Below are 45,298 nucleotides of genomic sequence, written 5' to 3'. Positions count from 1 at the left end.
TAGCCGTCGGGATGATGGCCGCGGTATTCCTCCCACAGCAGCGCCAGCGTTACGCTGCGGCGGCGCAACTCGGCATGGACATGCCCCCAATCCGGAAGCGGCTTCGATCGCGGCGGGTTGTAGCCGGCTGGCGCAAACAGCTTGCGCTCCAGTGCTGTGTCGTCGAGCTCCTCCGGTATCGGCCAGGTGATGCCGATCACCGCGGCGCGGCGGACATACTCCGCGATCGCCGTGCGACCGATCCCGACCGATCGGGAGATCACCCGATCGCTCACCCCACAGGCATACTTCAGGCGTAGAACTTCTCGAATCTTCCGCATCGGCAATCTCTCGGCGGGCATCGGACCTCCCATTGCGTGAACCGCAAAAGGAGGGACCTTGCCCCGTTCAGATTGCCGACAACGCCCCCCGTCTCACCCTATCAACAGGGTGGCCGCCTTCGTTCGGATTGGGTGGCCGCTTTCGATCGGAATCGCTGGCCGCCTTCCGTCGGAATCGGTGGCCGCTTTGCCTCGGATTCCGCACTACGGTCGCCATCAAGCCTGATTTCATTGCGCTGAGGGTGATTTACCCCGGTTTTTCGTCTGTTTGCGGCCTTGCCAAAAACGCCCGTTGCACCTAGTTTCCGCCCCGTCCAGCCCCCCTTAGGTACCGGCCCTATCAAGGGCGCCCCTCGGGCGGCTCGCAAGGATGCAGTTGTAGCTCAGTTGGTTAGAGCGCCTGTCTGTGGAACAGGAGGTCGGTGGTTCGAGCCCACCCAACTGTACCAACGGTGCGGCAGGGCTTAAGCAGACATCACGGATTGGCGCCTCCCGCCTGCGGCAGGCGCGTTATCATCATTTCGCGATCTGCGTATAAAACCGGTCGGGAGCGCGGTGAGAGTGTCGAAACTCCACATGAACCATAGCTGGTCAGTCGCAAGGGGCAGTGGAAGAAGCGCTCGTTGCCCAACGCGCGGCCTGCGCTATCTGCGACATGGCATCTGCGACATCCGGCAACATAAAGAGTGCACTATCACCGTAATCAAATGTGGATAGAGAATTATCGTTGCGTCCCTGTCTACAGCATTCGAGCCAACAGGAAACAGCTGAGCGGCTTCGCTACGTCGTCGAGAATATGACGACGATAACGGCCATCGCGGTTTAACCAAAAGCGCCGCTCTCAGCCCGGGCTTTTATTCGTTGAGCAAGCCGGTATGCCTAAAATTATAGTCCGGTTGAGTCGCCTAATTGTTTTGAGGCCCCGCCCTCTGAAATTCTCTGACAAAACCCGACATGCCTCTCGATCATTACGTTTCACAGGTTCATCTGCGGCAGTTCTATTCGCCTGAACTTGATGGAAAGCAGATGCACGGCTTTCGCAAGCGCGACGGCCATGTTTTCCCATGCAGTTCAAAAGATGTCTGCCGCGTGCAAAACGGTAGCACGAACGAATATCTGCTGAACGATCGAGCCATCGAAGAATTCTTGAAAACAGTCGAACCCAACTACAATCCCGCAATCGCAGAACTGCGAACTGGAAAACCGAGTCGTGATACTGTCCATGTGGTTGCCGGCTTCGCCGCCTACGTAACGATCTGCTCGCCGGCAGCAATGCGGCTACATTCGGGACCTTTGAGGAGCACGGTTGAAGCCACCGGCAAGATCCTCGACGCATCGGGAGAGATTCCGAGAGCGCCGGAAGCTCTCGGAGGCAAGAGCTATACCGAGTTGATCGAGAGTGCGGTCATCAAAACAACCATCAACGAGAAGTACCCTCAAGCCCTCGGCATCAATGGAATCATGGAGCGGGTGAACATCTGGGGGAATTCCGCCTGGGATATTGTTGTTAACGAATACGCCAAGGATAGCCCCTTCTTTACTAGCGATTTCGCAAACGGAATTGAGACGTCTAACGATCCAAGAATCATCAACAGGCTGGTGCCGCTAGCTCCCGACCTTGCTTTGCGTATTCGCCCCGATCTTGATGCGCGGGATCAAAATATGGACACGACATTCAAGGCTTTTCGTTGTCGCCTGCTGACGCCTTCCCGGAACGAAGTCCGCGCTATAAATCAAGCCATTGCCAGGTGCGGAGAAGAACTTATCTTTTTTCGCGACCATCACGAGTGGGTCGAACCCTTCCTCAATAAGCATCGGTCCTTTCGCGTTGAACCGGTAACCACCGAACTCAAGACGCCCACGGGATACGCGTTGATCTCAACCATTCGAGTCAAATCCACCAGAGGCGGCGATTAAGCCCGCGGCAGCCTTCCAATGGGGGCCACGCTTTCTCTATCACGGTAGCCCGACGGCATAGGATTCCACCAAGTGGTCGACGAAACGCCGCAGCTTCACCGGCATGTAGCGTGCTGCCGGAAAAACAGCATGAAGCTCCAATTCACCGAGGCGGTAGGTCGACAGCAGTTGAACCAGCCGGCCATCACGCAAGGCCTCATCAACGATGAACAGCGGCTGCAAAATGATGCCTTCTCCCGCCAAGGCCGCCATCATGAGGGCCGTCCCATTATTGGCAGCCAAGTTGCCGCCCACCGTCACCACTTCCTTGGTTCCGTCAGGAGCTGTCATCGCCCAACTTTGCGACTGTCCGGCCTGAGTGTAGCGCAGGCAGTTGTGAGCAAGCAGGTCGGCCGGATGCTTTGGAATGCCGTGTCGCGCCAGATATGCGGGCGAAGCGCAGATTGCTCTTCGACACAGCGCGAGCCGCCGCGACATCAAGCTGGAGTCTGCCAAACGACCGATGCGCAGCGTCAGATCGAATCCCTCCTCCACCAGATCGACGATCCGATCATTGAGCACCAGGTCGATCTCCACCCCGGGGTGTTGTTCGCTGAAACGGCTGAGCACCGACGGTAAATACCGCACACCAAAAGACACGGGCGCGCTCAGGCGCAGCCTGCCGTGAAGGCTGGTTCGCGATTCCGATGCTCGGTCGGAGGCGTCGTGCAGTTGCCTCAATGGTTCGCGCGTTAGCTCGTAGAATGCCGCACCGGCCTCGGTCAGCGCTTGTCGCCGGGTCGTGCGTTGCAACAGGCGTACCCCCAATCTCCGCTCAAGAGCTTGGATTTGTCGCCCGACCGCCATTCGCGACAGACCAAGCGCCGCGGCTGCCGCCGCCTGACTGCCCAGATCGACGGTTCGAATGAAGGCTTCCAGTTCGGTCAAACGATCCATCAGCGATTGTATCGCTGCCGCGTTACTGTATGTCACAATTTCACGTGATTGTATCAGGCAAGCGCGCGGAATAACTGAGGGAAGCAAAATTCGGAGATCAAAGAGTCATGCAACAGTTCAGCCGTCGCGCCTTTGCGGCAATCTCTCTTGCAGCACCGCTCGTGCTTGCTGCCGCGCGTGCATCGGTCGCCAGACCTCAGTCAGTGCCCCCGGACGTTGAGACGCGCAGCCTGGACGAGCTGCATCGTGCGGCACTCGCGGAAGGCGGAAAGCTTGTGGTGTACGCAGGGGGTGACATTCCGAACGCCTCGGCGGGCCTGGAGCAGGCTTTCAAGAAGCGCTTTCCGGGCATGGACGCCCGCATCATAACAGATCTCAGCAAATTCCATGATGCGCGCATCGACCTGCAACTTGCGCGCGGTCGCCTGGAGGCTGATGTCGCGCACCTGCAGACGCTGCAGGATTTCGAGCGTTGGAAGACACAAGATCAACTCCTCGCCTACAAGCCGCTCGACTGGGACGCCATCGCGCCCGAATATAAGGACCCGGACGCCGCTTTCCACGCAATCAGCGTCGTCGCTTTCAGCAACTCGTTCAATATTACGCTTGTTCCGGAGGCGGACGCGCCACGCGATGCGCTCGACTATCTCGATCCGAAGCTCAAGGGGCGCATCTGTCTCACTTATCCGCACGATGACGATGCTGTGCTCTATCAGTTCGATCGTATCGTCAACGCCCATGGATGGGAGTACATAGATCGCCTGCTGCAGCAGGACGTATTGTGGGTCCGTGGTACTGTGCCGGCGCGCCTAGCGGTGCAGGAGGGTAAGCGAGCCGCGACCTTCACCGCCTCCGGAGCATTTGCGCCGGCAGCTAATAGCCCGCTACGCTTCGCATTGCCTCGGCACGACGTGTTCCACAGCTGGCCGCAGACAGCGGCAATCTTTCGCGAGGCGCAGCACAAAGCCGCAGCACGGCTTTATCTAAGCTGGATGGCCTCGAAAGATGCCACGATTGCCCGGACCGGCCAGTGGTCGGTGCGTCGCGACGTGCCGGTCCCCGGTGGCTACAAGCCGATTTCGGAGTACAATACGGATCCGCTGCGTTTCCAGCTGTTCATGCAGGATCGGACACGCGTCGAACGGCTGAAGACTCAGTTCGAGGAGATGATCGGGCCTGCACTCGGCCCCAATCCGACTGGAGCCAAAGGCGTGTACCTCGTCGACATCTGAAGGCTCGCCGAGTGGGGCCGCTCCTGCAATCTTCTTTTCGGGTGAAGCGTGGCCGATGCCGAAATGGCAGCTTTGCGCGATCAAACTCTCGGAACGGTGGGTTCGGCATTACGGCGACAGTGCACACAACTCTCGACGCGGGGAGTGCCCCATCCGCAACGCTGCTCAAACCCAGTTTGTCCGCCGTCACCGTAGCTCCCCGGTTCGCAATGCGCTATCGGTAGCAAACTAAGGGCGTTCATGGACAGCAGGCCGGGCAGACATCGTGAGTTTCTTCGAGCGTCTCAAGACAGAAGCATCCGTTGAGTGGCGGGCCTACACCGAGCATCCCTTCACGAACGGATTGGCAGACGGCTCGCTCCCCGAAGCGGCGTTTCGTCACTACCTCGTTCAGGACTATTTGTTCCTCATCGAGTTTGCTCGCGCCTACGCGCTCGCGGTCTACAAGTCGCCAAAACTCGCCGACATGCGTGAAGCAGCGGCCGGACTTTCGGCCATCCTCGATGTCGAGATGAACCTCCACGTGAAGCTCTGTGCCGATTGGGGTCTATCGCCGACCGATCTTGAACATGCTCCTCCGGCGGCCGAGATGCTGGCCTATACACGCTACGTGCTCGACGCGGGAATGCGCGGCGATCTGCTGGCACTCAAGGTGGCGCTTGCCCCCTGCGTGATCGGGTACGCGGAGATCGCAACGCGGCTCGCCTCGCGACCCCTCGCGGACGCCGCGACGAACGCCTATCGCGTTTGGATCGCCGAGTACGCCGGCGCGCCGTACCAGGAGGTCGCTGCCAAAGCGCGGGCGCATATGGAGCATCTCGCCGATCTCTACGCCACGCCGGCGCGAGAGGCAGAACTGATTGCGATCTTCAAGGAAGCCACCAGACTCGAGGCAGACTTCTGGGAGATGGCCTGGCGTGAGGGCCAGCGTGTTCAATAGCCCTTTCAGGCATTGTCTGAGCTTCCCGGCATGAGGTCGCGAGAGCACCGCCGCGCTTGAATCCGGCAGCCCATGCGCTTAAATGCCACTTGGCTGTATTTTTTAGGCGTTTGGCATTACGGCGGACCAATGGCAAAGAACGAGCGGACTGGCAAAGGCGTTGGTTCAACTTCCCGCGGGCTTCGTGCCCCCGGCTCGCTGACCAACAAACAGATCAAGACGATCGCGGCGGCAGCCCTGACCCAGCGACCTGACCGCAAGCCATCATCGAAGCCGACGCACAAATCTCCTCCCGACAAATCGCGCGGGGGGGCGGCAATTGAACGCTTGTTCGCCTCCGAGCAGGACCACACCTATCAACCGCAAGCCGGCGCCATTGTCGTGCAGGGGCATTTCGATGCGGTCACGGGGCTCTCCACCGTCACCGACGCGCCTTCGCTCGGGCTGGGCAGGGGCGGGACGGATGAATCGCAGCCGTCGGCCGAGCTGTTCAATGTCGTTATCGACGCCAACAGCCTGTTTCGCATCGAACCTGCCGCGCTCAAGCGCCTCGCCAATTACAGCGACGACGAAATTCACGCGCTTGTCGTGCCGAAGCGCACACTGGCGCGGCGGCTGTCGGAGGGCGAGCCGCTGACGGTCGAGGAGACCGACAAAGCCGTGCGGCTGGCGCGGGTTGACCGATTGGCCGCCAACGTGTTCGGCGAGCCTGCGAAGGCGCACCGCTGGTTGCGCAAGCCCAAGAAGTTGCTTCGCGGGGAAACGCCACTTGCTTACCTCGCGACGGAGGCGGGCGCGCGCGTCGTCGAAGAGATGCTGCACCGGATCGATCACGGCATCCTTGCGTAAGGATTTGGCGTGAGGATCTGGCGGATCTCCAACTTCGACGATCTGTCTGGCGTGGGCGGCCTCAAGGCCGACGGCCGCTGGCATGATCGCGGCCGGCACGCGGTCTACGCAGCGGATCATCCGGCGTCGGCACTGCTCGAAGTGATGGTGCATCTTGAAATCGATTTCGAGGACCTGCCGACGAGCTACCAACTGCTCGGCATCGACGTGCCGGACGACCTCGCCGTCGAGACGGTGAGCCGGGCCGACATCGAGAGTATATCGCCGGATTGGGCTGACGATCCCAGGGTGAGCCGCGACGTGTTGCGGACCTGGTTCACTGAGGTGCGCACGGCGATGGTGTCGGTGCCATCGGTCATCGTGCCATTCGCGCAAAACTACCTCATCAATCCCAGGCACAAGGACGCGGCGCGCATCCGCGTGGCGCATGTCGCGCGCTATCCCCGTGACCTCAGGCTGTTCGGCCAATGGCCGGCCAACGCTACCTAACCCCCGCCACCACCCACACCACCACCGGCAACGTCACCGCCGCCAGCAGCGTCCCCAGCGCCACCGCGCCCGATACCGGGTTCACCAGCCGCTGATACTGAACCGCGAAGATGTACGCATTCGCGCCGGTCGGCATCGCCGCGAACAGCACGACGACGCCGGCCGCGAGCGGCGGCAGGTCGAGCAGCTTTGCCAGCACGAAGGCGGCCGCCGGCATCGCCAGCAGTTTGAGCGCGCTCATGGCGAGGATGCCGAGCTTCTCGCCCTTGACCTCGAAACGAAAGAGATTGATGCCGAGCGCGATCAGGGCAGCGGGCGATCCCGCCTGCGCCGAGAGCTCGACGGTCCGGTCGACGACCGGATGCAGGCCGAGGCCGGTGAGGCGCCAGACGAGGCCGAAGCCGGACGCGAGCATGATCGGGTTGCGGGAGAGATCGCGCAGCACCGGCAGATCAGCGATGCGGCCGAGGCGGTCTGCTTGCGGTCGACCAGCTCCATCTGCAGCGTGCCGCAGAGCCAGAGCAGCGGCGTGTTCACCGACAGGATCAGCGCCATCGGGCCCGCGGCCTCATTGCCCAGCGCCGAGAGCGTCAGCGGAATGCCGAGCATGACGATGTTGCCGTAGACCGAGCCGATCGCGAACACGACGCCGTCCTCGCGGTCCTCGCGCCGCTTCCGCAGCAGCGCCGAGAGGATGAGCGCCGCGATCCAGGTCAGCGCGAGCGCGCCGTAATAGGCGCCCCACATCCGCCACGGGCTGACGCCGGAGAATTCCGAGACGACGATGGTGCGGAACAGCAGGGCGGGAATGGCGATGCTGAAGGCGAATTCGGAGATGCCCTTATGCGCGGTCTCGGAGACGAAGCGAAACAACACCGCGGCATAGCCGGCCGCGATCAGCGCAAACACCGGCGCGACGATCAGCACGGTGGCCATGCGCGGCTACGACCCCATCTCGATGATCCGGCGCGCCATGCGCACATTGGCATAGTCGATCATCTTGCCGTCGAGCGTCACCGCGCCCTGGCCCTGCGCCTCGGCCTGCTCCATGGCCTCGACCACCCGCCGCGCGTGCGCGAGCTCGGTTTCGGAGGGGACGAACGCCCGCAGCGTGGGCTCGATCTGGTCGGGATGGATCACCTGCTTGCCGTCAAAACCCATCGCCGCCGCCTTGAGCGCGCTGCTTTCGGTCAGTCTGGCGTCCCGGAACGCGCCGCAAGGGCCGTCGATGGCGCGCAGGCCGAACGCGCGCGCGGCCACCAGCAGGCGCATCATCGGATAGGCGAACAGATCGAGCGGGGCGTAGGCATAGCCGCTCTCGGCGGAGCCGACGTGGCGATAGCCGTCCGGCGACGCGCCGATTTCCGAGGAGCGGGCCCCGATCGACGCCGCGAAATCGCCGACACCGAGATGAAGGGCGGCGACGCTGTCGTGCGCGGCGGCGAGCGCGTCGACATTGACGAGACCCAGCGCGGTCTCGATCAGCAGTTCGAGGGCCACAGGCGAGGGGCGACCAGGCGCGGCCGCGCGCAGCTGATCGGCAATGGCGGCGATGTCGCTCGCGCGCTCCGCCTTCGGCACGATCACCGAATCCAGCCGGGGCAGCGCAGCGAGCTTACGGATCTCCTGCGCGATGAAGGGGCTGTCGACGGCGTTGAGCCTGACAGCGACGACCTTGCTGCCCCAATCCAGAGAAGATAACGACCCCGCAGCTTCCTCCAGCGCCGCGCTCTTCTCGGACGGCGGCACCGCGTCTTCGAGATCCATGAACACCGCGTCCGCGGCCGAGCCAGCAGCCTTGGCGACGAGACGGGAGCGATGCGCGGGAACGGCCAGATAGACCCGCGTCGGCCGCTGAGGGGCCATCGTCATGTCTCCTTTGCGAGATCGAGCTCGCTGAGGATGGATTGGTTGTGCTGCCCGACGTCAGGCACCGCATCCATCCGAGGCGACAGGCCGGGAATGGTGAGAGCCGGCAGGAAGCTCATCACCGGGCCGCGCGGAGATCCCACCGTTTGCACCCGGGAGCGGGCGCGGAGCTGCTCGTGCTCCAGGAACGCCTCGACCGAATTCAGATGCGCATTGGCGATCGAGGCCTCGTCGAGCAGCCGCAGCACCTCGTCACTGGTCATCGCGGCAAAACGCTGCTCGATATGGACCTGCAGATCGTCCCTGTTCTGCATGCGCAGCGGATTGGTGCGGAAGCGGGGGTGGTCGGCAAAGGCGGCATCGCCAAGCACGATGGCGCACAGCGATCGCCATTCCCGGTCGTTCTGGATGCCGAAGAAGATCGTGTTGCCGTCGCCGACGCGGAAAGGGCCATACGGCGCTATCGTGGCGTGCTTGGCCCCGGTTCGCGGCAGCGGCCGGCCTGTACTTGCCGTGTAGAAGGCGGGATAGCTCATCCAGTCCGTAATGGAATCGAACAGCGAGGCCTGGAAGGCGGTGCCCTTGCCGGTGCGCTCGCGGCGATACAGCGCCATCAGCACGCCGTTGAGGATGTACATGCCGGTGGCGATATCGACCACCGAAAGCCCGACCTTGGCAGGCTCCGCCTCGGTGCCGTTGATGGCGAGGACGCCGGCCTCGCACTGCACCAGGAGATCGTAGGCCTTCTTGTCGCTGTAGGGTCCGCCCGCGCCATAGCCCGAAACGTCGCAGGCGATGATGCGGGGAAATTTCCGCAGCAGCGATGCGGCATCGAGGCCGAGCCGCTCCGCCGCGCCGGGCGCCAGGTTCTGGATGAAGACGTCGGCCTGCGGCAGCAGGGCGTCGAGCACCTCCTGGCCTTCGGGGCTTTTGATGTCGATGGCGAGGCTCTCCTTCGACCGGTTGGTCCAGACGAACTGGCTCGACATCCCGTTCATCACGTGATCGTAGTCGCGGCAGAAATCGTCATCGCCCGGCCGTTCGATCTTGATGACGCGCGCGCCCCAGTCCGCAAGATGCCGGCTGGCAAGAGGAGCCGCAATCGCCTGCTCGAGCGAGACCACCGTCACGCCGGACAGCGGCAGCTCCGCCTCACTTCGCTCCATGCAATCGTCTCCGCTCCCGCTCACGCTTTTGTCCAGCGCAGGAGACAAGCCGACCACCCCACGCACGTTCTGTGATGATGGCATCATGCTCCTGTTTTGCCCGACGAGTCAAATCTAATTTCGTAAAATCCGCAAATCGCGATCCGCAAAGTTCAATCGCCACATGGACTTGGCTACTGTGCATGGGGTTGTTTTCGCGTTTTTTGTTTTAGGGGCCCTGTTGCCGAGACCGCACACGTCGCGGCTTTCGCATCTCGCCTCGGTTGCCAACGAACGCCCGTTCACCCACTATCGCCTCCGACTCGACATTTGGGGGGATCGATGCCGGCGTTCCGCTTTAAGAAATCTTTCGCTGCTGCGATCACGGGGATCGCCCTGGCCGTCCTGATCCACCCGGGTGAAGGCTTTGCCTACTCCCAGGAGGAGCAGCAGGCCTGCACCCCTGATGCGATGCGGCTGTGCGGCGAGTTCGTTCCGAACGTCGACGCCATCACCGCCTGCATGATCCAGAAGAAGTCGCAGCTCTCGCCGCAGTGCCGGGTGTTCTTCCGGCCGGGGCCGGAGCCGGGCATGGCGGCCGCGCCCCGCGCCGGCAAGCCGACCAGCATTGCGCCCAAGAGCTCGGCCCGGACGGCGAAGAAGAGCACCAAGCCGGCCAAGAAGAAGAAATCCAGCGAAGGCTGAACGCGGACACCGCGTTCCCTCTTTGAAACTCGATCATGCCCGGGCCAAAGCGCGCAGTGCGTTTGAAGTCCCGGGCATTTGCGTGTCCGGCTCCTCGTTCGCTGTCGCCTTGAGTCAAACTGACCCAGGCATCAGCCCCACACCAGCCACCGGACTCGTTTTGTTCGCCTCCGATTGCGGACGCTTGCGACAAGGCGGGATGGAAACGGTTAGCGAAGCGGTTTGCGCGGCGAAGTTGCATTCCCCTTCGTCCCGCAGCGCCGCGCACGCAGCAGTGTGACTCAAAAGCCAACGCGCTTTGTTATTTCATGGCGCCAGCATAACTTATGATAAATTTTTCTTTCCCGAATCACCGCGGTGATTCATTTTCGCCGCCTGGGGTCAATCTGGAGGCAGAGGTATGAACGTTATTGTTTTTGCATCGCGTAAAGGTGGCTCAGGCAAGAGTACGCTGGCCGCGCATCTCGCCGCGCAGATCAAGGCGACCAAGCCGATCCTGCTCGTCGATGCGGATCCGCAAGGCTCGCTCACGCTGTGGCACAAGCTGCGTGGCACCAACGAACCGCCGATCAAGTCCGCGGTGAACTCGGTCAGCGGCATCGTCTCCGCGGCCAAGCGCGACGGTTATGAATGGGTGTTGATCGACACGCCGCCGAACCTCTCGGCCGTCGTCGACGACGCCATCCGCAATGCCACCATGGTGGTGATCCCCGCCCGTCCCGGCGTGTTCGACGTCAACGCGGTGCAGGAAACCATCCAGATGTGCCGCGCGGCGCGCAAGCCCTACGCGGTCGTGCTCAACGGTGCGCCGGCGCGCCGCGACGAGTCCGAAAGCCCGATCGTCACCATTGCCCGCGAGGCACTGGCGAAGTTCCGTGCTCCGGTGTGGGGCGGCCAGATCACCAACCGTTCGGATCTGCTGATGGCGCTGAGCCACGGCGAGGGCGCGCGGGAATATCAGGCCGAGAGTCGTGCGGCTCAGGAAATCGCAAGGCTGTGGGCGGCGATCGAACGTTCGGTAAAGGCTATTCGCGGCACGGCGTCGGCGTCCGGCGCAATGCACAAGCAGGCGGCGTAATTTTTCATAAATCATTCCCCGGACGAAAAACGCGCGGACATCCGCGCGTTTTGCGTTTCTGGAGATCGCTGTGGAGGCTATGCCACCATCAGCATGTAGAACACGATCACCGGCGACAAAGTGAGGATCACTGACCAGATGCCGGCGGCCCAGAGAATGTCCTCGGTGGTGAAGCCCTGCTGTCCAGCGTCGTAATGCGACGCCATTTCGTTATGACTATTCACAAACGCCCCCGCGATTTCTTCGCTTATGGGCATGAACGCTACACGGGATGATTTAAAAATCCGGGTCGCAGTTTCGCGCGCTTTCGAACACAGGTGCTACCACGGGTTAACCATCCCGACCCGCGCTTGCATCACGCCAGCCAGACTCGAAACACCAGCACCGGCATCAGGCCGAGCATCACCGCCCAGAAGCCAAACGACGACACCACCAGAATTCCCCGCAAGAAATCAGCCGACGCGAACATGTCTGCCGCCGTCGGGCGGATGCGCTGCCCCATGATCGTTCCCCCATTTGAAAAGACTTTGAATGAAGACGATAGGCGCGTTTGCGTAAACGAGCCGTGGATGCGCCATGCGGCAGCAGCGAAGGCCGTTGGCGCGCGGTTAACCAAGCACTCCGCTCTCTCACTCCCTCTCCCCGTTCTTACGGGGAGAGGGTGGGGTGAGGGGCTATCAGCTACGCCGCGACTTGCGTCCGCCGTTCGATCTCGCGGTCGAGCTGGACGGCGAGTTCGCTGCCGATCTCGATCATCGGCAGGCGCACTTCGGGGCTGTCGATCAGGCCCGTGCGCCACAGCCAGTATTTTGCCGGTGCGGGACTGGGCTCGGTGAACAACAGCCGCGTCAGGTCCGCGACCTCCTGCCAGCGCGCCAGCGCCGCATCGTGATTGCCGCGCTTCAGCTCGGCATGGACAGCCGCAAATGTCGCGGTCTCGAGATGGGCTGACAGCACGATGCCGCCGTCGGCGCCGTCGCTGAGCGCGTCGAAATAATTCGCATCCTCGCCGGTCAGCACGCGAAAGTCCGCAGGACGGTCGCGCAGCAACGCGATGGATTGCTCGCGGCTTGCGCCGCAATCCTTCAGGCCGATGATGTTCGGATGCCCGGCAAGCCGCAGCAGCGTCTGGTTGGTGATGTTGACCGAGGTGCGATAGGGAATGTTGTAGAGCGCGAGCGGCCAGGCGGCGTGATCGGCGAGCGCCTCGAAATGCGCCAGCAACCCGCGCTGCGACGGCCGCACATAATACGGGCTTGCGATCAGATAACCGTCGATCGGCCAGTCCGCGGTCGCGTCGAGACGCTCCTTCAGCCGCGAGGTGTCTGCGCCTGACAGTCCGAGGCAGATCGGAATCTTGCTGTGGCCGGTGGTCAGCTCGTCGCGCACGATGGCGACGAGGCGTTCGAGCTCGGCGTCGCGCAGCGTCATGCCTTCACCGGAGGTCGCCCCCAGGATGAAGCCGTCGACAGCCTGTCCGCTGTAATGCCGTGTCAGCCGGCGCAGCGACCTCTCGTCGAGGGCGCCGTCGCGAAATGGCGTCACCAGCGGCAGCCAGAGCCCGTGCAAATGTTCCTGTAGTCCGGTCATGTTCCATCTCCTTCTCGGGAAAAATCCTGAGACGAGGGCACATGAAAAAACCCCGTCCAGGCGGCGGGGTTTTCGAAGTTTCGGCTCGCGATGACGAAGGCTGTTAGCGCGTGCAAAAATCCGAGGTCCCCAGATGGGGGCCTTTTTTCGAGGCGATTGCCTGCGACGAGCTTACGCACGACTTCGTGATCATTTGCAAATCATGCGGGGTAAGCATGGAACTGTCAATACACGTGGAGGGCGAAGGCCGAATCCGCCAAAAAAAAGCCGGGCTCGATCGAGCCCGGCTTAAGGTATTGGCCACGTGAGGCCGACACAATCACCTTCCAAGAGGGATTACTGAACTCCCGCGCCACTGGAGGAGGGGGACAAATGCGCAACGCGAAGGCTCAGCGTGAAAAGATTATGGGCTAGCTTCGCGCCATGCATCAAGCGTCCAAGCCGCATGTCAGACATGCGGAAATCAGGACGGCCAACGCTGCGCCTTGCTCACCACGAAGTCGCGGAACACTTGCACGCGCGCGACCGTCTTCAGCTCTTCCGGATAAACAAAATACGTATCGAGCTGGATCGAATCCGATTCGCCGAACAGCTGCACGAGGCGGCTCTGTTCTTCGATCAGATAGTCGGGCAGCGCGGCAATGCCGAGGCCCTGCTGACAGGCGCGGACGAGGCCGAGAATGTTGTTGACCCTGAAATAGGCCTCGCGCGGACCCGAGCCGTTGCGCCCCGCTTCGACCAGCCAGTTGCGGTTCTGAAGATGCGGCGCGAAGTTGCCGTCGGAGAGCGTGATGATGCGGTGGGAGTCGAGCTCCTCCAGCGTGCGCGGCGTGCCGAAGCGCTTGATGTAATCGGGCGAGCAATAGGCGTGGAAGCCCATCGCGAACAGCTTGCGCTGGATGAGATCCGGCTGCGTCGGCTTGCGGGTGCGGATCGCGACATCGGCCTCGCGCATCGACAGGTCGAGCTCCTCGTCTGTGACGATCAGCGAAATCCGGATTTCCGGATAGAGCGCGGTGAATTCGCCGAGCCTGGGGATCAGCCAGTTGATGCCGACGCCGGGCGTGGTGGTGATCTTGAGATCGCCGCTCGGCCGCTCGCGGCTGTCGGTCAGTTTGGCGCGCGCCGCCTGCAGCTGCATGAACACGTCATGGGCGGTGCGGAACAGGAGGTCGCCCTGTTCGGTGAGGATCAGGCCGCGGGCGTGGCGGTGGAACAGCGAGACCGAAAGCTCCTGCTCCAGTGCCGAGACCTGGCGTGACACCGCCGATTGCGACAGGCCGAGCTGCTCGCCCGCGTGCGTGAAGCTGCCCGCTTCCGCCGCGGCGTGAAACACCTTCAGCTTGTCCCAGTCCATATCCGTAAATCCGTCGCGTGTTCTTGCCATGATGTCTATTCCGCTGCCGCGCGCTCGCTGGCGCGCAGGGCCAAAAATCGTTCCGCCTCGAGCGCTGCCATGCAGCCGAGGCCGGCCGCCGTGACCGCTTGACGATAGGTCTCGTCGGCGACGTCGCCGGCGGCGAACAGGCCGGGGACCGAGGTGGCGGTCGAGTTCGGGGCGACCTCGACATAGCCCGACGGTTTCAGCTTGATCTGGCCGGCCACGAGCTCGGTCGCCGGGGCATGCCCGATGGCGACGAAGACGCCGTCGGTCGGCACATCGGTCAAGGCGCCGGTCTTGACGTTCTTCAGTCGAACATGGGTGACCTTGTTCGGGTTCTCGGTGCCGCAGATCTCGTCGACGGCTGAGTCCCAGACCACTTTGATCTTCGGGTGCTTGAACAGACGCTCCTGCAGGATGCGTTCGGCGCGGAAGTGATCGCGACGATGCACGATGGTGACCTGCGAGGCATGGTTGGTGAGGTACAGGGCTTCCTCGACCGCGGTATTGCCGCCGCCGACCACCACGACTTCCTTGTTGCGATAGAAAAAGCCGTCACAGGTGGCACAGGCCGACACGCCGCCGCCCTGGAATTTCGCTTCGGACGGCAGCCCGAGCCAGCGCGCCTGGGCGCCGGTGGCGAGGATCACGGTGTCGGCGAGATAGACGTCGCCGCTATCGCAGGTCAGGCGAAAGGGGCGCTGCGAGGTGTCGAGCTTGGTCACCAGATCGGTCTTGATCTGGGTGCCCACATGCAGCGCCTGCTTCTCCATCTGCTCCATCAGCCAGGGGCCCTGGATCACGTCGGCGAAACCGGGATAGTTCTCGACGTCGGTGGTGATGGTCAGCTGGCCGCCCGCCTGGATGCCCTGGATCAGGATCGGCTCGAGCATCGCGCGTGCGGCGTAGATCGCCGCCGTGTAGCCGGCGGGGCCGGAGCCGATGATGACGACCTTTGCATGGACAGCGGCGGACATTTCGACAGATGCCTTTCACGGGGGACTGCAGCGCGGGCGCGGAACGTGCCGGGAGGCCTCGCGGAGGCGCTGAAATATCAGAGGTAATCTAAGCCTTCTGGTGAGCTATGCAAGAATTGCATTCCCTGTCGGCGGATTTTTCCAACAGGGAACAAAAGTCGATTGCGCTGCACGCGCAATAAAATTGCGCCGAGTGCGCGGTCTGGGCTATGAGGATTGCGACAGACCCACCAATACCGCCGCAAAGGCCAGGAGTTCCAATCACGTGTCGCGGAACCTAGACGAGATCGACCTGAAAATTCTCACCGAGATTCAGGCCGACGGTCGAATCACGAATGTCGAGCTGGCCAAGCGGGTCGGCATTTCGCCCCCGCCCTGCCTGCGCCGAGTCCGGGCGCTGGAGGAGGAGGGGTATATCCACGGCTACCGCGGGCTTCTGGACGCACGCAAGCTCGGCTTCGACGTCACGGTATTTGCCGCAGTGCACCTCTCCAGCCAGGCCGAGGCGGATTTACGCGCCTTCGAGGAGTTCGTCCGCGCCGAGCCGCTGGTGCGCGAGTGCTGGATGTTGTCCGGCGAGGTCGATTTCATCCTGAAATGCGTCGCGCCCGACATGGCCACCTTCCAGGATTTCGTCACCCATTTGACTGCCGCTCCACACGTCCGCAACGTGCGAACCTCGCTGGTGCTGCACAATTCGAAATACGAGGCGGCCGTGCCGCTGGACGTGAGGGGACGAAGGTAGCGCCTCCTCCGTCACTGCCAGCAACACGCAGCAACAAAAAAGGCCGCGCAGTGCGCGGCCTTTTTCAAATCACACGCAACGGCAAATCGCTACCGCCACTCCACCTTGGTGATCTCATAAGCCTTGGCGCCGCCGGGTGCATTGACCTCGACGGTTGAGCCCTTCTTCTTGCCGATCAGCGCGCGCGCGAGCGGCGAGGTGATAGAGATGCGGCCCTTCTTGGCGTCGGCCTCGACCTCGCCGACGATCTGCCACACCGTCTTCTTCTCGGTGTCCTCGTCGACCAGTGTCACGGTGGCGCCGAACTTGATGGTGTCACCGGACAGCTTCGAGATGTCGATGATGTCGGCGCGCGCGAGCTTGTCCTCGAGCTCGGCGATGCGGCCTTCATTGTGGGACTGCTCTTCCTTCGCGGCGTGGTATTCCGCGTTCTCCGACAAGTCTCCGTGCGAGCGCGCCTCGGCGATATGCTCGATGATCCGCGGACGGTCCTCCGACTGGCGCTTCTTCAGTTCTTCCCCGAGCGCGGCAAAGCCGCCCGCTGTCATCGGTACCTTTTCCATCTCTTCTCTCGTCCTTCGGTCGCGCGCGCCCTGACATGTCAGCGCGCACGCAACTTGATTCGTCAGTTCTGTCCGGGGGCTCAACGCGCGTGCCGCCGAACGTTCATATGGGCTTGGCGCCGGAACAGAACAACCTTATGGCCGGACAGTTCCTCCGGCCATAGTGGCTTCATCGCCAATCACTTAGCGGAAGGTTGGGCCTCCCGCTCGCGATCAGGTTTCCGAAAAGTAGCTCTGCAGGGTCCGAACCTCAAGGTCCCCGCCCAGATAGGCGCGGATGCCCTGCGCGGCCGCCACGGCCCCGGAAAGAGTGGTGTAATACGGCACTTTATGCAAGAGGGCCGCGCGCCGCAGAGAACGGCTGTCGGCGAGCGCCTGCGGCCCTTCGGTGGTGTTGAAGACGAGCTGGACGTCGCCATTGGTGATGGCGTCGACGATGTGCGGCCGGCCCTCCAGCACCTTGTTCACCTTCTCGGTCGGGATGCCCTGGTCGGTCAGGAAGCGGGCCGTGCCCGACGTCGCCAGCACCTTGAAGCCGAGCGAATGCAGCTCGCGGACGGCCTCGGTGATGCGCGTCTTGTCGCTTTCGCGGACCGAGACGAACACCGTCCCCTTGCGCGGCACCCGTGTGCCGCCGCCGAGCTGGCTCTTGGCGAACGCCACCGCGAAGGAGCGGTCGATGCCCATGACCTCGCCGGTCGAGCGCATCTCGGGGCCGAGCACGGTATCGACGCCGGGGAAGCGGGCAAACGGAAATACCGATTCCTTCACGCCGACATGATCGAAGTTCGCCTTCTTCAGCTTGAAATCGGCAAGCTTCTCGCCGGCCATGACGCGCGCCGCGATCTTCGCGACCGGCGTGCCGACCACCTTGGCGACAAAGGGCACCGTGCGCGAGGCGCGCGGATTGACTTCGAGCACGTAGATCTCGCCGTCTTTGATGGCGTATTGCACGTTCATCAGGCCGACGACGTCGAGGCCGAGCGCCAGCTCGCGGGTCTGCCGCTCCAGCTCCTCGATCATCTTGTCGTCCAGCGAGTGCGGCGGCAGCGAGCAGGCGCTGTCGCCGGAATGGATGCCGGCTTCCTCGATGTGCTCCATGATGCCGACGATGAAAGTGTCCTTGCCGTCGCAGAGGCAGTCGACGTCGATCTCGGTCGCATCGGACAGATAGCGGTCGAACAGCAGCGGGTTCTTGCCGAGAACGGTGTTGATCTGGCCGGTCTTGTCGTTCGGGTAGCGCGCCTTGACGTCTCCCGGCACCAGCTCCGGCAGCGTGCCGAGCAGGTAATCGCTGAGCTGGTTCTCCTCGCGGATGATTTGCATCGCGCGGCCGCCGAGCACGTAGGACGGGCGCACCACCAGCGGCAGGCCGAGATCGGTTGCGACCAGGCGCGCTTGCTCGACCGAATAGGCGATGCCGTTCTTGGGCTGCTTCAGCCGCAGCTTGTCGAGCACCCGCTTGAATCGGTCGCGGTCTTCCGCAAGATCGATGGCGTCGGGCGAGGTGCCGAGGATCGGCACTTCGGCGGCTTCCAGCGCGCGCGCGAGCTTGAGCGGGGTCTGGCCGCCGAACTGCACGATCACGCCGTGCAGCGTACCGTTCGTGCGTTCCTTCGCGATGATCTCCAGCACGTCCTCGGCGGTGAGCGGCTCGAAATAGAGCCGGTCGGCCGTGTCGTAGTCGGTGGACACCGTCTCCGGGTTGCAGTTGACCATGATGGATTCGTAGCCGGCGTCGTGCAGCGCGAAACAGGCGTGACAGCAGCAATAGTCGAATTCGATGCCCTGGCCGATGCGGTTCGGTCCGCCGCCGAGGATGATGACCTTCTTCTTGTCGGACGGCGAGCTCTCGTCCGCAGGCGTGCCCGCGAACGGCGCCTCATAGGTCGAGTACATGTAGGCGGTGGGCGAGGCGAACTCGGCCGCGCAGGTGTCGATGCGCTTGTAGACCGGGCGAACGCCGAGCGCGTGGCGCTTCGCCGTGACCTCGGCCTCCGTCGTCTCCGCGATCACCGCGAGCCGGGCATCGGAGAAGCCCATGGCCTTGAGCGTGCGCATGCCGAAGGCGTTGCCCGGCAGGCCGTTCTTGCGGACCTTCGCTTCCATGTCGACGATGCCGCGCATCTCGCTGAGGAACCACGGATCGATCTTGCAGGAATTGAAGATCTCCTCGTCCGACCAGCCGAGCCGCATCGCCTGGGCGACCTGGAGTAGCCGGTTCGGCGTCGGCGTGCCTAGCGCAGCGCGGATCGCATTCTTGTCGTCGTCGCGACCGAGACCTTCGATCTCGATCTCGTCGAGGCCGGTGAGTCCGGTCTCGAGCCCGCGCAAGGCCTTCTGAAGGCTTTCCTGGAAGGTGCGGCCGATCGCCATGACTTCGCCGACCGACTTCATCGACGTGGTCAGCGTGGTGGAGGCACCGGGGAATTTCTCGAAGGCGAAACGCGGCACCTTGGTGACGACGTAGTCGATCGTCGGCTCGAACGAGGCCGGCGTGGCGCCGCCGGTGATGTCGTTGGCGATTTCGTCGAGCGTGTAGCCGACCGCAAGCTTGGCGGCGACCTTTGCGATCGGAAAGCCGGTGGCTTTCGAAGCCAGGGCGGAGGAACGCGACACGCGCGGATTCATCTCGATGACGACCATGCGGCCGTCTTCCGGGTTGACGCCGAACTGCACGTTGGAGCCGCCGGTCTCGACCCCGATCTCGCGCAGCACCGCAAGCGAGGCGTCGCGCATGATCTGGTATTCCTTGTCGGTCAGCGTCAGCGCCGGCGCCACCGTGATGGAATCGCCGGTGTGCACGCCCATCGGATCGAGATTCTCGATCGAGCAGACGATGATGCAATTGTCTTTCTTGTCGCGCACCACCTCCATCTCGTACTCTTTCCAGCCGAGCACGGATTCTTCGATCAGCACTTCGTTGGTAGGAGACGCATCCAGGCCGCGCTCGATGATGTCGAGGAACTCTTCCTTGTTATAGGCAATGCCGCCGCCGGTGCCGCCCATGGTGAAGGAGGGGCGGATGATCGCGGGCAGGCCGATCTCGGACAACGCCATCAGCGCCTGGCCGAGCGCATATTCCTGGTAGCGCTTGCGGCGGTCGCTCTCGCCGAGCGTCCACTGCCGCTCGAGCTCTGCGAGCGCCGCGCCCGAGGCCTTCGCGCGATCGGCCTGGTACTTGTCGCGGAAGGACTTCTTCAGGGCGGAGGCGTTGGCGAGCCGCGACTTCGGTGTCTCGAGCCCGATCTTGGTCATGGCCTCGCGGAACAGCTGACGGTCTTCGGCCTTGTCGATCGCGTCCGCGGTGGCGCCGATCATCTCGACGTCATACTTTTCGAGCGTGCCTTGCTGGCGCAGCGACAGCGCGCAGTTCAGCGCGGTTTGTCCGCCCATGGTCGGCAGCAGCGCGAAGCCGCCGGGAATGACGTGACGTTCCTTCTCGATGATTTTTGCGACGATCTCGGGCGTGATCGGCTCGATATAGGTCGCATCGGCCAATTCCGGGTCGGTCATGATGGTGGCCGGATTGGAATTGACGAGGACGATGCGATAGCCCTCTTCCTTCAGCGTCTTCACCGCCTGGGTGCCCGAATAGTCGAACTCGCAGGCCTGGCCGATCACGATGGGACCGGCGCCGATGATCAGGATGGTGGTGATGTCTGTACGTTTGGGCATCAACTCTCGCCGAAGTGGAATTTGGGCACAAAAAAAGGGCGCGCCTGCTGCGCGTCCCTTTGGCCGAGAGCGCGGTGGTCCCCCCTCGCGCGCGGGGTGGGTCTTAGACCAGTTTTCGGGGCGGCGAAACCCCGAAAAACGCCCATCAACCGGCAATTTTGACCGGTTTTGGCCGGGCCTGCCAGCCCCGGGCGAGATGGACCAGAAGAGCCGCCGAAACGCTCAATCCGCCGACCCAGCCGAGATCGGCCGGGCTCCACGCCGCAAGCACGGCGCCGCCCAAGGCACCGCCGATCGCAAAGCCGAGATACATGGCCGAGGCGTTGAGCGAGAGCGCGATCATCGAGGCCTGCGGCTCGATCCGGATGATGCTGGCGACCTGGGCCGGGTAGAACGCCCATCCCGAGATGCCCCAGAGGAAGATCGCGCCCAGCACCGCATAATGGGCCTGTCCCGGCATCAGCTTCAGGACCAGCGAATGCAGGATCAGCGCGCTGGCCATGCCGGCAAGCCCGAGACCTGCTGTGGCGAGCGTGCCGAGCCGGTCGGCCAGGACGCCGCCGAGCATGTTCCCGATCGCGGCGGCGCCGCCGAACACCAGCAGCGCGAGGCTGATCTGCGACGCATCAAATCCAAGACCGCGCAGCGGGACCGCGAAATAGGTGAACACTGTGAAGCCGCCGAGCGCCCATAAGATCGTGATCAGAAGCGCCGTCAGGACATTGCGGTGACGCGCCACCGCCAGCCGATCGCTGAGCGAGGCCGTGTTGCGGGGCAGGCCGCGGGGCAGGCCGAGCAGGAGGCCGGCGAGCGCAACGGCACCGATCAGGGCGACCATGGCAAAGGTCGCGCGCCAGCCGAGCATGCTGCCGACGAGATTGCCGAGGGGAACGCCGATGACGGTCGCAACCGTGAGGCCCGAGGTGACGAGTGCCACCGCGCGGCCGCGTCGCTCCGGCGCGGCGACGGCCACGGATACGGCCAGCGCGGTCGGCATGCACAGCCCGGAGCCCAGCGCCATCAGCATGCGCGAGGCCAGCAGCAGGGCGTAATTCGACGCCACCATCGCCGCGAGGTTTCCGGCGATGAAGGTCGATAGCGCCAGGGCCAGCACGGTGCGGCGGTCGATATTGTTCAGCGTCACCGCCAGGATCGGGGAGCCGACCGCATAGGTGAGAGCATAGGCCGTGACCAACTGGCCGGCGGCGGGGACTGAAATCGCCAGGTCGGTGGCGATCGACGGCAAAAGCCCTGCAATGACAAAGCCTTCCGTGCCGATCGCAAAGGCCGCCAAGGCCAACCAGAATACGCTCATCCGAGAAATCCCGATGTTCAACGTTTATTGAACTATCGATGGGACGGGGTCAGGAGTCAATTGGTTCAAGAACTATTGAACATCGAGGCGATTTCACTATGATCCTCAGACCATGAGCCGCACGCCTCCCCACCCCACCCGCGAGCAGATCGAACTGCCGATGGTTCTGGATTGCCTGAGCGACCCGATCAGGTTGACGATTGTGTATCAGCTCGCGCAGCAGGAACGTGTCAGCGGCGAGCTGTGCTGCGGCGATTTCAACGGGCTCGCGGGCAAATCAAACCTCGCCTATCACTTCGCCAAGCTGCGCGAATGCGGCCTGATGCAGACCCGCGTCGCCGGCACCAACCGCTTCGTGCGGCTGCGCCGCGAGGATCTGGACGCACGTTTTCCGGGCCTGCTCGATGCCGTCATCGCCTCCGCGGCAAAGGATGCCGACCGGCTGCGACTCTTGCCTGAATGTGAAGTGGTCGAGGCGGAGTGAGGATTGGTCGGCCAGTCCGTCTACGCATGCGCTTCGCTCCAGCTACGCCGGACACGCTTCGCCCTTCGCCCTTCGCCCTTCGGGCTTCGCGTGGCGGCGCCACGCGTAGCCCCCGCAGGGGCGAAGCGTGGAGACCCGGCCTGGATTTGAACCAGGATAAAGAGCGATGCATCGCCCTCGCGTAGACACTTCCGCCACCGGGCCGCGGCGATCATTGCCGATCAGGGTGCGACAAGCCACCTCAGGCAGACGTTATGCTTAACGAACCCAGGAAACTCACCGAACCCAAGAAACTTACCGAACCAACGGCGGCCGCGCGACGAACGTCATGCGCCAGCGATTGTGGCCGATATTGCGGTGAGCGCGCTGGACCGCGAAGCCGGCTATCTTGAGCTTGGCGGTGATCTCCTCCTCACTGTAGCGCTGCAGCCCGATGCGCGTGCGCAGATGACGGTAATCCGACAGTGCGGTGCTGATCAGCCCGATCAGCGCATCTTTCAAAAAGCCGTGACGCAGGCCGAAGCTGAGCAGCGCCGTGACGTCCCTGAACATGCCGACATTGGGCTGGAGGATGTCGCCGAGCACGAGCTTGCCGGAGGGCTTTAGGATACGCCGGAAATTGAGGAGCGCGGTGTCGAGCTCGTCCGGCGTCATGTATTGCGCGACCGAGTTCATCACGACGAGATCGATCGACTGCTCCTGCATGTTGTGGACGTCGTCGAGCGAGCGGACGCGGATTTTCGTGTTCGGGGCAAAGCGCGCGATCAACCGGCCGCGCACGCCGGGCGCGGGCTCGGCGAGGATCAGCTTTCCACAGGCCGCAGCGACCTCGCTCGCCGACAGCGCCTCGCCGCAGGCATAGTCGAGCACGGTCGCCTCGGGCGAAGAGATGTAGCCGATAATGTCCCGCGCGATAATCTGGAAGTGCAAGTCGCGATGCAGCTTGCTGACATAGATCGTGTGCGTCGAGTCGTAATAGTCGATCCAATCGTCCATGGTCGTCGAGGGTCCCGGCCAAACGGTTCCGATGCAGGAACCGGCGCTGCCCGCCTGCGTTAGGGGTGCGGCGGCGCGCCGTCAATGTCCGCGTCCTAACAGGAAGGTTTCCCGTGAGCAAAGCCCCACAAAAGGTCTCGCCCGACCTCGACACACCCACCGATCTGTCGTCCCAGGCGGTCAACAAGGTTTCGGAGGCGCTCAACGTGCTTCTGGCCGATGCGTTCGCGCTGTATCTGAAGACCAAGAATTTCCACTGGCATATCAGCGGCCGGCATTTCCGCGACTATCATTTGCTGCTCGACGAACAGTCCGACCAGATTTTCGCCACCACCGACCAACTCGCCGAGCGCGTCCGCAAGATCGGCGGTACCACGCTGAAATCGATCGGGCAGATCGCCAAGCTCCAGACCATCAAGGACAACAACGAAGATTATGTCCCGCCGCGCGAGATGCTGCGCGAGCTGATGCAGGACAACAAGCATGTCGCCGCGGCAATGCGCAAGGCACACGAGGTCTGCGACGACGCCGGTGACGTCGCCAGCGCCAGCATCCTCGAAAACTTCATCGACGAGACCGAGCGCCGCACCTGGTTCCTGTTCGAAGCCACGAGACAGGAAGGTGCGAACGAGGCGTAGGATAGGTCGTAGGGTGGATTAGCCGCAGGCGTAATCCACCGCCTCTGCCTCCGCGGAAACAGAAGAGGTGGGTTACGCTTCGCTAACCCACCCTACTGCAACGTCTTTGTAGCTACCGCCACAACCGCATCAGCGCGCCATTCTTGCCCGTCACCGGATCGGCCGGCGGCAGCGCGACCTTTGGAATCGTCTTCAGCGCCTTGGCGTGGTTCTCCGGCGTTGCGCGGGTGACCTCCATCTTCGCGCCCGGCGGATAGGCGCCGATCACACAGAAATCCGCGCTCGCCTTAATGCGTTGGTGACCTGTGCCGGCGGGCAGGATCGCGACGTCGCCGGCCTTGATCTCCAGCTCCTGGCCGTGGTCGCCGCCGAAGCGAACGCGGGCGCTGCCACGCGCAACGCCGAGCACCTCGTGCACCGTCGCATGATAATGCAGATAATCGAAGACGCCATTGCGCCACGTGCTGCCCCAGCCGTTCGCTTCGAACAAGCGTTCGATTGTCTCTTCCGGCTGTCTGGAATCAAGCTTCACTGCGGCCTGGTAGACCAGGAAGGGGAGGATATTGTTCGGCACGAGCCCGTCATCCTCAAACACGATGGCGAGCGGCTCGGCATTGTCGCGGACGACGGACATAAGGGCTCCTGCGTGAGCGTAGCAGGGATCAACGACAGGAATTGAGCGGCGTTCCTCGTTCCGCTGTCATTCCGGGTTCGCGCTGCGCTGCGCCCCGGAACGACAAAAGCCCGGGAGAAGACCCGGGCTCGATGTCGTCATAGCAGTTGCAGGAGAGCGCGCGCCTTACGCGCTCTTGTTCTGCCGCATCAGGTCCGCAAACCGCTGGAACAGATAGTGCGAGTCGCGCGGACCCGGTGAGGCCTCGGGGTGGTACTGCACCGAGAACACCGGCTTGCCGTCGAGCTGGATGCCGCAATTGGAGCCGTCGAACAGCGAGATGTGGGTCTGCGTCGCGCCCGTCGGCAGGGTGCTCTCGTCCACGGCAAAGCCGTGGTTCATCGAAGTGATCTCGACCTTGCCGGTGGTCTCGTCCTTGACGGGATGATTGGCGCCGTGATGGCCCTGGTGCATCTTCTTCGTCTTGGCGCCGACGGCGAGGCCGAGCATCTGATGGCCGAGACAAATTCCGAATGTCGGCGTGCCGGACTTGATCACGTCCTGGATCACGGGCACGGCATATTTGCCGGTCGCGGCCGGATCGCCGGGACCGTTCGACAGGAACACGCCATCCGGCTTCATCGCCAGGATATCCTCGGATGACGTCGTTGCCGGCACCACCGTGACCTTGCAGCCGACGCCGGCGAGCAGGCGCAGAATGTTGCGCTTGATGCCGTAGTCGATGGCGACGACGTTGAACTCAGGCTTGTCCTGACGGCCAAAGCCCTTCTCCCAGAGCCAGGGCGTCTCGTCCCAGGTGAAGCGCTGGCCGGAGGTGACCATCGGCACGAGGTCCATGCCCTCGAGGCCCGGCCATTCGCGCGCTTCTTCCTTCAGGCCGTGCAGGTCGAACTCGCCGTCTTTGGCGTGCGCGATCACGGCGTTGGGCATGCCCTTGTTGCGGATCAGTGCGGTCAGCGCGCGGGTGTCGATGCCGGAGAGGCCGATGATGCCGCGGGCCTTCAGCCACTGGTCGAGATGCTTGGTGGCGCGGTAGTTCGAGGGATCGGTGATCGCGGTGCGCAGGATCACGCCGCGCGCGCCGGGCGTCGCGGCCATGTTCACCGTCTCGATGTCGTCGTCGTTGGTACCGACATTGCCGATATGCGGGAAGGTGAAGGTGATGAGCTGACCGGCATAGGAGGGATCGGTGAGGATCTCCTCATAGCCGGTCATCGCGGTGTTGAAGCAGACCTCACCGACGGCTTGGCCTTCGGCGCCGAGGCCAAAGCCTTCGAGCACCGTGCCGTCGGCAAGCACCAACAGCGCGGTCGGTTTGTGGTCCGGCCAGGCGGTATCGTTTTCGGATTGTGTCATAAGCCCGGTTCATAGTCCCCGCGGGCGCTGCCGTCAAAGCGGAGAAGCGTGGATTCACATGCGTTTTTGCATATTTGACAGGTCGCCTTGGGCCCCTAAGCTCCGCGGCATAATTTCCGGCAAATTCCGGGGCTTGGGAGGCAATAATGGACCAGACGACGCCGATTCTGCTGGTTCCGGGATTAGCTTCCTCGGCCCGGATCTATGCGCCGGTGATCCCGGCGCTCTGGCGGTTCGGCCCGGTGATGGTCGCCAACCATGTTCGCGACGACAGCATGGCGGCAATCGCCCGACGGGTGCTGAGCGAGGCGCCGCCGCGCTTCGCGCTCGCCGGCCATTCCATGGGCGGCTACATCGCCCTCGAGATCATGCGCCAGGCGCCCGAGCGGGTGACGAAGCTGGCGCTGATCAACACCCAGGCGCGGCCCGACACGCCGGAGGCGACCGCGCGCCGCCGCGGCCTGATGGAGCGGGCCCGGCGCGGTGAGCTGCGTGCCGCGCGCGAGGAGATGTTTCCCGAACTGGTCCATCCCTCTCGCCGCGACGATTCCGGTATTCGCCAGCTCGTGCACGAGCAGGGCGAGGACGTCGGCGTCGAAGGCTATCTGCGACAGCAGACCGCGATCATCGCGCGAGTGGATTCACGGCCGACGCTTGCGACGATCAAATGCCCGACATTGGTGCTGACGGGAGATGCGGACAACACGATTCCCAACGCATTCTCGAAGGAGATGGCGGAGGGCATTGCCGGCGCAAGGCTCGTCGTTCTGGAGAATTGCGGACACCTGCCGCAACCGGAGCAGCCTGCGGCGACGGTGCGCGCGCTGGTCGAATGGCTGGAAACCCCCGTTGTCTCAGGGCCGCGAACGGCCTAGATCAGGCGTCGGATATTCTAGGGGAGCACGATCATGCTGCGCGACGACATCAACAATGCGGTCAAGGAGGCCATGAAGGCCAAGGAAGAGCGCAAGCTGTCCACGCTACGTATGGTCAACTCGACCATCAAGAACGCCGACATCGAGGCGCGCGGCAGCGGCAAGCCGCCGCTCTCGGACGCGGACCTGCTCGGCGTGTTTCAGAAGATGATCAAGCAGCGCCAGGAGTCGGTCGAGCTCTACGAGAAGGGCGGCCGTGCCGAACTCGCCGCGCAGGAGCGCGACGAGATCGCGGTGATCTCGGCGTATCTGCCGAAGCAGATGTCGGACGACGACGTGAAGAAGGCGATCTCTGACGCGGTCGCCGAGACCGGCGCCGCCGGCATGAAGGACATGGGCAAGGTGATTGCCGTGTTGAAGACGAAGTATGCCGGCCAGATGGATTTCGGCAAGGCGTCCGGTTTGGTGAAGGCTGCTCTGACGGGCTAGGCCGTCATTCCGGGGCGACGCATAGCGCCGAGCTATGATGCGCAATTGCGCATCTGAGAATCCATCGCGCCGCCGACTCTGTTGATCGATGGATTCCGGGCTCGTGCTCCGCACGCCCCGGAATGACAAGAAAAAATGGGGAGGCAACCGATGACCGCCATCAAGCCGTTTCGCATCGCCATCAGCGACGATATCCTCACCGACCTCAAGTCGCGCCTCGCTCGCACGCGCTGGCCGGAGGCGGAGCTGGTCGACGACTGGAGCCAGGGTGCGCCGCTGACATGGATCCAGGAGATCTGCACCTATTGGGCCGACGGCTACGACTGGCGCGCGCGTGAGGCCCAGCTCAACCGCTTCGAGCAGTTCACCACCGAGATCGACGGGCTCGACATCCACTTCCTGCATGCGCCCTCGAAGGAGCCGACGGCGCTGCCGCTGATCATCACTCATGGTTGGCCCGGCTCGATCGTCGAATTCCAGAAGGTAATCGCGCCGCTGGTCGATCCTGTCGCGCATGGCGGCAACCCCGCCGATGCCTTCCACGTCGTCTGTCCGTCGCTGCCGGGCTTTGGGTTCTCGGGCAAGCCGAACACCACCGGCTGGGGCGTCAATCGTATCGCCGCGACCTGGGCCAGGCTGATGGACCGGCTCGGCTACGCGCGTTATGGCGCGCAGGGCGGCGACTGGGGCTCGGCGGTGACGACCTCGCTTGGCATGCAGGACGCCGAGCATTGCGCCGCCATCCACATCACGCTCGCCTTCAACGCCGCGCCGAAAGTCGAGGGCGAACCGACACCGGAAGAGAAGCGCGCGCTCGCCGGCCTCAAGCATTACGTCGACCTCGACTCCGGCTATTCGAAGCAGCAATCGACGCGGCCGCAGACACTCGGCTATGGTCTGACGGATTCGCCGAGCGGGCAGGCGGCCTGGATTCTGGAAAAATTCTGGGCCTGGACCGATTGCAACGGTCATCCCGAAAACATCTTCACCAAGGACGAGCTGCTCGACAACGTCATGCTCTACTGGGCGACGGAGACGGCGACCTCGTCTGCGCGGCTCTATTGGGAAAGCTTCGGCAAGCGCCGGACCACGCCGATCGTCAAGGTGCCGACGGGCGTGGCTGTCTTCCCCAAGGAGATCATCACGCCGGTGCGGCGCTGGATGGAGCCGAACTTCCACAACATCACGCATTGGAGCGAGATGGAGAAGGGCGGGCATTTCGCCGCGTTCGAGCAGCCGGAGCTGTATGTCGGCGAGGTCAGGAAATTCTTCCGGACGGTGCGGTAGCCACAGCCGTCATGCCCGGGCTTGTCCCGGGCATCCACGCCCTTAAACTGGGGCCAAACAAGAACGTGGATGGCCGGAACAAGTCCGGCCATGACGACGCGGCCGGGAAACGACCATGCTCACCGAAGCCAGCACCTACGACGAACTCTACAGCAATTTCCGCTGGGAGATCCCGGCGCGCTTCAACCTGGCGGAGGCCTGCTGCGATCGCCACGCCGACGGCACCGGCCGGCTGGCGTTGGTCTATGTCGACGAGAACGGCGCCGTCACGCGCACATCCTTCGACGAGGTCGCGGAGATGTCGCGCCGCTTCGCCAATGTGCTGAAGGCGGATGGTCTTGCCCGCGGCGACCGCGTCGCGGTGTTCCTGTCGCAGTCGCTGGAGCTGCCGATCGCGCACATGGCCGCGTTCCGTTCGGCGATGATCTCCATTCCGCTGTTCGCGCTGTTCGGCGAAGACGCGCTGGAATTCCGTCTGTCGAACTCGCAGGCCAAGGCGATCGTCACCGACGCGGGAGGCTGGGAGAAGCTTTCGAAGATACGCGACCGTCTGCCGGAGCTGAAGAATGTCTACATCGTTGGCGAACGAACGCCGGCGGGCACGACATCGTTCTGGAATTCGGTCAAGGCGGCATCGCCCGACTTCACGCTGGTGGACACGTCTGCGGACGATCCCGCGTTGATCATCTACACCTCGGGCACGACCGGCAATCCGAAGGGCGCGCTGCACGCGCACCGCGTCGTGCTCGGACATCTCCCCAATGTCGAGATGTGCCACAACTTCCTGCCTCGTCCCGGCGATCTGATGTGGACGCCGGCAGACTGGGCCTGGATCGGCGGCCTCATCAACGGCCTGTTCGCGTTTTGGTATCACGGCATTCCCCTGGTCGGCCACCGCGCACGAAAGTTCGAGCCACAAGCGGCGATGCAGATGATGGCCGATCTCGGAGTGCGCAATGTCTTCCTGCCGCCGACCGCGCTGAAGCTGATGCGGCAGGCCGGCGTGACGCATTCCGGCGTCAAGCTGCGCAGCATCTTTACCGGCGGTGAGTCCCTTGGCGGCGAGCTGCTCGGCTGGGTGCGCGAGACTTTCGGCGTCGACGCGCATGAGGTGTTCGGCCAGACCGAATGCAATCTCGTGATCGGCAGCAACGCGAATCTGTTTCCGATCCGCCCCGGTTCGATGGGCAAGGCGACGCCGGGTTTCGACGTCCGCATCGTCAACGACAGAGGCGAGGAGCAGCCACGTGGCCAGCGCGGCATCATCGGCGTGCGCCAACCCTGTCCTTGCGCGATGCTCGAATACTGGCGCAATCCGGAGGCGACGGCGAAGAAATATGCCGGCGAGTTCCTGCTCACCGGCGATCTCGGCGTGCAGGACCAGGACGGTTACTTCTGGTACGTCAGCCGCGAGGACGACGTCATCACCACCGCCGGCTATCGCGTCGGCCCGTCCGAGATCGAGCACACGCTGATGAAGCACCCGGCGGTGGCGATGGCGGCCGTGGTCGGCATCCCCGATCCGATCCGCACTGAATCGATCAAGGCCTGGATCGTGCTGCGCCCGGGCTTTGCCGCTGGCGACGCACTCGCGCGCGAGATCCAGGAATTCGTCAAGGTGCAACTCGCCGCCCACGAATATCCACGGTTCGTGGAATTCGCGGAGACATTGCCGATGACTGCCACCGGAAAGGTGCTGCGCCGCGAGCTGCGAGCGCTCGGGTAGAGCACACCGTCATCTCACCGCGACGGCGCCGACAGCGCGGACCGCAGCATCGCGGCGAGGTCTCGCCGCCGGAACGGCTTGGTCAGCACGCGGGCATCGCCAATCCCGTCGGGGGCCTTGACCGGATTTTGGCTGTAGCCGGAGGTGAAGAGCACCTTGAGCCCGGGCCGCAGCTGGATTGCTTGCCTGGCAAGCTCCGGCCCGAACATGCCGCCGGGCATCACGACGTCGGTGAACAGCAGGTCGATGTCCCCGGACTGGTGCAACAGGTCAAGCGCAGCCGGGCCGCTCGCGGCTGTGATGACGCGATAGCCGAGCGTCTTCAGCTCGCTTTCGACATAGGTCCGAACCATGTCGTTGTCCTCGACGACGAGAATGGTCTCGCTTCCTTCGCGCGCGACGATCCCTTCGGCGGGTGAGGCGTCCTCGTTTGGCGGCGTGGCCAGGCGGGGAAAGAACAGCCTGACTGCGCTGCCTTGCCTCGGCGCAGACTGCATCTGCACCAATCCGCCGGACTGCCGCACAAACCCGTAGACCATGCTCAGGCCAAGCCCGGTCCCCTTGCCGACCTCCTTCGTGGTGAAGAACGGCTCGAACGCCCGGCTCGCCACCTCGGCGGTCATGCCGCTGCCGGTGTCGGTCACGGCCACCATGACATAGTCGCCTGGTCGCGGTTCGCCATTGATGTCCAAGTCGGATTCGCCGAGCGAGACGTTGCGCGCCTCGATGGTCAGCCTGCCGCCCAACTGCATGACATCGCGCGCGTTGAGCACGAGATTGAGCAGCGCAGTCGTTAGCTGGCCGGGATCGACGCTGATCAACCACAGGTCCGGTGCGAGCGCGAAGGTGCATTCGATGTGCTCGCCCAAGGGGCGGCGCAACAAGTGCTCCATCTCTTGAATCTTCTCACCGATGTCAATGTCTCGCGGCCTCAGGGGCTGCTTGCGCGCGAAGGCGAGCAGGCTGCGCGTCAGGTCGGAGCCGCGTTCGGCGGCTGTCGCGATGTCGCCGGCGATCCGGTGCAATTCCTTGTTTCCCGTCAGCCTGTCGGCAAGGTGCTCCGAATTGCCGAGAATGACGGTGAGGAGGTTGTTGAAGTCATGCGCCACGCCGCCGGTGAGCTGGCCCATGGCCTCCATCTTCTGGGATTGGCTGAGCCTCTGGTTGAGGTCCGCGATGGCCGCGCGTTGCTGCTCAAGCGACTCGGCGGTGCCATTGAGCAGGGTCATCAATCCGCCCAGCTCGCCGCGCGGATGGGGAGGAGGAATTCGCGCGCTGAGATCGCCGAGCCCGAGTCTCTTCGCCATGTTGGCGAGCCGCCCGACCTGGCGCCCGACGCTCACGGTCGCGAGGATCCATACACCGGCGAGCAGCAGCAGCAAGGCCACCGCGAGGATCGCCATGTCCTCGTAGAGCCGGCGATTCGCCGCCGCGACCAATCCGTCCTTGGAGCGTCCGACCAGGATGTAGAGGCCGGCATCACGGATCGAAGGTGAGTGGGCGACGGCCCAGACTTGCGTGCGGCCGTCGCGATCGGTCACTTCCTGAAATGCTTTTTGATCGGGAGCCGCCGCGAAGCGGAGCAGATCGGATCCCGCAATCGACGCGCCCACGGGCGCGGTCCAGCCGTCTCCCGAGGGGGCGACAAGAACGGTGCCCTTGCCGTCGATGAGCAGGATATCCTTCTCGGCGAGCAGCCGCTTGTGGTGATACTCGGCGAATTTGCGCAGGTTGAACGAGGCGAGCAGCACCAGCTTCAGCGCACCCGCCTCCGATCGCACCGGATATGCGATCTGGAGCACCGATGTTCCGGTCAGCCGGCCGAATACCGGCTCAACCACGACGCTGCGCGAGACCAGGGCCTGCTTGAAATAGGCGCGATCCCTCAGATCGAGGGTGCGGTTGGTCCGCAGCGAGTCGCAGAACAGGCTGCCGTCCGGGTCGATCGTCAGGATTCCCGTGAACTGAGGGTATTCCTCGCGCACGTCCGACAGAAACGCCGAGCATGCCGCCTTGTCGCGCGTGTCGATGTCGCGCGCTCGGGCCAGACCGTAGTGAAGCTGCGCGGTTCCTTGAATCTTCTCACTCAGATCGCTGGCAATGTCGTCGGCCGACGCCGCCAGATTGGCCAGGGCGGCGTTGATCTCACTGCTCCGGTTCTGCACGAAACGCAGCCCGACGAGGCTCGCCGGCACCAGCATGGCCGCGATGACGAGTATCAGTAGCCGGGTACGCAAGCTCATCGGTCGGACGGTCCACTCTGGTCATCGCAGGTGCTCGTTCAAGGACCCAATTTGCGGCACCATCCTCCGCTCAGTCCATAGGCAACGGGCCGAAAAAGTCCTCGGCGGGAAAGATTCAGAGCCGCGTGCAGCACGGATGAGCTCCCCGAACGGAGCGCCGCCGCCGGCGCGACGGCTTTCCTCGGTCTGCGCCGGCGGCGTCGGGATACCGTCGTGCAGCAATCCAACTCGCGCGTGCGCGCTGGCCGCGGGGACGCTAAGATCAAGGTCAATCCGCGCGCGACGGAGATCGCGCCGGCCAACGAGGAGGTAGCTGATGTCCATTTCGGGCAAAGTCGATCCGGTGGTGCGTCCCGTCGCGGCGACCGACATCGCCGAGGCGCTGGTCGAAGGCCTGCGTGATTTCCAGGCGCTGCCGCTTTACGGCCTCTGCTTCGGTGGGCTCTACGCCGCCGGCGGCATCGCCATCATGCTGTGCTTCACTGCGTTCGGCATGGTTTATCTGGTCTATCCGCTGGCCGCCGGTTTCGCGCTGCTCGGGCCATTCGTGGCGATCGGGCTCTATGAAGTCAGCCGCCGCCGCGAACGCGGCGAGCCCGTCTCGCTCGGCGCGATCTGGTCGGCCGTGCGCGCGCGCAGCGAGATCGGCTGGATGGCCTTCGTTACGCTGTTCGTGTTCGTGGTCTGGATGTATCAGGTGCGGCTTCTGATCGCGCTGCTGCTTGGCCTGCATGCCTCGTTCTCGAGCCTACAGGAATTCATGACGGTGGTGCTGACCACGAACGAGGGCTTGCTGTTCCTGGGCATCGGCAACGCGGTTGGCGCGGTGCTGTCGCTGATCCTGTTCTCGCTGACCGTGGTGTCGTTTCCGCTGCTGCTCGACCGCGAGGTCGATTTCGTCACGGCGATGGTGACGAGCGTGCGCGCGGTCGTGGCCAGCCCGCTGCCGATGATTGGCTGGGCCGCGGTGATCGTGATGGTCCTGATCGTCTCGGCGCTGCCGTATTTTCTGGGGTTGGTGGTGACGCTGCCCGTGCTCGGGCACGCGACCTGGCATCTTTATCGGCGGATCGTGGTGCCGGTGGCGTAGCAGGAAGCCGAACGCAACGGCAGCGAGCTATTCACCCGATGCCAGCCGACGCTCGCCGGATGAGGTCAGTTCGAGTTCGCCGAGGCGCCTGATCGCATAACCGAGGTTGGTCAGGCGCTCGCCGTGCGCTTGCGGAATTTCGCCTTGCGCCTTGCCCTTGCCGATCTCGGCCAAGGACGCAAATTCATCCGCGCTGAGCGCAACGCTGTTGTCTGTCATCAGGCAACCTCGTCGGTCCATACCTTGAAATTGACTAGCTTATTCGGACCGAAGGTCTGGGTGATCGGGACGTCCGCGGCATCGCGTCCTTGCGCGATCAGAACGCGGCCGATCCGCGGCGTGTTGTTGCGGGGATCGAACATGTGCCAGCTTCCGCCGAGATAAGCCTCGAACCAGCCGGCGAAATCTCCCACGGCCCAGGGCTTCGGCGTGCCGATGTCGCTGAGATAGCCGGTGCAGTAGCGCGCCGGGATGTTCATGCAGCGGCAGAACGCGATGGCAAGATGAGCATAGTCGCGGCACACGCCCTTGCCTTCGTCGTAGACTTCCCGCGCCGTCTTGGTTGCGCGCGCGTGCTCATAGCCGAAAGCGATGTGACGATGAACGAAATCGCAGATGGCCTGCACCCGCGCCCAGCCTGGCGGCGTGTGCTCGAACAGTTTCCATGCGATATCCGACAGGCGATCGGTCTCGCAATAGCGACTGCCGAGCAGATAGACGAGCGTGTCGGTCGGCAGCGCCTCGACGGCGTGCTGAGCCGCGTTCGGGAACACCGGGTCGGGCAGGCCGCTGTCGCTCACGACGCCGTCGCCGGCAAGCCGAAAGGCGCCGGCCGGCGCCACGATGCGGCTGCACCAATTGCCGAAGAGGTCGCGATAGGGAGTGATCGGAACCGAGGGTCTGGTGGTCACCAGGTCGGGCACGATGACATCGGAGGCGCGCGTGAAGTGCGTGCCCAATACCATGATCATGGGCGTGGGCTGCGGGAATTCGTACAGCATCTCAAACCCGACGCGGAGCTTCATACGTTTTTCCCTTGGCTAAGCTCCCAACATGGCTACGAAGCCGCCGATCACAAGGCTTTGACGGCTTATTCGCTCGCGCGCGGCATTTGGCACTTCAAAAGTGCGGCACGGGTGAGAAAACGATAGCTAATTGCGGCGATTGCGCGCACGGTGCGGGAATGTCGAAAGATCTGTCGTTTCTGCGCCTATGCAGCGCCACGACTATTCGCGCGACGTGAAGCGCCTCATTTCCTCGCACCGGCGGAGCCGACTCATCGCGACGTCGCAGCAGCCGTCGTTGCGCATATTGCCCGCTCCAGCGGGTGAGACGGGCGCGGCAGGCGCGTGCCGCGGACGCCTGAAGGTTTCACCGCGATTCGATCATGAGATCGAACGCCAACCGAAAGCACCAGATGCAAGCTCTCTCCCCACGGCACGTCAAGACAGAAGAAGCGCTCCGGCTCGGCGTCGAGTCGGGCTGGTACGCGATCAAGGTCAGCGGGACCTTTGTCTCGGGCCCGCACGGCTCGGAAGCGGATTGCAGTCGCAAGATCGACGAAATCAATCCGCCACCGGTGAAGAAGAAGCGATGACGGGGCGGAATTCGTCCGCTACGGCGTCTTGATACCCATCGCCTTCAACGCTTCCAGCATCTGCACCGGCGGCGCCATCTTGATCTGCGGCGCCTTGCCCGTTTCCAGCAGGCTCTTCAGCCCCGACAGGATTGCGGGCCAGCCGGTGCGGCCGCCGGAGAGGATGTCGTCGCTGAGCGGACGGTCGTGACGTTCGCTCATGGTGAGGCGGACGGCCTCGCCGGCTTGTTCGATCTCATAAGTGACAAGCGTGGTGCCGAGCTTCGCGACGAGGTCGGGCCAGTTGACGTTCCACGTCACCGTCAGCTTGGTCGGCGGATCGTATTCGAACACGTCACCCGAGATGTGTTCCGACCCGTCAGGCGCGCGGACGATGAATTTGCCGCCGAGTCTTGGCTCCATCTCAACCGCAAAGCCGGAAAAGTATTTGCGGCTGAACTCGGCGGAGGTCAGCGCCTCCCACACCTTGTCCGGCGTCGCGGCGATGTAAATCGTGTAGACGGTGAGCGGCTTGAACTGATCGAGGTTCATCTTGCATCGAATCCCTTGTTGAGGGCTGCACGCGGAATGGCCAGCACTTTGCCGCTTTCCAGCAGGCTCTTGAGACCGGACAGGATCGCCGGCCAGCCGTTGGAAACGGCGCCGAGATATTTGCCGCCTTCGACGAAGCCGTCATGCAGCACCGTCAAACGCACGAGCGAGCCGAATGGTTCGATGGTGAACACGACGCGCGAGATCGGCTCACTGCGCAGCTCCTCATATTTCTCATGCTTGAAGCTGTAGGACAACCGCCGTGGCGGATCGGCTTCGAGGATCTCGCCGGAATCGGTGGTCTCGCCATCCAGCAGCAGCGCGAAAGGGGAGCCGATTTTCCAGTCGGATCTGACCTCGGCGCCGAACCAGTATTGCTTGCTGAACTCGCTTGATGTCAGCGCCTCCCACAGCCTCGTTGGCGTGGTCTCGATGTAGGTGACATAGACGAATTGCGGCTTACTCATCACGCTTCTCCAACTGGCGTTTCAACTCGCCGAGTGCGGCGAGCTTGCCTCGCTCGAATTTCCTGATCCAGCGTTCGCCGATCTGATGGATCGGAACCGGATTGAGATAGTGCAGCTTCTCGCGGCCGTGCCTGATGGTCGTGACCAGATTGGCGTCTTCCAGAATGGCAAGGTGCTTGGTCACCGCCTGGCGCGTCATCGCGAGGCCTTCGCAGAGCTCGTTCAGCGTCTGGCCGTTCCTGGTGTGAAGCCTGTCGAGCAGCGACCGTCGTGACGCATCGGCGAGCGCTTTGAAGACCTCATCCATGGCGGCGATAATAGGCAACCAAATGGTTGCCTGTCAAGATGGTCTCTTTGGCGCCAGCAAATGGCTGTGCTAGCGTCAACGCTCAGCCAACACAGATTGGTTCCGGGAGGACTTTGATGTTCCGTTGGGTCCCGCTTGCGATAGGCCTCGCCGTTTCTGCCTGCAGCATCGCGGCACAGGCACAACAGGAGCAGACCATCGGCGCGCCGCCTGAAGCTTCCAACATGAAGCTGGTCGGTGTGAGCGACCTTCAGGCGCGCAGCGCGTATCAGCCGACCATTCATCACCAGGGCGACCGCTGGATCGCCTATATCGGTCATCACGGCGGCACTGACGATGTGCCCGCGCCCGTCAATCCGATGACGGGGCAGGCCGAGCCGAACGGAACCTCGATCGTCGACGTCACCGATCCCGCGAAGCCAAAGTATCTGCGGCACCTGCCGGGGCAGGAAGGCAAGTATGAATCTGGCGGCGCGCAGATGGTGCGGGTCTGCGACGGCAAATCGCTGCCGAAAGGGGATTCCAATGCGGTCTACATGCTGCGCACTTTCGGTGGTCAGGCGCATGAGATCTGGAACGTCTCCGATCCCGCAAGCCCGGTGCTCATCACGCGCATTGACGGTCTGAAGGACACGCACAAGAGTTGGTGGGAGTGCGACACCGGCATTGCCTTCCTGGTCTCGGGCGCGCCGGACTGGCGCACGCGGCGCATGACGCAGGTCTATGATCTCAGTGATCCCGCCCATCCACAGAAGATCAGGGATTTTGGCCTGCCCGGTCAGGAGCCCGGTTCGACCGGCCCGGTGCCGACCGAATTGCATGGACCGATCTCGACCGGGCCCAACGGCAATCGTGTCTTTTTCGGCTACGGCACCAACAAGGGCGGCATCCTGCAGATCGTCGATCGCGACAAGCTCTTGAACGGGCCGAAGGAGCCGACGCCGGACAATCTGCGTTTTCCGGAGATTTCGCGCCTGCCGATGTCCGCCTTCAACGGCGCACGCACCACGTTTCCGATGCTCGACATGCCGGTTGCGGAATTTGCCGAGGACAAGGACGGCAAGACCCGAGACATCGTCATGATCGTCGACGAGGCGATCCTCAACGAATGCGGCGAGGCGCGGCAGATGGTCTGGTTTGCCGACGTCACCACCGAGACGCGGCCGATGATGATCTCGAGCTACACCGTGCCGGAGGCGAGCGGACAGTTCTGCCAGCGCGGCGGCCGCTTTGGTTCGCATTCCGCGAACGAGAGCATGGCGCCGGTCTATTACAAGAAGATGGCTTTCATCGCCTTCTTCAATGCCGGCGTGCGCGCGCTCGACATCCGCGACCCCTATCATCCTAAGGAAGTCGGCTACTTCATTCCGTCGATCACGAGCGCGACCGACAAGCGCTGCATCCCGATCGAGGGCGGCCAACGCTGCAAGGTCGCGATCCAGACCAACAATGTCGAGACCGACGACCGCGGATATGTCTACATCGTCGATCGCGCCAATACCGGCCTGCACATTCTCGAATTGACCGGATCCGCGCGCGCCGTCGCCGGTCTGCCGAAGACCTGACGATGCGGCGTGGGGCAGCGTTAGCAGCAATGGTGATCGCACTCGGTGTGTCCGGGGTCGCGACCTATCAGCTTGCGCCGGCACCCGCCGAAGAGACGGCGCGCTGGCGCGAGATCGCCTGGCCGTTCCCGCGCGACGGCTGGCCGTCCGGGCGCGCGTTCCGTTGCGATGGCGCCTGCGCCGGCACTGAGCTGTACCTGCGCGCAAAACGCGGCTTTTGCAGCTGTGACCGCGGTGTCGCCGATGACGACGAGGTCGATCGTGTTGCGGATATAGATCTGATCAGCCCGCGCTTTGCGGCCGTCGCGCCGGGTGAGGAAGTTGGCATTGGAGCGATGCGCGGCCGTGCCAGGCGCTATGATCTGGATAGGCCCGACCACACTCGTCACGCCGCGCTCGGCATCGCCGTCTCACGGGGCTGCGATCTCTTCGTTGCGGCTGCGCAGGGAAGCGGGGGAACAGGCGTGATGCAGCGCGCGGTGCTCGTGTTCCTGCAGACGCCGGAGATGAAGACGTGGGTGACGGCTGCGCTGGACGGAAACTGAGGGTCATGCATTAATGTCCCAAACCGCTCTCAGCGAGTCCTCCCCATGATGTCTCTGCAAGCCTATCTCGCCTTCCTTGCCGCCTGCATCGCGCTCGCGCTGCTGCCGGGGCCGATCGTCACCCTCGTCATCGCCAACGGGCTGCGTCACGGCACGCGTGCGGCGCTGACCAATGTGGCCGGTGCGCAGGCCGGCCTCGCCATCGTCATCGGCATCGTCGCGGTCGGCCTGACCTCACTCATGGCGACCATGGGCTACTGGTTCGACTGGGTGCGCTTTGCCGGCGCCGCCTATCTGGTCTGGCTCGGCATCAAGCTGATCTGGGCGCCGGTCGAGGGCGTCAAGGTGGACGAGCCGCCGGCGCCGCCGCGCGGCGGATTCTTCCTGCAAGGTTTCCTGGTGCTGCTGTCGAACCCGAAAGTGCTGGTGTTCTTCGGCGCCTTCATCCCGCAGTTTATGGACATGAACCGCGACCACTTCCCGCAGGTCGCGCTGCTGGGAGCTACCTTCATGGTCACTGCGGTGATGACGGACGCGCTCTACGCCATCGCCGCCGGGCGTGCCCGAAAGTTCTTCTCGGCTCGCCGCACCCGCATGATGTCGCGCATCTCCGGCGGCTTCATGATCGGCGGCGGCATCTGGCTGGCGCTGACCAGGGCGAAATAACCGCCATCGGGCTAATCGACCAGCCTCGCCGCCCGCAGCTCCAGCTCGATCTCCGCGAAAATCCGCGCCAGCCGCTCGGCCCATTGTTGCTGGCCGGACTGGTCGGCGATCAGATCCTGGCGGATCTCGATGCCGGTGTTGACGAGGCCGCGGGCTTCGCCATGCACGGGGATGGTGTAGTCGGTGAGGTCGTTCACCGCATAGGGTTCGTTATCGCCGACGACGAGATCGCCCTCGCTGCGCAGATGCTTGAGCAGCAGCTGCGGCAGCACGGTGTCGCGATTGTAGAGCGCGCCGATGTGCCAGGGACGCGCGACGCCGGCGTAAACGGGGGTGAAGCTGTGCAGCGACACCAGCACCGTCGGCCGCTTGTCGTGCACGCGGCGGTCGATCGCGGCATCGATACGGCGGTGATAGGGCTCGAAAATCTCGCGCCTGCGCGCTTTGCGCTCCTGCTCCGAAATTCCCTCGTTGCGCGGGATCGCGGTTGCTTCGGAAATCACGGGGATCGAGCTCATGGCGGCCGGCGGCCGGTTGCAGTCGATCACCAGCCGCGAATAGCGCTGGGCGATCAGATGTGCGCCCAGCATCTCTGCCAGCCGGTCGGCAACCCCCGCGATGCCGATGTCCCAGGCGATATGCCGCGTCAGTTCGCCTCCCGCGACGCCCAGATCGCCAAGCGTACGCGGCAGGACCCGTCCGTAGTGGTCCGAGGTGAGCAAAAAAGGCGATGTCCCTTGCGCATTCACCTCGTGCACCGGGGGGACGTCACCCTCGCTGAGGAGTTGATTGGTCGCCTCGATTGTGTCTAAAGCCATCCTGATTGCCTAATGAAACAGCAGTCACCCCAAAGAATCGGGCTGGATTGCTATAGATTGGTCCGCCCGACATCACCATGATTGCCTGACGATGCCGCTGCTGACGATTCATCACAAGACCGAATATCGCTACACCCGCCCTGTGGCGTTCGGCGAACACAGGATCATGCTGCGTCCCAGCGACGGGCATGATCTGCGCGTGCTCGACTCCAGGCTCGAGATCTCGCCCGAGCCGATGTCGCTGCACTGGATCCACGACGTGTTCGGCAATTCGGTCGCGATCGCGAATTTCGACGAGCGCGCGGACACGCTGGTCTTCGACTGGCACGTCACCGTCGAGCACAATCCGGTCGAGGAGTTCGCGCTGACGCCGGACGACTCGGCCTATTTCTATCCGTTCGCCTATGACGACGAGGAATTTCCCGACCTCGTCCACTACATCACGCCGCAATATACCGATCCCGACGGCGAGATCGCGGAATGGGCGCGCGGCTTTCTCGACGAGGACGCGCCGACGCCGACCTTCAAGATTCTGAGCGGCATGACCCACGGCATCCGCGAGCGGTTTAAATACCGCAAGCGCCACGAGTTGGGCACGCAGCATCCGCTCGACACCTTGCAGTCCGGTAGCGGGACCTGCCGCGATTACGCGCTGTTCATGATCGAGGCGCTGCGCCATCTCGGCATCGCCGCACGATTCGTCTCCGGCTACATCTTCCTGCCGGAGGATATCGAGCAGCGCCATGTCGGCGGTGGTTCGACGCATGCCTGGGTGCAGGTCTACCTGCCGAGCGCGGGCTGGATTGAGTTCGATCCGACCAACGGCATCGTCGGCACCCGCGACCTCATCCGCGTCGCGGTCGCACGCGATCCGCGCCAGGCGATCCCGCTGCACGGCGTCTATATCGGCGCTGCGGGCGCGTTCGATGCCATGGACGTGACCATCAGGGTGGTGTCGGACGAGCAACGCAGCGGCGAGGAGCTGGAAGCCGAAGTTTCGTAGACGCTCACCGCCGTCGTCCTGGCGAAAGCCAGGACGACCATGGAATGTGTGGCGCTGTCGCTCTGCATCATTCGCAGCTATAGAGCCCGCATGATCTCCAATCGTCTTTTCGTCTACGGCACGTTGATGCGCGGCTTCGACCATCCGATGGCGCGGCTGCTTGCCGGGCACGCGGATTTTCTGAGTGAAGCGACCTGCCGCGGCCGGCTCGTTCTGGTGAAGCATTATCCGGGGCTGCTGCTCTCCGATGTGCCGTCCGACCGCGTCCACGGCGAACTCTTCCACCTGCGCGTACCCGACGAGCTCCTGCGCGAGCTCGACATGTACGAGGCCTGCGGTGAGGGCTTTCCCGAGCCGACCGAATATCTGCGCCGGCTGGTCGACGTGACAGGCGCGGACGGGGTGACGGCACCGGCCTGGACTTACATCTACAACTGGCCCGTCACCGATCTGCCGCGCATCGAATCCGGCCGCTTCCTCGATCACTAGGCCGAAAGCACTTCCTTCACCGCGCGCACGTCGACCTCGCGCTCGACATAGGTCCACTCCTCGGTCCGCCGGAGCATCGCGACCAGCTCCTCGAACAGCGAGGCGTGCGCGGGCGCGAATTCGAACCAGGTTAGGAAATCGAAGGGCCCGCCAAGGTCGCGGCAATGATAGAGCTGCCGCGCAATCGCAGGCAGGAAGCGCAGGCTGCTCGCGATGTGATGCGACTTGTCTTCAAATATCCTGCGGCGTTCTTCCTGGGTCAGATCCCACCAGGCCTGCGACTTGCGGATCGGGATCAGCGCGGCGCTGGTTGCTTCCAGCCGGCCGAGGCCGGCCTGCATGGCAGTGAGCTGCTCCTTCTCGCCGCGCTCGGTGTAGCGCAAGCTGCTCGCGACACCGACCAGCCGCCAGGCATTGCGCGAGGGCACCAGCGGCAATGCGATGGCCTCGCTGTCGGTGACCGACAGCGCCGGCATGAAGGCGAGGGGCTCGCCCGTGACGGGCGAAATCGAGGTGATGCGCCAACCCCCGCTCTGGCCGCCTCGGAAGGTCCTGAACATGGCCCATGGAAGCGTGGAACCGGGGCGGGTTCAAGGCTTCTGTCACGAGCCTCCGAAGATATTCTCCGGATCAAGCCCGCTTCTTCGGCTTCGACTTCTGCTGCATGAAGGAGCGCAGCACCGCATTGATGCGCCGCTGATAGCCCTCGCCATCGCGCTTGAAGAAGTCGAGCACGTCCTCGTCGAGGCGGATGGAGATCGCCTTCTTCCTCGGCGGCATCACCAGCACGGCGTCCGACCAGTCGACGTCCTTGAACTCCGCCCAGTCGGGATCATTTGCGATCGAGGCTTCCAATTCCTCGTCCGTCATTGCATCGACACGGGCCCAATCACTATTACCCTTGCGGCGATCTCCCCATCGACGCTTCACGATATGCTCTTTTTTCATCTGGCCTCGGACGTCGCGCTGAAATGATACGGATCGCTTTGTCTCTTCGCGTGAAGATCACTGTCAGAAGTCGGTCGTCGAGTTTTCCGATCGCGATCCACCGCTCTTCGTCGTTGCGATTCGACCGTTTGATGACGACACGTTCGTAGAAGACCTGACTGGCATCGTCGAAGCTGATGCCATGTTTGATCAGATTAGTCCGGTTCTTCTCTTCGTCCCATTCAAACCCGGCAGACGCGAGAGAGCTGAAATCCGGCATCAGTTTCTCTGTATATACAATCGTATTTTTGGATTATCAAGCCTGTGGATATGGACTGAACATATCATGAACATTAAATAAGGCGTTGAAGCAAGGCCGGCGTTCGCCTTTCTGAGGTGGGCGCTTCACGCGGCCGAGCTGACAGAGTTCCATTCCGCCATGCGCTTCACGCCCCAATTCCTCGACGAGCTGCGTGCCCGGCTTTCGGTCTCCGAAGTCGTGGGCAAGCGCGTCAAGCTGAAGAAGGCGGGGCGCGAGTGGAAGGGGCTGTCGCCGTTCCAGCAGGAAAAGACGCCGTCCTTCTACGTCAACGACCAGAAGGGTTTTTACCACGACTTCTCCTCGGGCAAGCACGGCGACATCATCAGCTTCGTGATGGAGACCGACGGCCTGCCGTTCGCGGAGGCCGTGGAGCGGCTCGCCAATATGGCGGGCCTTCCGCTGCCGGCGGTGACGCCGGATGCGGCGCGTCAGGAGCAGCGGCGCCGCTCGCTGCACGACGTGATGGATCTCGCGGCGAAGTTCTTTGCCGAGACGCTGGCCTCGCGCGTCGGCGCCAAGGCGCGCGGCTATCTCGCCGATCGTGCGATCTCGCCGGCGACGCAATTGCAGTTTCGGCTGGGCTATGCGCCGCCCGATCGCTTCGCACTGAAAGAGCATCTCGGCAAGCTCGGCGTCTCCGTCGACGACATGATCGAGACCGGCATGCTGGTGGCAGGCAACGACATCCCGGTGCCCTATGATCGCTTCCGCGATCGCGTGATGTTTCCGATCACGGATCTGCGCGGCCGCGTCATCGCCTTCGGCGGGCGCGCGCTGGAGAAGGACGTTCCGGCCAAGTACCTGAACTCGCCGGAGACGCCGCTCTTCCACAAGGGCGACAATCTCTACAACCACCAGACCGCGCGCAAGGCCACCCATGACGGCAGCGCCCTCGTCGTGGTCGAAGGCTATGTCGACGTCATCGCCATGGTCACCGCGGGCTTTGCCGGCAGCGTGGCGCCGCTCGGCACTGCACTCACCGAAAACCAGCTCGCGCTGCTCTGGAAGATGGCGGACGAGCCGATCCTCTGTTTCGACGGCGACCGCGCCGGCCAGAAGGCGGCTTATCGTGCCGCGGATCTCGCCTTGCCGTTCCTCGCGCCGGGCAAGAGTCTTCGTTTCGCGCTGCTGCCGGAAGGGCAGGACCCCGACGATCTCGTGCACTCCGGCGGTCGCGGTGCGATCGAGGAGGTGATCGCGGCGGCGCGTCCGCTCGCCGAGATGATCTGGTCGCGCGAGCTCGAAGGCGGCAATTTCGCGACGCCCGAGCGCCGCGCCGCGCTGGAGGCGCGCATCAAGGAGCTCTCCAACGGCATCCGCGACGAAGTAGTGCGGCGTTATTATCGGCAGGATCTTGCCGAGCGGCTTCAGCGCGCCTTTGCCCCCGAAGGCGGGCGCGGCGGCTTTGGCGGCGGCCGTGGTAATTTCCGCCCCGGCTCGGCCGGTCGTCAGTTTCAGCCCCGTGGTGGGGGAGGCGCGAATCGATTCGGCAATCAGGGATTTGGAGGCCGCCGCGGCCCGCCCGGTCCGATCCAGCTGCCCTCCGGGCCCTACCAAGCGGCGAGCGCGCAGCTCGCGGCAAGCCCGATCATGCGCGGTCAGCGCAGCGCCATCTCCCGCCGCGAGGCCCTGATCCTGCAAATCCTGATCAACCACCCCTGGCTGCTGCACGATCACCTCGAGGAAGTCGCGGCCCTGGAGCTCGCCCATCCCGAGGTCCATAAGCTCCGGGCCGGCATCATCGCCGCTTTTGCCAACGACCATCACCATTCGCCGGACCCTGGCGAGCTCGCCGAGAAAATGCGCAGCGATCTCGAGAAGGGAGGTTTTTCTCAGGCTCTTCAAAGGGTTGAGGGCGGCATCACGACCGCGGCGGTGTGGGGCGCCCGCGAGGGCGCGGCACGGGACGACGTTCTCTCCACCTGGCATCAGCTGGTTGCCTTGCATCGGCAGTACCATTCACTACTTAGAGAGCTGAAAGACGCCGAGCTGGCCTTGGGGGAAGATCCCAGCGAGGCCAACATGGCGTGGCTGCGCGACGTCAAGGCTCGGATAGGCGAAGTCGATGGCACCGAGGCCCTCATCGAGGGTTTTGGCGAGCTGTCGGGTCGGTTCCAGAAGAGCGTGTGATGAAAGAATCATGCGGACGGCCGGGGCCGGAACCGCTAAAAGACTCGCCAAATCCGAGGTTTGGCGGCAAAAACAGGGTTAATCGAGGCTTAACGGTCTTGTAGCACTTTGGCCACCAGGCGGCCGCAGGCAGAACAGATGCGTCAGGAATGAATCCGCGCAATTGCTGTTGGCACTATACCTGCAACCGCTGCGACAAAGAGGCTCTACGAAGCGTTAGGCAAATCCGGCGAGTGAAAGGTCGGGGGTGGCGACAAGAGGTCCGCGCCGCCCTTTCCGTGTCGAGATCTGACGAAGCGAGAGCATCGAACAACAGGTTCAAGTGATTTCACGCGGGCGCGGCGAACGTCTGTGTGAAACGCGTTTAGGAGCAATGGATGGCCA

At 63.5% G+C, this 45,298-nt stretch carries 48 protein-coding genes, 1 tRNA gene and 2 pseudogenes (1 of these 51 running past the window's edge); 24 read left to right on the top strand and 27 right to left on the bottom strand.

Annotation, left to right across the window (positions count from 1 at the left end):
* Positions 1-320 (bottom strand): annotated as a pseudogene (locus BRA1253DRAFT_RS44500) (IS21 family transposase); the annotation flags it as partial.
* Between the two features lie 372 nt (positions 321-692).
* Here BRA1253DRAFT_RS44500 and BRA1253DRAFT_RS18265 point away from each other — a divergent pair.
* Positions 693-769: transfer RNA gene (locus BRA1253DRAFT_RS18265), tRNA-His, on the top strand.
* A gap of 505 nt (positions 770-1,274) precedes the next feature.
* Positions 1,275-2,237, top strand: a complete 963-nt coding sequence (locus BRA1253DRAFT_RS41635; protein WP_083869872.1) for a DUF4238 domain-containing protein — start codon at positions 1,275-1,277, stop codon at positions 2,235-2,237.
* Between the two features lie 39 nt (positions 2,238-2,276).
* On the opposite strand, the gene BRA1253DRAFT_RS18255 is transcribed toward BRA1253DRAFT_RS41635, so the two are convergent.
* Positions 2,277-3,173 (bottom strand): LysR substrate-binding domain-containing protein, encoded by an 897-nt coding sequence (locus tag BRA1253DRAFT_RS18255; RefSeq protein ID WP_007596699.1) that lies wholly within the window; start codon positions 3,171-3,173, stop codon positions 2,277-2,279.
* A gap of 107 nt (positions 3,174-3,280) precedes the next feature.
* Here BRA1253DRAFT_RS18255 and BRA1253DRAFT_RS18250 point away from each other — a divergent pair, with 107 nt between their 5' ends.
* From BRA1253DRAFT_RS18250 to BRA1253DRAFT_RS18235, 4 genes are all read left to right on the top strand, one after another.
* Positions 3,281-4,405, top strand: coding sequence for an ABC transporter substrate-binding protein (locus BRA1253DRAFT_RS18250; protein WP_007596697.1), 1,125 nt, complete (start codon positions 3,281-3,283; stop codon positions 4,403-4,405).
* Positions 4,406-4,670: 265 nt separating this feature from the next.
* Entirely contained in the window at positions 4,671-5,345 is a 675-nt protein-coding gene (gene tenA / locus BRA1253DRAFT_RS18245; RefSeq protein WP_007596695.1) for a thiaminase II, read from the top strand.
* A 129-nt stretch (positions 5,346-5,474) separates the two neighbouring features.
* Positions 5,475-6,194, top strand: coding sequence for an antitoxin Xre/MbcA/ParS toxin-binding domain-containing protein (locus BRA1253DRAFT_RS40495; protein WP_007596693.1), 720 nt, complete (start codon positions 5,475-5,477; stop codon positions 6,192-6,194).
* A 9-nt stretch (positions 6,195-6,203) separates the two neighbouring features.
* Positions 6,204-6,683 carry an RES family NAD+ phosphorylase gene (locus tag BRA1253DRAFT_RS18235; protein WP_007596691.1) on the top strand — a complete coding sequence of 160 codons (480 nt, stop codon included), beginning with the start codon at positions 6,204-6,206 and terminating at the stop codon, positions 6,681-6,683.
* On the opposite strand, the gene BRA1253DRAFT_RS45285 is transcribed toward BRA1253DRAFT_RS18235, so the two are convergent.
* From BRA1253DRAFT_RS45285 to BRA1253DRAFT_RS18220, 4 genes are read right to left on the bottom strand one after another with little or no spacing between them, the layout of a single operon-like run.
* Positions 6,676-7,098 carry an AEC family transporter gene (locus BRA1253DRAFT_RS45285; protein ID WP_245285942.1) on the bottom strand — a complete coding sequence of 141 codons (423 nt, stop codon included), beginning with the start codon at positions 7,096-7,098 and terminating at the stop codon, positions 6,676-6,678. The genes BRA1253DRAFT_RS18235 and BRA1253DRAFT_RS45285 overlap by 8 nt on opposite strands.
* Positions 6,987-7,619, bottom strand: coding sequence for an AEC family transporter (locus BRA1253DRAFT_RS18230; protein ID WP_245285941.1), 633 nt, complete (start codon positions 7,617-7,619; stop codon positions 6,987-6,989). The genes BRA1253DRAFT_RS45285 and BRA1253DRAFT_RS18230 overlap by 112 nt, the downstream gene beginning before the upstream one ends.
* Positions 7,620-7,625: 6 nt before the next feature.
* A complete protein-coding gene (locus BRA1253DRAFT_RS18225; RefSeq protein ID WP_007596690.1) occupies positions 7,626-8,549 on the bottom strand; it encodes a CoA ester lyase in 924 nt (307 codons plus the stop codon).
* A 2-nt stretch (positions 8,550-8,551) separates the two neighbouring features.
* Positions 8,552-9,718, bottom strand: coding sequence for a CaiB/BaiF CoA-transferase family protein (locus BRA1253DRAFT_RS18220; RefSeq protein ID WP_007596687.1), 1,167 nt, complete (start codon positions 9,716-9,718; stop codon positions 8,552-8,554).
* Between the two features lie 321 nt (positions 9,719-10,039).
* Between BRA1253DRAFT_RS18220 and BRA1253DRAFT_RS18215 the strand changes: the two genes are divergently transcribed.
* The gene (locus tag BRA1253DRAFT_RS18215; RefSeq protein WP_007596686.1) at positions 10,040-10,402 is read left to right on the top strand and encodes a hypothetical protein; all 363 of its coding nucleotides are present in this window, start codon (positions 10,040-10,042) and stop codon (positions 10,400-10,402) included.
* A gap of 400 nt (positions 10,403-10,802) precedes the next feature.
* On the top strand, positions 10,803-11,480 hold the full coding sequence (locus BRA1253DRAFT_RS18210; RefSeq protein WP_007596685.1) for a ParA family protein: 678 nt from the start codon (positions 10,803-10,805) through the stop codon (positions 11,478-11,480).
* A 77-nt stretch (positions 11,481-11,557) separates the two neighbouring features.
* Here BRA1253DRAFT_RS18210 and BRA1253DRAFT_RS18205 read toward each other — a convergent pair whose 3' ends face one another.
* From BRA1253DRAFT_RS18205 to trxB, 5 genes are all read right to left on the bottom strand, one after another.
* The gene (locus tag BRA1253DRAFT_RS18205) at positions 11,558-11,737 is read right to left on the bottom strand and encodes a hypothetical protein (protein WP_007596684.1); all 180 of its coding nucleotides are present in this window, start codon (positions 11,735-11,737) and stop codon (positions 11,558-11,560) included.
* A gap of 98 nt (positions 11,738-11,835) precedes the next feature.
* Positions 11,836-11,982, bottom strand: coding sequence for a hypothetical protein (locus tag BRA1253DRAFT_RS44495; RefSeq protein WP_007596683.1), 147 nt, complete (start codon positions 11,980-11,982; stop codon positions 11,836-11,838).
* Positions 11,983-12,161: 179 nt separating this feature from the next.
* Positions 12,162-13,070 carry a 4-hydroxy-tetrahydrodipicolinate synthase gene (locus BRA1253DRAFT_RS18200; RefSeq protein WP_007596682.1) on the bottom strand — a complete coding sequence of 303 codons (909 nt, stop codon included), beginning with the start codon at positions 13,068-13,070 and terminating at the stop codon, positions 12,162-12,164.
* 463 nt (positions 13,071-13,533) lie between these two features.
* A complete protein-coding gene (locus BRA1253DRAFT_RS18195) occupies positions 13,534-14,457 on the bottom strand; it encodes a LysR family transcriptional regulator (RefSeq protein WP_007614700.1) in 924 nt (307 codons plus the stop codon).
* A gap of 5 nt (positions 14,458-14,462) precedes the next feature.
* Complete coding sequence (gene trxB, locus BRA1253DRAFT_RS18190) at positions 14,463-15,428, bottom strand: thioredoxin-disulfide reductase (protein ID WP_007596678.1); 966 nt, start codon at positions 15,426-15,428, stop codon at positions 14,463-14,465.
* Positions 15,429-15,693: 265 nt separating this feature from the next.
* Here trxB and BRA1253DRAFT_RS18185 point away from each other — a divergent pair, with 265 nt between their 5' ends.
* Positions 15,694-16,173: an Lrp/AsnC family transcriptional regulator gene (locus BRA1253DRAFT_RS18185; protein ID WP_007596676.1), complete on the top strand. Its 480-nt coding sequence runs from the start codon at positions 15,694-15,696 to the stop codon at positions 16,171-16,173.
* An 89-nt stretch (positions 16,174-16,262) separates the two neighbouring features.
* On the opposite strand, the gene greA is transcribed toward BRA1253DRAFT_RS18185, so the two are convergent.
* The 3 genes from greA to BRA1253DRAFT_RS18170 form a co-directional block, all read right to left on the bottom strand.
* Positions 16,263-16,736, bottom strand: coding sequence for a transcription elongation factor GreA (gene greA / locus BRA1253DRAFT_RS18180; RefSeq protein WP_007596674.1), 474 nt, complete (start codon positions 16,734-16,736; stop codon positions 16,263-16,265).
* Between the two features lie 213 nt (positions 16,737-16,949).
* Positions 16,950-20,414 carry a carbamoyl-phosphate synthase large subunit gene (gene carB, locus BRA1253DRAFT_RS18175; protein WP_007596671.1) on the bottom strand — a complete coding sequence of 1,155 codons (3,465 nt, stop codon included), beginning with the start codon at positions 20,412-20,414 and terminating at the stop codon, positions 16,950-16,952.
* A 145-nt stretch (positions 20,415-20,559) separates the two neighbouring features.
* Positions 20,560-21,729: an MFS transporter gene (locus tag BRA1253DRAFT_RS18170; protein WP_007596670.1), complete on the bottom strand. Its 1,170-nt coding sequence runs from the start codon at positions 21,727-21,729 to the stop codon at positions 20,560-20,562.
* 112 nt (positions 21,730-21,841) lie between these two features.
* Between BRA1253DRAFT_RS18170 and BRA1253DRAFT_RS18165 the strand changes: the two genes are divergently transcribed.
* Positions 21,842-22,213 (top strand): helix-turn-helix transcriptional regulator, encoded by a 372-nt coding sequence (locus BRA1253DRAFT_RS18165; RefSeq protein ID WP_007596669.1) that lies wholly within the window; start codon positions 21,842-21,844, stop codon positions 22,211-22,213.
* Positions 22,214-22,507: 294 nt separating this feature from the next.
* Here BRA1253DRAFT_RS18165 and BRA1253DRAFT_RS18160 read toward each other — a convergent pair whose 3' ends face one another.
* Positions 22,508-23,209, bottom strand: a complete 702-nt coding sequence (locus BRA1253DRAFT_RS18160) for a class I SAM-dependent methyltransferase (protein WP_007596668.1) — start codon at positions 23,207-23,209, stop codon at positions 22,508-22,510.
* A gap of 113 nt (positions 23,210-23,322) precedes the next feature.
* Here BRA1253DRAFT_RS18160 and BRA1253DRAFT_RS18155 point away from each other — a divergent pair, with 113 nt between their 5' ends.
* Positions 23,323-23,847: a Dps family protein gene (locus tag BRA1253DRAFT_RS18155; protein ID WP_007596666.1), complete on the top strand. Its 525-nt coding sequence runs from the start codon at positions 23,323-23,325 to the stop codon at positions 23,845-23,847.
* Between the two features lie 112 nt (positions 23,848-23,959).
* Here the strand turns inward: BRA1253DRAFT_RS18155 and BRA1253DRAFT_RS18150 are convergent, their stop codons facing one another.
* Both BRA1253DRAFT_RS18150 and carA read right to left on the bottom strand, forming a co-directional pair.
* Complete coding sequence (locus BRA1253DRAFT_RS18150) at positions 23,960-24,481, bottom strand: hypothetical protein (protein WP_007596665.1); 522 nt, start codon at positions 24,479-24,481, stop codon at positions 23,960-23,962.
* Positions 24,482-24,646: 165 nt separating this feature from the next.
* A complete protein-coding gene (gene carA, locus BRA1253DRAFT_RS18145) occupies positions 24,647-25,837 on the bottom strand; it encodes a glutamine-hydrolyzing carbamoyl-phosphate synthase small subunit (protein WP_007596664.1) in 1,191 nt (396 codons plus the stop codon).
* Between the two features lie 131 nt (positions 25,838-25,968).
* Between carA and BRA1253DRAFT_RS18140 the strand changes: the two are divergent.
* From BRA1253DRAFT_RS18140 to BRA1253DRAFT_RS18125, 4 genes and pseudogenes are all read left to right on the top strand, one after another.
* Positions 25,969-26,712, top strand: a pseudogene (locus BRA1253DRAFT_RS18140) (alpha/beta fold hydrolase); the annotation flags it as partial.
* Positions 26,713-26,745: 33 nt separating this feature from the next.
* Entirely contained in the window at positions 26,746-27,201 is a 456-nt protein-coding gene (locus BRA1253DRAFT_RS18135) for a GatB/YqeY domain-containing protein (protein WP_007596662.1), read from the top strand.
* Between the two features lie 150 nt (positions 27,202-27,351).
* Positions 27,352-28,488 (top strand): epoxide hydrolase family protein, encoded by a 1,137-nt coding sequence (locus tag BRA1253DRAFT_RS18130; protein WP_007596661.1) that lies wholly within the window; start codon positions 27,352-27,354, stop codon positions 28,486-28,488.
* Positions 28,489-28,603: 115 nt separating this feature from the next.
* Positions 28,604-30,214 carry an acyl-CoA synthetase gene (locus BRA1253DRAFT_RS18125; RefSeq protein ID WP_007596658.1) on the top strand — a complete coding sequence of 537 codons (1,611 nt, stop codon included), beginning with the start codon at positions 28,604-28,606 and terminating at the stop codon, positions 30,212-30,214.
* 14 nt (positions 30,215-30,228) lie between these two features.
* Here the strand turns inward: BRA1253DRAFT_RS18125 and BRA1253DRAFT_RS18120 are convergent, their stop codons facing one another.
* A complete protein-coding gene (locus BRA1253DRAFT_RS18120) occupies positions 30,229-32,457 on the bottom strand; it encodes an ATP-binding protein (RefSeq protein WP_007596656.1) in 2,229 nt (742 codons plus the stop codon).
* 316 nt (positions 32,458-32,773) lie between these two features.
* Here BRA1253DRAFT_RS18120 and BRA1253DRAFT_RS18115 point away from each other — a divergent pair, with 316 nt between their 5' ends.
* Positions 32,774-33,547 (top strand): DUF2189 domain-containing protein, encoded by a 774-nt coding sequence (locus tag BRA1253DRAFT_RS18115; RefSeq protein WP_007596654.1) that lies wholly within the window; start codon positions 32,774-32,776, stop codon positions 33,545-33,547.
* Between the two features lie 27 nt (positions 33,548-33,574).
* Here BRA1253DRAFT_RS18115 and BRA1253DRAFT_RS18110 read toward each other — a convergent pair whose 3' ends face one another.
* Positions 33,575-33,766 carry a hypothetical protein gene (locus tag BRA1253DRAFT_RS18110; protein ID WP_007596652.1) on the bottom strand — a complete coding sequence of 64 codons (192 nt, stop codon included), beginning with the start codon at positions 33,764-33,766 and terminating at the stop codon, positions 33,575-33,577.
* Positions 33,766-34,572: a transglutaminase family protein gene (locus tag BRA1253DRAFT_RS18105; RefSeq protein WP_007596646.1), complete on the bottom strand. Its 807-nt coding sequence runs from the start codon at positions 34,570-34,572 to the stop codon at positions 33,766-33,768. Before BRA1253DRAFT_RS18105 ends, BRA1253DRAFT_RS18110 begins: the two co-directional genes overlap by 1 nt.
* A 392-nt stretch (positions 34,573-34,964) precedes the next feature.
* Here BRA1253DRAFT_RS18105 and BRA1253DRAFT_RS18100 point away from each other — a divergent pair, with 392 nt between their 5' ends.
* The gene (locus BRA1253DRAFT_RS18100; RefSeq protein WP_035995268.1) at positions 34,965-35,144 is read left to right on the top strand and encodes a hypothetical protein; all 180 of its coding nucleotides are present in this window, start codon (positions 34,965-34,967) and stop codon (positions 35,142-35,144) included.
* Positions 35,145-35,162: 18 nt separating this feature from the next.
* Here BRA1253DRAFT_RS18100 and BRA1253DRAFT_RS18095 read toward each other — a convergent pair whose 3' ends face one another.
* The 3 genes from BRA1253DRAFT_RS18095 to BRA1253DRAFT_RS18085 are packed head-to-tail and all read right to left on the bottom strand — an operon-like array spanning position 35,163 to position 36,449.
* Positions 35,163-35,675 carry an SRPBCC family protein gene (locus tag BRA1253DRAFT_RS18095; RefSeq protein ID WP_007596644.1) on the bottom strand — a complete coding sequence of 171 codons (513 nt, stop codon included), beginning with the start codon at positions 35,673-35,675 and terminating at the stop codon, positions 35,163-35,165.
* On the bottom strand, positions 35,672-36,142 hold the full coding sequence (locus tag BRA1253DRAFT_RS18090) for an SRPBCC family protein (RefSeq protein WP_007596642.1): 471 nt from the start codon (positions 36,140-36,142) through the stop codon (positions 35,672-35,674). The genes BRA1253DRAFT_RS18095 and BRA1253DRAFT_RS18090 overlap by 4 nt, the downstream gene beginning before the upstream one ends.
* Positions 36,135-36,449: a helix-turn-helix transcriptional regulator gene (locus BRA1253DRAFT_RS18085; RefSeq protein WP_007596640.1), complete on the bottom strand. Its 315-nt coding sequence runs from the start codon at positions 36,447-36,449 to the stop codon at positions 36,135-36,137. The genes BRA1253DRAFT_RS18090 and BRA1253DRAFT_RS18085 overlap by 8 nt, the downstream gene beginning before the upstream one ends.
* Before the next feature lie 116 nt (positions 36,450-36,565).
* Here BRA1253DRAFT_RS18085 and BRA1253DRAFT_RS18080 point away from each other — a divergent pair, with 116 nt between their 5' ends.
* Genes BRA1253DRAFT_RS18080 through BRA1253DRAFT_RS18070 form a run of 3 tightly spaced genes read left to right on the top strand, consistent with a single transcriptional unit; the run spans position 36,566 to position 39,225 of the window.
* On the top strand, positions 36,566-38,014 hold the full coding sequence (locus BRA1253DRAFT_RS18080) for an LVIVD repeat-containing protein (protein ID WP_007596638.1): 1,449 nt from the start codon (positions 36,566-36,568) through the stop codon (positions 38,012-38,014).
* 29 nt (positions 38,015-38,043) lie between these two features.
* Positions 38,044-38,559: a hypothetical protein gene (locus BRA1253DRAFT_RS18075; protein ID WP_007596636.1), complete on the top strand. Its 516-nt coding sequence runs from the start codon at positions 38,044-38,046 to the stop codon at positions 38,557-38,559.
* A 45-nt stretch (positions 38,560-38,604) separates the two neighbouring features.
* Entirely contained in the window at positions 38,605-39,225 is a 621-nt protein-coding gene (locus tag BRA1253DRAFT_RS18070) for a LysE family translocator (RefSeq protein WP_007596634.1), read from the top strand.
* A gap of 11 nt (positions 39,226-39,236) precedes the next feature.
* Here BRA1253DRAFT_RS18070 and BRA1253DRAFT_RS18065 read toward each other — a convergent pair whose 3' ends face one another.
* On the bottom strand, positions 39,237-40,043 hold the full coding sequence (locus BRA1253DRAFT_RS18065; RefSeq protein WP_007596632.1) for an N-formylglutamate amidohydrolase: 807 nt from the start codon (positions 40,041-40,043) through the stop codon (positions 39,237-39,239).
* Positions 40,044-40,134: 91 nt separating this feature from the next.
* Here BRA1253DRAFT_RS18065 and BRA1253DRAFT_RS18060 point away from each other — a divergent pair, with 91 nt between their 5' ends.
* Positions 40,135-41,046 (top strand): transglutaminase family protein, encoded by a 912-nt coding sequence (locus BRA1253DRAFT_RS18060; RefSeq protein ID WP_007596629.1) that lies wholly within the window; start codon positions 40,135-40,137, stop codon positions 41,044-41,046.
* 90 nt (positions 41,047-41,136) lie between these two features.
* The gene (locus BRA1253DRAFT_RS18055; protein ID WP_035993593.1) at positions 41,137-41,535 is read left to right on the top strand and encodes a gamma-glutamylcyclotransferase; all 399 of its coding nucleotides are present in this window, start codon (positions 41,137-41,139) and stop codon (positions 41,533-41,535) included.
* Here the strand turns inward: BRA1253DRAFT_RS18055 and BRA1253DRAFT_RS18050 are convergent.
* The 3 genes from BRA1253DRAFT_RS18050 to BRA1253DRAFT_RS18040 all read right to left on the bottom strand — a co-directional run bounded on the left by BRA1253DRAFT_RS18050 (position 41,532) and on the right by BRA1253DRAFT_RS18040 (position 42,742).
* Positions 41,532-42,095, bottom strand: coding sequence for a chlorite dismutase family protein (locus BRA1253DRAFT_RS18050; RefSeq protein ID WP_007596625.1), 564 nt, complete (start codon positions 42,093-42,095; stop codon positions 41,532-41,534). The genes BRA1253DRAFT_RS18055 and BRA1253DRAFT_RS18050 overlap by 4 nt on opposite strands.
* Positions 42,096-42,165: 70 nt before the next feature.
* Complete coding sequence (locus BRA1253DRAFT_RS18045; RefSeq protein WP_245285940.1) at positions 42,166-42,405, bottom strand: BrnA antitoxin family protein; 240 nt, start codon at positions 42,403-42,405, stop codon at positions 42,166-42,168.
* A 25-nt stretch (positions 42,406-42,430) separates the two neighbouring features.
* Entirely contained in the window at positions 42,431-42,742 is a 312-nt protein-coding gene (locus BRA1253DRAFT_RS18040) for a BrnT family toxin (protein WP_007596621.1), read from the bottom strand.
* 159 nt (positions 42,743-42,901) lie between these two features.
* Between BRA1253DRAFT_RS18040 and dnaG the strand changes: the two genes are divergently transcribed.
* Both dnaG and rpoD read left to right on the top strand, forming a co-directional pair.
* Positions 42,902-44,914 (top strand): DNA primase, encoded by a 2,013-nt coding sequence (dnaG, locus tag BRA1253DRAFT_RS18035; protein WP_007596620.1) that lies wholly within the window; start codon positions 42,902-42,904, stop codon positions 44,912-44,914.
* 377 nt (positions 44,915-45,291) lie between these two features.
* Positions 45,292-45,298, top strand: the start of a protein-coding gene (rpoD, locus tag BRA1253DRAFT_RS18030) for an RNA polymerase sigma factor RpoD (protein WP_007596618.1). It continues 2,144 nt past the right edge of the window; 7 of the gene's 2,151 nt are visible here — the first part of the coding sequence; it begins with the start codon at positions 45,292-45,294; its stop codon lies off the right edge, out of view.

Origin of the sequence: Bradyrhizobium sp. WSM1253, assembly GCF_000244935.1 — a bacterium.
Classification (GTDB): domain Bacteria; phylum Pseudomonadota; class Alphaproteobacteria; order Rhizobiales; family Xanthobacteraceae; genus Bradyrhizobium; species Bradyrhizobium canariense.
This window is presented reverse-complemented; position numbering and strand designations above follow the sequence as displayed.

What these genes read in the sequence shown, in the direction of transcription:
- BRA1253DRAFT_RS18120 (WP_007596656.1), bottom strand. Translation starts at nt 32,457, where the DNA reads ATGAGCTTGCGTACCCGGCTACTGATACTCGTCATCGCGGCCATGCTG.
- BRA1253DRAFT_RS44495 (WP_007596683.1), bottom strand. Translation starts at nt 11,982, where the DNA reads ATGGGGCAGCGCATCCGCCCGACGGCGGCAGACATGTTCGCGTCGGCT.
- BRA1253DRAFT_RS18095 (WP_007596644.1), bottom strand. Translation starts at nt 35,675, where the DNA reads ATGAACCTCGATCAGTTCAAGCCGCTCACCGTCTACACGATTTACATC.
- BRA1253DRAFT_RS41635 (WP_083869872.1), top strand. Translation starts at nt 1,275, where the DNA reads ATGCCTCTCGATCATTACGTTTCACAGGTTCATCTGCGGCAGTTCTAT.
- BRA1253DRAFT_RS18040 (WP_007596621.1), bottom strand. Translation starts at nt 42,742, where the DNA reads ATGCCGGATTTCAGCTCTCTCGCGTCTGCCGGGTTTGAATGGGACGAA.
- BRA1253DRAFT_RS18105 (WP_007596646.1), bottom strand. Translation starts at nt 34,572, where the DNA reads ATGAAGCTCCGCGTCGGGTTTGAGATGCTGTACGAATTCCCGCAGCCC.
- BRA1253DRAFT_RS18200 (WP_007596682.1), bottom strand. Translation starts at nt 13,070, where the DNA reads ATGACCGGACTACAGGAACATTTGCACGGGCTCTGGCTGCCGCTGGTG.
- BRA1253DRAFT_RS18050 (WP_007596625.1), bottom strand. Translation starts at nt 42,095, where the DNA reads ATGTTCAGGACCTTCCGAGGCGGCCAGAGCGGGGGTTGGCGCATCACC.
- BRA1253DRAFT_RS18250 (WP_007596697.1), top strand. Translation starts at nt 3,281, where the DNA reads ATGCAACAGTTCAGCCGTCGCGCCTTTGCGGCAATCTCTCTTGCAGCA.
- BRA1253DRAFT_RS18160 (WP_007596668.1), bottom strand. Translation starts at nt 23,209, where the DNA reads ATGGACGATTGGATCGACTATTACGACTCGACGCACACGATCTATGTC.
- BRA1253DRAFT_RS18255 (WP_007596699.1), bottom strand. Translation starts at nt 3,173, where the DNA reads ATGGATCGTTTGACCGAACTGGAAGCCTTCATTCGAACCGTCGATCTG.
- BRA1253DRAFT_RS18165 (WP_007596669.1), top strand. Translation starts at nt 21,842, where the DNA reads ATGAGCCGCACGCCTCCCCACCCCACCCGCGAGCAGATCGAACTGCCG.
- carA (WP_007596664.1), bottom strand. Translation starts at nt 25,837, where the DNA reads ATGACACAATCCGAAAACGATACCGCCTGGCCGGACCACAAACCGACC.
- BRA1253DRAFT_RS18125 (WP_007596658.1), top strand. Translation starts at nt 28,604, where the DNA reads ATGCTCACCGAAGCCAGCACCTACGACGAACTCTACAGCAATTTCCGC.
- greA (WP_007596674.1), bottom strand. Translation starts at nt 16,736, where the DNA reads ATGGAAAAGGTACCGATGACAGCGGGCGGCTTTGCCGCGCTCGGGGAA.
- BRA1253DRAFT_RS18090 (WP_007596642.1), bottom strand. Translation starts at nt 36,142, where the DNA reads ATGAGTAAGCCGCAATTCGTCTATGTCACCTACATCGAGACCACGCCA.
- BRA1253DRAFT_RS18085 (WP_007596640.1), bottom strand. Translation starts at nt 36,449, where the DNA reads ATGGATGAGGTCTTCAAAGCGCTCGCCGATGCGTCACGACGGTCGCTG.
- BRA1253DRAFT_RS18150 (WP_007596665.1), bottom strand. Translation starts at nt 24,481, where the DNA reads ATGTCCGTCGTCCGCGACAATGCCGAGCCGCTCGCCATCGTGTTTGAG.
- BRA1253DRAFT_RS18210 (WP_007596685.1), top strand. Translation starts at nt 10,803, where the DNA reads ATGAACGTTATTGTTTTTGCATCGCGTAAAGGTGGCTCAGGCAAGAGT.
- BRA1253DRAFT_RS18205 (WP_007596684.1), bottom strand. Translation starts at nt 11,737, where the DNA reads ATGCCCATAAGCGAAGAAATCGCGGGGGCGTTTGTGAATAGTCATAAC.
- BRA1253DRAFT_RS18110 (WP_007596652.1), bottom strand. Translation starts at nt 33,766, where the DNA reads ATGACAGACAACAGCGTTGCGCTCAGCGCGGATGAATTTGCGTCCTTG.
- BRA1253DRAFT_RS18065 (WP_007596632.1), bottom strand. Translation starts at nt 40,043, where the DNA reads ATGGCTTTAGACACAATCGAGGCGACCAATCAACTCCTCAGCGAGGGT.
- BRA1253DRAFT_RS18170 (WP_007596670.1), bottom strand. Translation starts at nt 21,729, where the DNA reads ATGAGCGTATTCTGGTTGGCCTTGGCGGCCTTTGCGATCGGCACGGAA.
- BRA1253DRAFT_RS18220 (WP_007596687.1), bottom strand. Translation starts at nt 9,718, where the DNA reads ATGGAGCGAAGTGAGGCGGAGCTGCCGCTGTCCGGCGTGACGGTGGTC.
- BRA1253DRAFT_RS18130 (WP_007596661.1), top strand. Translation starts at nt 27,352, where the DNA reads ATGACCGCCATCAAGCCGTTTCGCATCGCCATCAGCGACGATATCCTC.
- BRA1253DRAFT_RS18215 (WP_007596686.1), top strand. Translation starts at nt 10,040, where the DNA reads ATGCCGGCGTTCCGCTTTAAGAAATCTTTCGCTGCTGCGATCACGGGG.
- BRA1253DRAFT_RS18055 (WP_035993593.1), top strand. Translation starts at nt 41,137, where the DNA reads ATGATCTCCAATCGTCTTTTCGTCTACGGCACGTTGATGCGCGGCTTC.
- BRA1253DRAFT_RS18115 (WP_007596654.1), top strand. Translation starts at nt 32,774, where the DNA reads ATGTCCATTTCGGGCAAAGTCGATCCGGTGGTGCGTCCCGTCGCGGCG.
- BRA1253DRAFT_RS45285 (WP_245285942.1), bottom strand. Translation starts at nt 7,098, where the DNA reads ATGCTCGCGTCCGGCTTCGGCCTCGTCTGGCGCCTCACCGGCCTCGGC.
- BRA1253DRAFT_RS18045 (WP_245285940.1), bottom strand. Translation starts at nt 42,405, where the DNA reads ATGACGGACGAGGAATTGGAAGCCTCGATCGCAAATGATCCCGACTGG.
- trxB (WP_007596678.1), bottom strand. Translation starts at nt 15,428, where the DNA reads ATGTCCGCCGCTGTCCATGCAAAGGTCGTCATCATCGGCTCCGGCCCC.
- BRA1253DRAFT_RS40495 (WP_007596693.1), top strand. Translation starts at nt 5,475, where the DNA reads ATGGCAAAGAACGAGCGGACTGGCAAAGGCGTTGGTTCAACTTCCCGC.
- BRA1253DRAFT_RS18060 (WP_007596629.1), top strand. Translation starts at nt 40,135, where the DNA reads ATGCCGCTGCTGACGATTCATCACAAGACCGAATATCGCTACACCCGC.
- BRA1253DRAFT_RS18075 (WP_007596636.1), top strand. Translation starts at nt 38,044, where the DNA reads ATGGTGATCGCACTCGGTGTGTCCGGGGTCGCGACCTATCAGCTTGCG.
- BRA1253DRAFT_RS18230 (WP_245285941.1), bottom strand. Translation starts at nt 7,619, where the DNA reads ATGGCCACCGTGCTGATCGTCGCGCCGGTGTTTGCGCTGATCGCGGCC.
- BRA1253DRAFT_RS18070 (WP_007596634.1), top strand. Translation starts at nt 38,605, where the DNA reads ATGATGTCTCTGCAAGCCTATCTCGCCTTCCTTGCCGCCTGCATCGCG.
- dnaG (WP_007596620.1), top strand. Translation starts at nt 42,902, where the DNA reads ATGCGCTTCACGCCCCAATTCCTCGACGAGCTGCGTGCCCGGCTTTCG.
- BRA1253DRAFT_RS18225 (WP_007596690.1), bottom strand. Translation starts at nt 8,549, where the DNA reads ATGGCCCCTCAGCGGCCGACGCGGGTCTATCTGGCCGTTCCCGCGCAT.
- BRA1253DRAFT_RS18100 (WP_035995268.1), top strand. Translation starts at nt 34,965, where the DNA reads ATGCAAGCTCTCTCCCCACGGCACGTCAAGACAGAAGAAGCGCTCCGG.
- BRA1253DRAFT_RS18195 (WP_007614700.1), bottom strand. Translation starts at nt 14,457, where the DNA reads ATGGCAAGAACACGCGACGGATTTACGGATATGGACTGGGACAAGCTG.
- BRA1253DRAFT_RS18135 (WP_007596662.1), top strand. Translation starts at nt 26,746, where the DNA reads ATGCTGCGCGACGACATCAACAATGCGGTCAAGGAGGCCATGAAGGCC.
- BRA1253DRAFT_RS18080 (WP_007596638.1), top strand. Translation starts at nt 36,566, where the DNA reads ATGTTCCGTTGGGTCCCGCTTGCGATAGGCCTCGCCGTTTCTGCCTGC.
- carB (WP_007596671.1), bottom strand. Translation starts at nt 20,414, where the DNA reads ATGCCCAAACGTACAGACATCACCACCATCCTGATCATCGGCGCCGGT.